At 53.3% G+C, this 53,770-nt stretch carries 62 protein-coding genes and 1 tRNA gene (1 of these 63 cut by a window edge); 34 read left to right on the plus strand and 29 right to left on the minus strand.

Annotated features, from left to right (window positions below; genetic code table 11):
• Positions 1–87 precede the first annotated feature (87 nt).
• Positions 88–657, minus strand: coding sequence for a signal peptidase I (lepB, locus tag ACK4HN_RS06785; RefSeq protein WP_409877400.1), 570 nt, complete (start codon positions 655–657; stop codon positions 88–90).
• A gap of 86 nt (positions 658–743) precedes the next feature.
• On the opposite strand from lepB, the gene ACK4HN_RS06790 reads away from it, so the two are divergent.
• Positions 744–1,136: a DUF1823 family protein gene (locus ACK4HN_RS06790; RefSeq protein WP_409850938.1), complete on the plus strand. Its 393-nt coding sequence runs from the start codon at positions 744–746 to the stop codon at positions 1,134–1,136.
• Here the strand turns inward: ACK4HN_RS06790 and bioA are convergent.
• The 11 genes from bioA to ACK4HN_RS06845 form a co-directional block, all read right to left on the minus strand.
• Positions 1,112–2,422 (minus strand): adenosylmethionine--8-amino-7-oxononanoate transaminase, encoded by a 1,311-nt coding sequence (bioA, locus tag ACK4HN_RS06795; RefSeq protein WP_409868373.1) that lies wholly within the window; start codon positions 2,420–2,422, stop codon positions 1,112–1,114. The two genes, ACK4HN_RS06790 and bioA, sit on opposite strands and share 25 nt — an antisense overlap.
• Complete coding sequence (locus tag ACK4HN_RS06800; RefSeq protein WP_409868374.1) at positions 2,415–2,678, minus strand: YlxR family protein; 264 nt, start codon at positions 2,676–2,678, stop codon at positions 2,415–2,417. The genes bioA and ACK4HN_RS06800 overlap by 8 nt, the downstream gene beginning before the upstream one ends.
• Positions 2,679–2,683: 5 nt before the next feature.
• Positions 2,684–3,871, minus strand: coding sequence for a transcription termination factor NusA (nusA, locus tag ACK4HN_RS06805; RefSeq protein WP_409868375.1), 1,188 nt, complete (start codon positions 3,869–3,871; stop codon positions 2,684–2,686).
• 42 nt (positions 3,872–3,913) lie between these two features.
• Entirely contained in the window at positions 3,914–4,375 is a 462-nt protein-coding gene (gene rimP / locus ACK4HN_RS06810; protein ID WP_409850928.1) for a ribosome maturation factor RimP, read from the minus strand.
• A 215-nt stretch (positions 4,376–4,590) separates the two neighbouring features.
• Positions 4,591–4,890 carry a hypothetical protein gene (locus ACK4HN_RS06815; protein ID WP_409868376.1) on the minus strand — a complete coding sequence of 100 codons (300 nt, stop codon included), beginning with the start codon at positions 4,888–4,890 and terminating at the stop codon, positions 4,591–4,593.
• A 129-nt stretch (positions 4,891–5,019) separates the two neighbouring features.
• Positions 5,020–6,273, minus strand: coding sequence for an organoarsenical effux MFS transporter ArsJ (arsJ, locus tag ACK4HN_RS06820; protein ID WP_409868377.1), 1,254 nt, complete (start codon positions 6,271–6,273; stop codon positions 5,020–5,022).
• Positions 6,274–6,283: 10 nt separating this feature from the next.
• On the minus strand, positions 6,284–7,294 hold the full coding sequence (locus tag ACK4HN_RS06825) for an ArsJ-associated glyceraldehyde-3-phosphate dehydrogenase (protein ID WP_409868378.1): 1,011 nt from the start codon (positions 7,292–7,294) through the stop codon (positions 6,284–6,286).
• A gap of 87 nt (positions 7,295–7,381) precedes the next feature.
• Entirely contained in the window at positions 7,382–7,990 is a 609-nt protein-coding gene (locus ACK4HN_RS06830) for a beta-carotene isomerase domain-containing protein (protein WP_409850988.1), read from the minus strand.
• Positions 7,980–8,696: a hypothetical protein gene (locus ACK4HN_RS06835; RefSeq protein ID WP_409868379.1), complete on the minus strand. Its 717-nt coding sequence runs from the start codon at positions 8,694–8,696 to the stop codon at positions 7,980–7,982. The genes ACK4HN_RS06830 and ACK4HN_RS06835 overlap by 11 nt, the downstream gene beginning before the upstream one ends.
• Before the next feature lie 81 nt (positions 8,697–8,777).
• Positions 8,778–10,094 carry a DNA methyltransferase gene (locus tag ACK4HN_RS06840; RefSeq protein ID WP_409868380.1) on the minus strand — a complete coding sequence of 439 codons (1,317 nt, stop codon included), beginning with the start codon at positions 10,092–10,094 and terminating at the stop codon, positions 8,778–8,780.
• Between the two features lie 140 nt (positions 10,095–10,234).
• Entirely contained in the window at positions 10,235–10,792 is a 558-nt protein-coding gene (locus ACK4HN_RS06845; RefSeq protein ID WP_409868381.1) for an SPOR domain-containing protein, read from the minus strand.
• Between the two features lie 84 nt (positions 10,793–10,876).
• Here ACK4HN_RS06845 and ACK4HN_RS06850 point away from each other — a divergent pair, with 84 nt between their 5' ends.
• From ACK4HN_RS06850 to ACK4HN_RS06890, 9 genes are all read left to right on the plus strand, one after another.
• Complete coding sequence (locus tag ACK4HN_RS06850; protein ID WP_409868382.1) at positions 10,877–11,932, plus strand: thiamine phosphate synthase; 1,056 nt, start codon at positions 10,877–10,879, stop codon at positions 11,930–11,932.
• Entirely contained in the window at positions 11,929–13,119 is a 1,191-nt protein-coding gene (locus ACK4HN_RS06855) for a class I SAM-dependent methyltransferase (protein WP_409868383.1), read from the plus strand. Before ACK4HN_RS06850 ends, ACK4HN_RS06855 begins: the two co-directional genes overlap by 4 nt.
• Positions 13,116–14,057, plus strand: coding sequence for a YgfZ/GcvT domain-containing protein (locus tag ACK4HN_RS06860; RefSeq protein WP_409868384.1), 942 nt, complete (start codon positions 13,116–13,118; stop codon positions 14,055–14,057). The genes ACK4HN_RS06855 and ACK4HN_RS06860 overlap by 4 nt, the downstream gene beginning before the upstream one ends.
• A gap of 73 nt (positions 14,058–14,130) precedes the next feature.
• The gene (locus tag ACK4HN_RS06865) at positions 14,131–14,541 is read left to right on the plus strand and encodes a hypothetical protein (protein ID WP_409868385.1); all 411 of its coding nucleotides are present in this window, start codon (positions 14,131–14,133) and stop codon (positions 14,539–14,541) included.
• Positions 14,525–15,874, plus strand: a complete 1,350-nt coding sequence (yvcK, locus tag ACK4HN_RS06870) for a uridine diphosphate-N-acetylglucosamine-binding protein YvcK (RefSeq protein WP_409868386.1) — start codon at positions 14,525–14,527, stop codon at positions 15,872–15,874. The genes ACK4HN_RS06865 and yvcK overlap by 17 nt, the downstream gene beginning before the upstream one ends.
• 63 nt (positions 15,875–15,937) lie before the next feature.
• Entirely contained in the window at positions 15,938–16,528 is a 591-nt protein-coding gene (locus tag ACK4HN_RS06875) for a DUF3177 family protein (protein ID WP_409868387.1), read from the plus strand.
• Positions 16,529–16,531: 3 nt separating this feature from the next.
• A complete protein-coding gene (locus ACK4HN_RS06880; RefSeq protein WP_409868388.1) occupies positions 16,532–17,188 on the plus strand; it encodes a class I SAM-dependent methyltransferase in 657 nt (218 codons plus the stop codon).
• Positions 17,188–17,748: a 2'-5' RNA ligase family protein gene (locus tag ACK4HN_RS06885; RefSeq protein ID WP_409868389.1), complete on the plus strand. Its 561-nt coding sequence runs from the start codon at positions 17,188–17,190 to the stop codon at positions 17,746–17,748. Before ACK4HN_RS06880 ends, ACK4HN_RS06885 begins: the two co-directional genes overlap by 1 nt.
• Positions 17,749–18,158: 410 nt before the next feature.
• Entirely contained in the window at positions 18,159–18,518 is a 360-nt protein-coding gene (locus ACK4HN_RS06890) for a PadR family transcriptional regulator (protein ID WP_409868390.1), read from the plus strand.
• Between the two features lies 1 nt (position 18,519).
• Here the strand turns inward: ACK4HN_RS06890 and ACK4HN_RS06895 are convergent, their stop codons facing one another.
• Positions 18,520–19,227 carry a uracil-DNA glycosylase family protein gene (locus tag ACK4HN_RS06895; protein ID WP_409868391.1) on the minus strand — a complete coding sequence of 236 codons (708 nt, stop codon included), beginning with the start codon at positions 19,225–19,227 and terminating at the stop codon, positions 18,520–18,522.
• Positions 19,228–19,669: 442 nt separating this feature from the next.
• Here ACK4HN_RS06895 and ACK4HN_RS06900 point away from each other — a divergent pair, with 442 nt between their 5' ends.
• The 11 genes from ACK4HN_RS06900 (at position 19,670) to psbZ (ending at position 27,128) form a co-directional block, all read left to right on the plus strand.
• Entirely contained in the window at positions 19,670–20,188 is a 519-nt protein-coding gene (locus ACK4HN_RS06900; RefSeq protein WP_011057792.1) for a phycocyanin subunit beta, read from the plus strand.
• Between the two features lie 69 nt (positions 20,189–20,257).
• On the plus strand, positions 20,258–20,746 hold the full coding sequence (gene cpcA, locus ACK4HN_RS06905) for a phycocyanin subunit alpha (protein ID WP_011057793.1): 489 nt from the start codon (positions 20,258–20,260) through the stop codon (positions 20,744–20,746).
• A 113-nt stretch (positions 20,747–20,859) separates the two neighbouring features.
• Positions 20,860–21,723 (plus strand): phycobilisome rod-core linker polypeptide, encoded by an 864-nt coding sequence (locus tag ACK4HN_RS06910; protein ID WP_409868392.1) that lies wholly within the window; start codon positions 20,860–20,862, stop codon positions 21,721–21,723.
• Between the two features lie 43 nt (positions 21,724–21,766).
• The gene (locus ACK4HN_RS06915; RefSeq protein WP_149818199.1) at positions 21,767–22,003 is read left to right on the plus strand and encodes a phycobilisome linker polypeptide; all 237 of its coding nucleotides are present in this window, start codon (positions 21,767–21,769) and stop codon (positions 22,001–22,003) included.
• A gap of 7 nt (positions 22,004–22,010) precedes the next feature.
• A complete protein-coding gene (locus tag ACK4HN_RS06920; protein ID WP_409868393.1) occupies positions 22,011–22,841 on the plus strand; it encodes a HEAT repeat domain-containing protein in 831 nt (276 codons plus the stop codon).
• The gene (locus ACK4HN_RS06925; RefSeq protein ID WP_409868394.1) at positions 22,838–23,479 is read left to right on the plus strand and encodes a HEAT repeat domain-containing protein; all 642 of its coding nucleotides are present in this window, start codon (positions 22,838–22,840) and stop codon (positions 23,477–23,479) included. The genes ACK4HN_RS06920 and ACK4HN_RS06925 overlap by 4 nt, the downstream gene beginning before the upstream one ends.
• A 16-nt stretch (positions 23,480–23,495) precedes the next feature.
• On the plus strand, positions 23,496–24,329 hold the full coding sequence (locus ACK4HN_RS06930; protein WP_409851264.1) for a phycobilisome rod-core linker polypeptide: 834 nt from the start codon (positions 23,496–23,498) through the stop codon (positions 24,327–24,329).
• Between the two features lie 3 nt (positions 24,330–24,332).
• A complete protein-coding gene (locus ACK4HN_RS06935; RefSeq protein WP_409868395.1) occupies positions 24,333–25,073 on the plus strand; it encodes a phycobilisome rod-core linker polypeptide in 741 nt (246 codons plus the stop codon).
• A 33-nt stretch (positions 25,074–25,106) separates the two neighbouring features.
• The gene (locus tag ACK4HN_RS06940) at positions 25,107–25,862 is read left to right on the plus strand and encodes a phycobilisome rod-core linker polypeptide (protein ID WP_409868396.1); all 756 of its coding nucleotides are present in this window, start codon (positions 25,107–25,109) and stop codon (positions 25,860–25,862) included.
• A 134-nt stretch (positions 25,863–25,996) separates the two neighbouring features.
• Positions 25,997–26,851 (plus strand): M23 family metallopeptidase, encoded by an 855-nt coding sequence (locus tag ACK4HN_RS06945; protein WP_409868397.1) that lies wholly within the window; start codon positions 25,997–25,999, stop codon positions 26,849–26,851.
• A gap of 88 nt (positions 26,852–26,939) precedes the next feature.
• Entirely contained in the window at positions 26,940–27,128 is a 189-nt protein-coding gene (gene psbZ, locus ACK4HN_RS06950; protein ID WP_409868398.1) for a photosystem II reaction center protein PsbZ, read from the plus strand.
• Here psbZ and ACK4HN_RS06955 read toward each other — a convergent pair.
• The 5 genes from ACK4HN_RS06955 to ACK4HN_RS06975 all read right to left on the minus strand — a co-directional run bounded on the left by ACK4HN_RS06955 (position 27,125) and on the right by ACK4HN_RS06975 (position 30,960).
• On the minus strand, positions 27,125–27,901 hold the full coding sequence (locus tag ACK4HN_RS06955) for a TrmH family RNA methyltransferase (protein ID WP_409868461.1): 777 nt from the start codon (positions 27,899–27,901) through the stop codon (positions 27,125–27,127). The two genes, psbZ and ACK4HN_RS06955, sit on opposite strands and share 4 nt — an antisense overlap.
• A complete protein-coding gene (locus ACK4HN_RS06960; RefSeq protein ID WP_409868399.1) occupies positions 27,901–28,593 on the minus strand; it encodes a type 1 glutamine amidotransferase in 693 nt (230 codons plus the stop codon). The genes ACK4HN_RS06955 and ACK4HN_RS06960 overlap by 1 nt, the downstream gene beginning before the upstream one ends.
• Before the next feature lie 8 nt (positions 28,594–28,601).
• Positions 28,602–29,069, minus strand: a complete 468-nt coding sequence (locus ACK4HN_RS06965) for a CAAD domain-containing protein (RefSeq protein WP_409851278.1) — start codon at positions 29,067–29,069, stop codon at positions 28,602–28,604.
• A gap of 206 nt (positions 29,070–29,275) precedes the next feature.
• A complete protein-coding gene (locus ACK4HN_RS06970; protein ID WP_409868400.1) occupies positions 29,276–30,712 on the minus strand; it encodes a circularly permuted type 2 ATP-grasp protein in 1,437 nt (478 codons plus the stop codon).
• A 26-nt stretch (positions 30,713–30,738) separates the two neighbouring features.
• On the minus strand, positions 30,739–30,960 hold the full coding sequence (locus tag ACK4HN_RS06975; RefSeq protein ID WP_409851283.1) for a hypothetical protein: 222 nt from the start codon (positions 30,958–30,960) through the stop codon (positions 30,739–30,741).
• Positions 30,961–31,358: 398 nt separating this feature from the next.
• Here ACK4HN_RS06975 and ACK4HN_RS06980 point away from each other — a divergent pair, with 398 nt between their 5' ends.
• The 3 genes from ACK4HN_RS06980 (at position 31,359) to ACK4HN_RS06990 (ending at position 35,353) form a co-directional block, all read left to right on the plus strand.
• Positions 31,359–33,242: a hypothetical protein gene (locus ACK4HN_RS06980; protein WP_409877401.1), complete on the plus strand. Its 1,884-nt coding sequence runs from the start codon at positions 31,359–31,361 to the stop codon at positions 33,240–33,242.
• Positions 33,243–33,367: 125 nt separating this feature from the next.
• Positions 33,368–34,777 (plus strand): signal recognition particle protein, encoded by a 1,410-nt coding sequence (gene ffh / locus ACK4HN_RS06985; RefSeq protein WP_409868403.1) that lies wholly within the window; start codon positions 33,368–33,370, stop codon positions 34,775–34,777.
• Positions 34,778–34,909: 132 nt separating this feature from the next.
• The gene (locus ACK4HN_RS06990) at positions 34,910–35,353 is read left to right on the plus strand and encodes a SufE family protein (protein WP_409868404.1); all 444 of its coding nucleotides are present in this window, start codon (positions 34,910–34,912) and stop codon (positions 35,351–35,353) included.
• An 82-nt stretch (positions 35,354–35,435) separates the two neighbouring features.
• Here the strand turns inward: ACK4HN_RS06990 and ACK4HN_RS06995 are convergent, their stop codons facing one another.
• The 3 genes from ACK4HN_RS06995 to ACK4HN_RS07005 all read right to left on the minus strand — a co-directional run bounded on the left by ACK4HN_RS06995 (position 35,436) and on the right by ACK4HN_RS07005 (position 38,175).
• Positions 35,436–37,025, minus strand: a complete 1,590-nt coding sequence (locus ACK4HN_RS06995) for a glycoside hydrolase family 57 protein (protein ID WP_409868405.1) — start codon at positions 37,023–37,025, stop codon at positions 35,436–35,438.
• A gap of 145 nt (positions 37,026–37,170) precedes the next feature.
• Positions 37,171–38,118: a cobalamin-binding protein gene (locus tag ACK4HN_RS07000; RefSeq protein ID WP_409868462.1), complete on the minus strand. Its 948-nt coding sequence runs from the start codon at positions 38,116–38,118 to the stop codon at positions 37,171–37,173.
• Positions 38,103–38,175 (minus strand) — tRNA-Phe (locus ACK4HN_RS07005). Before ACK4HN_RS07005 ends, ACK4HN_RS07000 begins: the two co-directional genes overlap by 16 nt.
• 311 nt (positions 38,176–38,486) lie before the next feature.
• Here ACK4HN_RS07005 and gloB point away from each other — a divergent pair.
• Together gloB and ACK4HN_RS07015 are read left to right on the plus strand one after the other, a co-directional pair.
• The gene (gene gloB / locus ACK4HN_RS07010; RefSeq protein WP_409868463.1) at positions 38,487–39,245 is read left to right on the plus strand and encodes a hydroxyacylglutathione hydrolase; all 759 of its coding nucleotides are present in this window, start codon (positions 38,487–38,489) and stop codon (positions 39,243–39,245) included.
• 62 nt (positions 39,246–39,307) lie between these two features.
• Positions 39,308–40,633, plus strand: a complete 1,326-nt coding sequence (locus ACK4HN_RS07015) for a hypothetical protein (protein WP_409868406.1) — start codon at positions 39,308–39,310, stop codon at positions 40,631–40,633.
• A 38-nt stretch (positions 40,634–40,671) separates the two neighbouring features.
• Here the strand turns inward: ACK4HN_RS07015 and ACK4HN_RS07020 are convergent, their stop codons facing one another.
• From ACK4HN_RS07020 to ACK4HN_RS07030, 3 genes are read right to left on the minus strand one after another with little or no spacing between them, the layout of a single operon-like run.
• Positions 40,672–41,553 (minus strand): 3'(2'),5'-bisphosphate nucleotidase CysQ, encoded by an 882-nt coding sequence (locus ACK4HN_RS07020; RefSeq protein WP_409852650.1) that lies wholly within the window; start codon positions 41,551–41,553, stop codon positions 40,672–40,674.
• Positions 41,525–41,929, minus strand: coding sequence for a hypothetical protein (locus ACK4HN_RS07025; protein WP_409868407.1), 405 nt, complete (start codon positions 41,927–41,929; stop codon positions 41,525–41,527). Before ACK4HN_RS07025 ends, ACK4HN_RS07020 begins: the two co-directional genes overlap by 29 nt.
• Positions 41,871–42,161 (minus strand): hypothetical protein, encoded by a 291-nt coding sequence (locus ACK4HN_RS07030; protein WP_409868408.1) that lies wholly within the window; start codon positions 42,159–42,161, stop codon positions 41,871–41,873. Before ACK4HN_RS07030 ends, ACK4HN_RS07025 begins: the two co-directional genes overlap by 59 nt.
• A 78-nt stretch (positions 42,162–42,239) precedes the next feature.
• Between ACK4HN_RS07030 and rodA the strand changes: the two genes are divergently transcribed.
• The 4 genes from rodA to ACK4HN_RS07050 all read left to right on the plus strand — a co-directional run bounded on the left by rodA (position 42,240) and on the right by ACK4HN_RS07050 (position 44,928).
• Complete coding sequence (rodA, locus tag ACK4HN_RS07035) at positions 42,240–43,514, plus strand: rod shape-determining protein RodA (RefSeq protein WP_409868409.1); 1,275 nt, start codon at positions 42,240–42,242, stop codon at positions 43,512–43,514.
• A 54-nt stretch (positions 43,515–43,568) separates the two neighbouring features.
• Positions 43,569–43,736 (plus strand): DUF3285 domain-containing protein, encoded by a 168-nt coding sequence (locus ACK4HN_RS07040; RefSeq protein ID WP_409868410.1) that lies wholly within the window; start codon positions 43,569–43,571, stop codon positions 43,734–43,736.
• A gap of 24 nt (positions 43,737–43,760) precedes the next feature.
• Entirely contained in the window at positions 43,761–44,240 is a 480-nt protein-coding gene (gene ybeY, locus ACK4HN_RS07045; protein ID WP_409868411.1) for an rRNA maturation RNase YbeY, read from the plus strand.
• Between the two features lie 235 nt (positions 44,241–44,475).
• The gene (locus ACK4HN_RS07050) at positions 44,476–44,928 is read left to right on the plus strand and encodes a diacylglycerol kinase (protein WP_409868412.1); all 453 of its coding nucleotides are present in this window, start codon (positions 44,476–44,478) and stop codon (positions 44,926–44,928) included.
• A gap of 22 nt (positions 44,929–44,950) precedes the next feature.
• Here the strand turns inward: ACK4HN_RS07050 and ychF are convergent, their stop codons facing one another.
• The 5 genes from ychF to ACK4HN_RS07075 all read right to left on the minus strand — a co-directional run bounded on the left by ychF (position 44,951) and on the right by ACK4HN_RS07075 (position 50,969).
• Entirely contained in the window at positions 44,951–46,042 is a 1,092-nt protein-coding gene (gene ychF / locus ACK4HN_RS07055) for a redox-regulated ATPase YchF (protein ID WP_409868413.1), read from the minus strand.
• Between the two features lie 244 nt (positions 46,043–46,286).
• Positions 46,287–47,702 (minus strand): type I glutamate--ammonia ligase, encoded by a 1,416-nt coding sequence (glnA, locus tag ACK4HN_RS07060; protein WP_409868414.1) that lies wholly within the window; start codon positions 47,700–47,702, stop codon positions 46,287–46,289.
• A gap of 61 nt (positions 47,703–47,763) precedes the next feature.
• A complete protein-coding gene (locus tag ACK4HN_RS07065; protein ID WP_409868415.1) occupies positions 47,764–48,309 on the minus strand; it encodes a DUF2085 domain-containing protein in 546 nt (181 codons plus the stop codon).
• A 166-nt stretch (positions 48,310–48,475) separates the two neighbouring features.
• On the minus strand, positions 48,476–49,834 hold the full coding sequence (locus ACK4HN_RS07070; RefSeq protein ID WP_409868416.1) for a glycosyltransferase family 4 protein: 1,359 nt from the start codon (positions 49,832–49,834) through the stop codon (positions 48,476–48,478).
• Positions 49,835–49,892: 58 nt separating this feature from the next.
• Positions 49,893–50,969, minus strand: a complete 1,077-nt coding sequence (locus ACK4HN_RS07075; RefSeq protein ID WP_409868417.1) for a glycosyltransferase family 4 protein — start codon at positions 50,967–50,969, stop codon at positions 49,893–49,895.
• 343 nt (positions 50,970–51,312) lie between these two features.
• Between ACK4HN_RS07075 and ACK4HN_RS07080 the strand changes: the two genes are divergently transcribed.
• The 4 genes in view from ACK4HN_RS07080 to ACK4HN_RS07095 are tightly spaced (at most 42 nt apart) and all read left to right on the plus strand, a layout consistent with a single transcriptional unit that may run on beyond the window.
• A complete protein-coding gene (locus ACK4HN_RS07080) occupies positions 51,313–52,182 on the plus strand; it encodes a branched-chain amino acid ABC transporter permease (RefSeq protein WP_409850039.1) in 870 nt (289 codons plus the stop codon).
• Positions 52,166–52,711: a D-glycero-beta-D-manno-heptose 1-phosphate adenylyltransferase gene (rfaE2, locus tag ACK4HN_RS07085; RefSeq protein ID WP_409868418.1), complete on the plus strand. Its 546-nt coding sequence runs from the start codon at positions 52,166–52,168 to the stop codon at positions 52,709–52,711. The genes ACK4HN_RS07080 and rfaE2 overlap by 17 nt, the downstream gene beginning before the upstream one ends.
• Positions 52,687–53,394 carry a GUN4 N-terminal ARM-like repeat domain-containing protein gene (locus tag ACK4HN_RS07090; protein WP_409868419.1) on the plus strand — a complete coding sequence of 236 codons (708 nt, stop codon included), beginning with the start codon at positions 52,687–52,689 and terminating at the stop codon, positions 53,392–53,394. Before rfaE2 ends, ACK4HN_RS07090 begins: the two co-directional genes overlap by 25 nt.
• A 42-nt stretch (positions 53,395–53,436) precedes the next feature.
• Positions 53,437–53,770, plus strand: the 5' portion of a protein-coding gene (locus ACK4HN_RS07095; RefSeq protein ID WP_409868420.1) for a hypothetical protein. 62 nt of this gene lie beyond the right edge of the window; only the first 334 of its 396 coding nucleotides appear in the window; it begins with the start codon at positions 53,437–53,439; its stop codon lies beyond the right edge, outside the window.

A 53,770-nucleotide genomic window follows, 5' to 3' on the forward strand; every position in this document is an offset into this window, starting at 1 on the left:
CAGCCCTGTGGGACAAGTGGTGCCATTGCCTCCTGAATGGGGACTCGTGGATGACGCTAGGCCAACACTAATGCGACTGATCACCTATTAGGCAGCCGGGGAGGAAATTTTACCCGCATGGTTGAGGGGCCAATAGCAGGCGATCGCCCGACCAATGACATTCTCAAGGGGCAAAAATCCCCAGATGTGGGAGTCGTTGCTGTGGTTGCGGTTATCCCCCATAACAAAGATCATATTATCGGGGACTGTGACTGGGGATAGTGTATAGACGGGTGGCTCAGCAATGTACGGCTCTTCGAGGGGGCGGTCGTTGACCCAAACTCGACCATCATGAACGGCAACTGTATCTCCGGCTGTGGCAACCACCCGTTTAATCAGGGCTTGATCAGCTCGATAACCGAGGGTCTGCAAAAGGGGTGGGGTGCGGAAAACAACAATATCCCCCGGCTGGGGCGATCGCTGGCGATAGGTGATTTTTTCCACCACAATGCGATCGCCCGGCCAAAGCGTTGGCTCCATGGACTCTGAGGGAATAAACCGCGACTCCGCCACAAAAACGCGGATCAGTAGTGTGATCAGCACCGCCATCCCGATCAACAGGGCATTATTGCGTAGCGATCGCCAGCGGGAAGGGGAATTGGTTGCCGAAGCAGACATATAAGGGCAGATTTAGAGAAACCACCACTTTTATGGTACTGGTTTCAGTAGACCGACAATTACTAGAGTGTGAATGAAAAGTGTGAATGAATAGTGCTGATTCGCCACTGCCCCCTCTCACAGAAGCCACGTTGTGGCAAATTCTCAATGAGGAATTGGATGATGCTACAGTCAATCAGCTCCTGTGGCACTGCTTAGGCTATCGCTATGATGCCCACAGCCAAACTTGGCAGAGCGATCGCGTGCCCCCCGAATGGCAGCAAGACTATCCCCAGCCCCCTGACTTCATTGGCAGTCGCCCCGCCATTGTCAAGCTCACTCGCTCCATTCCCCCTGCCCACAAGCAATTGCTCAAAGAACAGTTGGGCTTTGCCGGCTATGAGATCAAGGAACTGAACCCCCGCCGTACCCGCCGTGCCACTGCGGTCAATTGGCTCCTCAGCTACATGGCCACTCAAACAGAGGCCACTGCGAAATAACCTTTGGCCACCTCGATCGCCACTTGGCGGATGGCTTGATAGACCGTGGCTAATTCCGCATCAGTAATGCAGTAGGGGGGCAAAATATACAACGTATTCCCCAGAGGCCGCAGGAGAACCCCCAACTCAATAAAGCGGCGGCGCAGTTGCGGCACAAGGGCACTAAAGTAGGAAGCTTCTGTCTCTAATTCCATGGCTGCGATCGTGCCACAGGTACGAAAGTGCTTGAGATTACCGACATCCGCCAAATACTGCCGTTGGCACTGCCAATGGCGTGCCTCTAGACTTTGGTAGGATTCAGGGTGGGCAAGGAGCAATTGCAACGAAGCCACACTGACGGCACAGGCCAAGGGATTTCCCGTGTAGGAATGACTGTGGTAGAAGGCGCGCGTGGGGTCATCATCATAAAAGGCTTGGTAAATTTCTTCCGTGGCCAAGGTGACGGCAATGGGCAAGCAGCCTCCCGATAAGCCCTTGGACAGACACAGGAGATCCGGTTGCGTGCCGGCTTTCTCACAGGCAAAGAGGGCACCGGTACGCCCAAACCCCGTCATCACCTCGTCATAGACGACTAACACACCATGAGCCTTGGCAATCTCAGAGATGGCCTGCAAAAACCTAGGGCGACACATGCGCATTCCCGCTGCGCCTTGGACCAGGGGTTCAATAAACAGCGCAGCATAGGCATCGGGGTCTGCCTTCAGGGTGTCCTCCAGTTGCGCGATCGCCTGTGCCTCCTTGGTCTCGACCTCTGGATCTTCCGGATAGGTTGCTGGGTAGGGCAGGATCGTCAAGGGAGGGAGCAGTGGCTGAAAGGGTTGCCACCAGGGGGAACTTTGGCCGACGGTCATTGCCCCAAGGGTATCGCCATGGTACCCCCCGGCAAAGCCAATGAAGCGCGATCGCTGGGGTTGGTCTCGCCGCTGCCAATACTGGTAGGCCATCTTCAGCGCCACTTCCACGGCGGTTGAGCCATTGTCGGAAAAAAAGACCCGTTGTAACCCCGCTGGGGTGTGGGCACACAGCAGTTGGGCAAGCTGCTCCGCTGGCTCATGGGTAAAGCCGGCAAAAATGACGTGCTCAAGGGTTTGCGCCTGCTCATAGAGCGCCTTAGCCAGCACAGGATGGCTATGGCCATGGAGCGTCACCCACCAACTGGAAATGGCATCAATAATCTGACGACCATCGCTCAGTTCAAGGCGAGCACCTTGGGCACGCACCACCTTCAGGGGCGGATCCGCCGTTTTCATTTGTGTAAAAGGCTGCCAAATGGGGGAGTCAGTCATGATTCTGATGGGCATCTAGGCGAGCAGCAAGGGTGGTAAAGATATCCTCGGGAATCGGACAGCGGAGCGATCGCGCCAAGCGTTTTTTTTGTTTGGCCACCTTGAGACACGCTGCCGCGGGACACAGGTAAGCCGATCGCCCCATCCCCCGATCCAACTGCACCCTTTGATCGGGCCAGCAGCGCACCACGCGCCAAAACTCTGAGCGATCGGCCAAGCGACCACAGGCCACGCAGCGGCGTTGGGGATTAGCCATCTTGACTAACTCGCAATCTGTTCTTCGAGGGCAGCCATGGCTAAGCGATCCTCCTCTTCGTAATTGTATTGGGAGATATCGCGCACCTCGATTTTCCAGCCCGTAAGGCGAGTGGCTAAGCGCACATTTTGGCCTTCTTTACCAATGGCTTGGGAGACTTTATCCGGTGCCACGAGGACATGGGCAATGCGGGCTTCAGGGTTAATGAGCCGCACCTCCTCCACCGGCGCCGGACTCAGGGAATTGGCGATATAGGTGGCGGGGTCCGGTGACCAGCGGATCACATCAATTTTTTCGCCCCGCAGCTCATTCACCACCGCTTGAATGCGGGAGCCTCGTGCCCCAATACAGGCACCCACAGGATCCACATCCCGCTCTAGGGTATCCACCGCAATTTTGGTGCGCGGGCCAACTTTGGGAGTTGGTGGATTGGCTTCGCGGGCAATGGCCACAATCCGCACCACCTCATCCTCAATTTCGGGCACCTCATTGGCAAAGAGATAGACCACCAAGCCGGCATCGGCGCGGGAAACCTCCAATTGGGGTCCCCGTTGCGACCCCTCTTTGACGCGCTTGAGATACACTTTGAAGGTGGAATTGGCGCGGTAGTTGTCATTGGGAATTTGTTCCCGTTGTGGCAGTTCGGCCTCCACTTCTGGCTGGCTGGCATCACTGCGCACGGCCATAATCACCGATCGCCGCTCAAAGCGGAGCACCCGCCCCACAAGTACGGTACCCTCGAGATCTTTGAATTCCTCTTGAACTAGCCGACGCTGCTGATCCCGCAACTTTTGCGCCAGCACTTGCTTAGTTTGCATGGCGGCCATGCGGCCAAATTCCTGATGGTCAGGGGTCACATCCAACAGCACCGTATCGCCGACACGGGCATCCTGCACCACCTGAATCACATCGGCAAGGGCAATCTCGCGATCTGGGTTCTGCACCGTTTCTGTAATTGTTTTGGTGGCCAACACGCGGAAGCCCTCCTGCTCAGTGTCGAGTTCCACTTCAAAGTTGGCAAAGTGATCTTCCTCAAAGTGACTATGATCCGGGCGCAGACTGCGGCGATAGCGTTCGTATCCCTTGAGCAGGGCTTCTTTGAGGGCTTGGTGCACTGCGTGCTTGGGTAAGTTTCGCTCTTGGCTAATTTCATTGATCATGGCCCGTAGGCCGGGTAAGCGATAGAGAGTCATCGTCCGTTACAACCTCATTTATCTGGATAAAATCAATCTGAGCTAGGGTTCACCGCTGGGGGTGTACAGTTGCACACTGGCAATGAGGGAGCGGGGAATCGCCAGCGATCGCCCCCGTTGATTGAGATAGACATTCTCCGCGTCACGGCGAATTAGGTTGCCCTCCCAAAGGGTTTTGCCCCGATGAGGTGCAGTGGTCGTCACCCGCACGGGAAAGCCGCGAAAGGCATCAAAGTCGCGATCGCTACTCAGGTAATCCGACAGGCCGGGACTCGACACCTCAAGAACGTAGGCAAACTCCAGCTCTGGCAGCCCATCCAAAGCCATCTCCAGTGCCCGACTCAGCCGCTCACAATCCTCTAGGCTGGTGTCCTTCTCAGGATGGCGCACCTCCACCCGCAAAATGGGTGGCGATTGATGGGTCAGCCACTGCACACTAACTAGATCAAGGTGTTCTTGGTCGGCCACCTGCTGCGCCAGAGTTTGCACGACCGGCAAAAGCATTTGTATCTGCATAGGAAATAAAAAAGGCGGGACATTGCCCACCACACCCAAACAACCTGAAAAAAGGACACTCCCGCCTTCCTACAGGAAGGATAATTCTGAATCCTTCCCCGTGGAAGGTTCATGGGTGCTGTCACTACACCACTCTTGATGAAGACTAGTATAACAGCTAACCGTGGGCGATCGCCACCCCGACCAACACACTCGAGACATGCCTAGCGATCGCTAAAATCGCCATTCGTCAGTTCATCGCCGTCGTAGTCTTCTTCCTCCAGCTCCAAGTCCTCCAAGACAGGATTCAGGAGCACTGCCATTTCAGCTTCATGGTGGGTGAGCCACTGGCCTGGGGTACGGAACCAGCGGGGCGGATTAATGTAGCGAGCATAGTACCAAGGGGGAGCGGTAGGCTGGCTAATCTCCGCCTGTACACGAATTTTCTCACCCGGATAGTAGGCATCTTCGGGTTCCACTTCTAACCAGACTTTTTGGCCGATGATTTCTTGGGGGAGCATCATAATGGCACTTCCTTGGGGAACCTCTCCTACAGCTCTCTGGGCAAGCAAGAAAATGCTTGACCCTCCTTGCCCTTAAAGGGCTGTACTTTCATTTTATTGCCTTCTCCCTTAGGTGCGGAAATGTTGCATTTATTCACCATCCCCCACAGCAAGGGAGGGGTAGGGGTGCTGTCGTTTTGGATCCTCTAGTTTTAGGGAAATCATTCCCGCGCAGAGAACAAAGACCACCGAGGCCCATAGGCAGCCAACAATGCCCCAAATTTGATAGATGAGGCCAGAGAGTACGGTTCCCGCTAGTCGCCCGCCGGAGTTGGCCATGTAGTAAAAGCCAACATTCAAGGCCACCTTTTCATCATCGGTGTAGGCCAGCACCAAGTAGGAGTGGACTGCCGAATTCATGGCGAAAATCAAACCAAACAGAAGCAAGCCACCAATAATCACCGCATTGGGATTCCAGTTGCTCATCAAGCCCAAGGCAATGACGGCTGGGACAATCGTCAGCGTAAACGTCCAAAACTGGATAGTGGCGGCTTGGGGAGGCCGACCGCGATTGAGGTATTTCAACAGCACCGGTGCCGCAGACTGCACACCGCCATAGCCAATGACCCACAGGGCGAGAAAGCCCCCTACTTCATAAAATGACCAGTTGAGGACACTTTGCAGATAGACGGGCAACCCCACCACAAACCAGACATCCCGCGCCCCAAAGAGGAAAAAGCGGGCAGCGGAAAGGATATTGATCTCCTTGCTCTTGGAAAAGAGTTGACGAAACTTGATTTTCTTTTTGATCTGCCCCATTCCCCGTGGCAGCAAGAAACCGGTAAGCATGATCAGGAGGAGGGCGATCGCCATGATCCATAGGGACGCCGTAAAGCCCGTCAACGTCAACAGCACACTACCAACAAAGAATCCCACTCCCTTGAGGGCATTTTTCGAGCCAGTGAGAATTGCTACCCACTTAAAGAGCCGTGACTCTGCTTCTTGGGGCACCACCAAGCGAATGGCACTCTTGGAACTCATTTTGGTGAGGTCTTTGGCCACCCCCGACATGGCCTGTGCGGCCATCACATAGGGCACCGCAAACCACAAAGGCCAGTCCTGCGTCAGGGGTGTGAGCATGATCAGCGAGACCACCTGTAAACCAATGCCCGCATAGAGGGTGACATTCAGTCCTAAACGGGAACCAATCCAGCCACCGAGAAAGTTGGTGACAATGCCAAAAATTTCATAAAAGAGGAACAGGAAGGCAATTTGCAGCGGTGTGTAACCAATCTGGTTAAAGTAGAGCAGCACTAGCATCCGCAGTGCGCCATCGGTAATCGTGAACCCCCAGTAGGCGAGGGTAACAATCATATAGTTGCGGACACTGGTGGACACAGCCATAGCAGACTCCTTAGGGCAAAGTCGTGGCGACGCGGCGAGCTAATTCGGCCATGCGGTTGCTGTAGCCCCATTCGTTGTCGTACCACGCGAGAATTTTTACCTGTGTTTCATCCACAACCATGGTGGAGAGGGCATCCACAATGCTGGAACGGGGATCGTTGCAGTAGTCAATGGAAACAAGGGGGCGCTCCTCATAACCAAGAATGCCCTTGAGTTCTCCAGCAGCAGCAGCCTTCAGGGCTGCATTGACTTCGGCCACAGTGGTGGGGTGACTAACTTCAAAAACACAGTCGGTGAGCGATGCATTCAACAGAGGTACCCGCACCGCCAAGCCGTTCAGTTTCCCCTGGAGTTCTGGATAAATCAGCCCGATGGCAGTGGCTGAACCAGTTGTCGTTGGTATAAGAGACATGAGGCTAGAGCGGGCACGGCGCAAATCTTTATGGGGCGCATCCACCACGGTTTGCGTATTCGTAACATTGTGAATGGTGGTAACCAAACCATGGCGAATGCCAAAGGTTTCGTGAATTACCTTAACGACGGGGGCAAGGCAGTTGGTTGTACAGGAGGCGGCGGTGAGCAAGTGGTGTGCTTGGGGATTGTAGAGATGGTCATTGACGCCCATGACAATGTTAAACGCCTTTTCTTTGACGGGGGCAGCAACAATGACTTTTTTCACCCCGGCTGCAAAGTAGGCCGCTAGTTGCTCAGCCGTACGGAATTTACCGGAGCATTCCAGAACAATCTCAACTCCCCGTTCTTGCCAAGGCACCTCTGCCGGGTTTTTTGCTTCCGAAAAGCTAACGATCTGATCATTGATGGAGATCGCCCCCTCCTTAGCTTGGATAGACTGTGGCCAACGACCATGAACCGAGTCAAACTCTAGCAAATGGGCGGCAGCGGTCGTGCCTCCTTTAATCTCGTTGATGTGGCGAAAATCTAGTTCAGGCCAACCCCATGCGGCACGCAAAACCAAGCGACCAATGCGGCCAAAGCCGTTGATACCAATGCCAACGCCCATTGTTGCTGCTCCAGCAGGACATCCCTACAGTATTTCAAATAATCTTGAATTGTCAATTGGCACCAATCCTTCTCCAAGAGAATGGGCTTAAACGTGGGGGCAAGGGGTTTGATTCGGATCATCCCAACACGGGGGCAGCGTCGGTTCAGGCATCGGCTGGGCAGGGGTACCAAAGACCATCTCACAACTGTAGTCGCTAAAGTTGGGCGTCATGGTTAGAGGAATGCCGAATCGCTGCCGAAAAAATTGCTCTGTGGGCTTTTTGCACAGGTTCATACACAGTGCCACACATTGGGATTCAGCAAGATAGCGGCATTTTTGGATGCGCACCCCACTCTGCTGCCACTGGCGGGGCTGATCCGGGGGAATGACCTCGACCCAGTAGCGATCGCTGGCCCCCACTAACCAGCCCGTGAGGCGGGTGGCAAACCATGCATTCCACTCACAGACCCAACGGGTCGGGCGAAAGAGGGTGCGTACCAAGGTGCTGATGACCGGCGGGACTAACTGATCAAAGACCTTGGCCACAATGGCCTGCTGCTGCGCGGGCGATCGCCCCTGCTTTACTTGCCGTGTGATTTCAATAAAGCCGACGTAGTCGAATCGCTGTGGCGCAACCCCAATGACACTGGCGATCGCGCGAATGAGGCGAGCCAAGCACCATCGCTCTAGCCAGTTCAAAGACTCAGGCGGCATAGTCAAGATGATCGAGCACCTCAAGGGCAGCACGGCGAACTATCGGATCTGTTTCCTGTCCCAGTAGCAGATATAGGGCTTCCTGCACTTGACGGCGATCAGTCCCCTTAGAGACGCGAGCGAGTTGGCGAATGGCCACCAGCCGATGCAGGGGTTGAGGGTGGGTGAGGTCAGCAAACCATTGGGACACCTGTTGGGTTTGATGTTGCTGTTGCAGTTGGCCAATGACTGTGCCAAGGAGGGCAATGACGCCCACCAGCAGGATGCCAAGGATGACCAAGGCCACCACTAACCACGGATCTGCTGTGTGTTGAGCAATATGCAGCAGGGTATAGGTACCCAAACAGGCCAGTAGTCCCCCGCCCACCGTAAAGGCAAAGGGATGGTGTAACCACTCCTGAAACTGTTGGCGAAGCTCTTGCCATAGCGTCAACAGTCGGCGTTGCCAGCGACTCAGGAGAAAAATCGTTCCCACCCCACTCAGGGTTGCCACCATCAAAGGCCCATCGGTTTGCCACAGGAGGAGGCCTGCCCCCAGTCCGCCGATAACCAGCAAAAGACGCTCAGACAGCAGATTAAAAACAAAAGATTTCCAGTGCAGCCGTTGCGATCGCGTAGCGTGCCCTTTGGGCAATCGCCTTTGGCCTAGCAGAGTTGAGCGCCGTTGAGGTCGCGGCACTGACCATTTCGCCCAAGAGATAACCATAGGGTGGGTATACTGCCAATCGATGCTTTATTCTACAGTAATTCTACGGTACAGCCCCTCAGCTTGTCTGAATTGGCTGCACTAGCCTTTCCAGCGGAGGATCACCACTTCTTCTCGCAGTTGCGCCTTAGTGGCACTGGCAAACCGTGTGCGGAAGAGATCTGTGCGCACAACCTCATAACCAAGGGCTTGGGCAATGTCAGCCAATAACTGACCCGTGCGAATCATCACCCGCAAATAAGAGGCCTGATCACCGACGACGTAGGCCAGTTGGGCATTGGGACGCAGGAGCGATCGCAGGGCAGCCAAGTGACGCGCCATGCCCCCAAAATAGAGCTTTGTAACCCTAGCGTAGCGCTTCTCAAAACCAGAGGTCTTGCCCAGTTCGATACGGCGACGTTCAATCTCCTCGGCAATGGCTTGAATTTTGGGGTGATCCCGAACCCAGCGATCGTCATCATCGGCTTTATAGACATTGCGGCTGTTAGAACGGATCAGCCCCCTCTTAAAGGCTTGTAAATCTGCCTTGGTTTTGATAAAGCCCAATACCACTGATTCAAGGCGAGTTGTTCTGGTGTAGTCCTTTTCGTTGGGGTAAGGGGGTGACGTAATCACCGCATCAACAGACTGCGGTGGTAATACTCTATCAGGACATCGCGCATCTGCCAGATAGACGTGCGCAGGGGTATGATTTTGACCGTTGACTTGCCGCAGATCCTCCACCATTTCACCAATCTTGGCAAGCCAAGCACTAATCACTGGCGCATCAACTTTAGGTTTACCGACACCCACTTCAGGGCCAAAGCGCAGATTACTCACGGCAAAAACCAGAATGTGGGCGATCGCCAGCAATTGATGCCGATAGACCTTTTCTACTTTGTATTTCTGCAAGCACTCAAGGAGTACCAATACCTTGTGTAAAGGAATCGGACTGATTGACCCCGCAAGGATAAGTTGATGTTGTTCTGGAGCGAGTTGGCGTAATAGTAGGTCAGCAATATTCCCCTCAAAGGGAACCGCGTCCTCCATCCCTTGCTGCCGCAGAATGTCAAGGGCAAGTTCTGCCACCTCACAGGAGTGACTGGAGAGTAAATCAGGATCAACCTGCCAATCCGTCTTTACCGATGTTGCGAAGTGGGCAAATGGATGGGCTTCTATCCCCACTGAGGGGATGCCCCGCAGCTTTGATTCAACCAGCGTTGTACCTGTGCCACAAAAGGGGTCGAGGATGACACTCTCTGTATTCAAGCCGAAGTCTTCTATGTAGTCTCTCACCAGATGGGGCGGGTAGGAGAGCACAAACCGATACCAGCTATGAAAGGCGCGGTCTTGCTCATCTATCTTGTTGATATTGCCGTTGTCTTGAGGGACTGTTGTATCCTGAGAATTTTTAAGCAACGCAACTCCTGTGGCGATTTGCTCCTAATCCTCTAAGTGTATAAAAAATTGACTGCGTTGGCAGGGGGTTCACTACCCTGCCTCAAAAAGCGTGCACTCTTTAGGCCTCTTCGCGGCGTTCTTGATCCAAGTGAAGTCGTTTAAGGGAGCCGTTGAATCTCAGCGCGAAAGCCATTGACCTCCATAAAGGCGCGCATTTCGCTGGCATTGGCCTCGTTTTGGAAGCTCCCCACTTGCAGGGCGCGGCGCTGGCCAAGGGTAATGGGTATCGCATCGGGGACAAGCGATCGCAGACGTTCTTGGTTGGCCACATCATCCTCCCGCAGATCCAAAACAATCACCCGAAACCGCGTTCTGGGGGCTACGGGAGCGAGCGGGGTCAAATCGGTGTCAACAATATCTGGTGGGGGGGGCAATTGATTCATCGCTCGGTCATTGCCAACAAAGCCCATTGGAATCGGGCCACTGGGCACCGGCAATCGTTCGAGCGAATTGTCCAATCGTTGGGGTGGTGGGTTAGCAATGGGAGCCGTGCTCACCTCTGGTGGCGGCACAGGAATTGGGATGACGGTATTGACCTCTGGCGGTGGCACGGGGATGGGAATCGGTTCTGCGGCCAAGACAGGCGTCCCCCAACCCATTAGGATCAAACATAGGGGATTCAACCACGGCTGGGAGTGAATGCTGAAACGGCTCATCAAAAACTTCATTGCTCTATCAACAACGCCGATGAACGGTGAACAGAATTGTCTTGATTCTTTTCTGTGGGGATTCGACGTGCTATGCAAAATTTAGCTCCCGGATCTGAGGGGCAGCGCATTCGGCGGATTCTCGATGCCAACCTTGACCGTGCCCGCGAAGGGCTGCGGGTGATTGAGGAATGGTGCCGCTTTGGCTGCGAAGATGCTGACCTGAGTGCAGAATGTAAAGATTTGCGCCAAACCCTTGGCCGCTACCATACTCCAGAGTTACGGGCGGCACGACAAACGGATCAGGATCCGGGGACTGCCTTAAGTCATCCCCAGGAGCGCGATCGCCAAACCCTCAGCGAGGTGCTCACCGCTAACTTTGCCCGTGTCCAAGAAGCGCTACGGGTGATTGAGGAGTATGCGAAATTAACGGATACTGAGCTGAGTGACACCGCCAAAGCCCTACGCTACCGCGTTTACATTCTGGAGCAAGCCCTGATCCTCAACCCACGCCATGCTCGAGCGCGGCAACTGCAGGAGGCAAAACTTTATCTGGTTACCTCTCCTAGCGATCGCCTGCTGGAAATTGTGGAAGCTGCTTTGAAGGGGGGATTGTCCCTTGTGCAATACCGTGACAAGACCAGTGATGATCACACCCGCCTAACCACAGCTCGCCAGTTGCAAGCGCTCTGCCAACGCTACGGTGCCCTGTTTTTGGTCAACGATCGCGTGGATATTGCTGTGGGAGCCAATGCTGATGGTGTCCACCTTGGACAAACGGATATTCCCATCGAACTGGCTCGGCAAATTTTAGGGGGCGATCGCCTTGTGGGACGCTCGACCACAAACCCGCAAGAATTGGAGCGTGCCATTGCTGAAGGTGCTGATTATGTCGGTGTGGGGCCGATTTTTGCCACTCCGACTAAACCCGGTAAAGCGGCGGTAGGCTTTGACTATCTCCAATACGCCCGCAAACACGCCCCGATGCCGCAGTTTGCCATTGGTGGCATTGACCTGAGCAACATTGATGCGGTTGTCAAGGCAGGGGCGACGCAGGTGGCCGTTGTCCGCGCCATTATGGAGGCGGCTGATCCAGAAACAACCACCCGTGAATTATTACGACGCTTATCCCAAGGGGAACCATCATGACCTCAGCGGCTGAGATTACCGCTGCTGTGCGGCAGCTATACAATACCTATCCTTTTCCGCCGGAACCCCTCCTTGATGAACCACCACCGGGGTACAACTGGCGTTGGTCTTGGCCAGCGGCCTATAGCTTTTGCACAGGACGCTATCCCTCCCAGTTGGACGTTGCCATCCTCGATGCTGGCTGTGGCACCGGTGTGGGGACGGAATATCTCGCCCACTTGAATCCCCAAGCAAAGATTACTGCTTTGGATCTCAGTGAGGGTGCTTTGGAGATTGCCCGCGAACGCTGCCGGCGATCCGGTGCCACCAATGTTCAATTTCATCACCTGAGTTTGGAGGATGTAGCACAACTGGGGCAAACGTTCCAGATGATTAACTGTGTCGGCGTTCTACACCACCTGCCCGATCCGCAGCGGGGGATTCAAGCCCTTGCCGATGTTCTTGCCCCCGGCGGCATTTTTCATATTTTTGTCTATGGCGAACGCGGTCGCTGGGAAATTAAGCTGATGCAGCAGGCCATTGCCTTGCTTTTAGGGGGCGATCGCCACAACTATCGCGAGGGAGTGGCCATTGGCCGCCAACTTTTTGCCGCATTGCCCGAGAATAATCGCCTGAAAAAGCGAGAGCAGGAGCGCTGGAGCCTCGAAAATCAGCGGGATGAATGCTTTGCTGATATGTATGTGCATCCCCAAGAAATTGACTACACGATCGCCAGCCTCTTTGACCTCATTGCTGCCTCTGGCCTAGAATTCGTTGGCTTTTCCAATCCCCAAGTTTGGCAGTTGGAGCGACTATTGGGCAGCCAGCCAGAACTGTTGCAACGGGCACAACAATTAGATCCGATCCAGCAATACCAGCTCATTGAATGCCTTGACCCTGAGGCAATGACCCACTTTGAGTTCTTTTTAGCCAAGCCGCCGCTGCCCCGTTACGATTGGTCTGAGGATGCGGCTCTGCTGGCGGCCATTCCGTGGCGACACCCCTGCTTAGACGGTTGGCCGGGTGCCTGTGTCTTTAACTGTCACTATGACGTGATTCAGCTCAATCAGGCTGAGCAGCAATTCCTGACGCACGCGACGGGTCAAAAAACCGTGGTTGAGTTGCTAGCTGAGCAACCAGACTTTAATCTTGCGGGGGTGCGATCGCTCCTTGAACGGCATTTACTTCTCTTGGCAGTGCAAGAATGACAGATCTCCTCGAAATAGTCTCGACAAGCGGTGCAGTTTATGATTGCAGTCATTGGGGACGCCTCCGCCTCACGGGGGGCGATCGCCTGAAGTTTTTGCACAATCAAAGCTCGAATAACTGCCTTGTCCTGCAACCCGGCCAAGGGGCTGACACCGTTTTCCTGACCTCGACCGCCCGCACCCTTGATCTGGCTACCCTCCTTGTTCATCAAGAGTGGGTGGATCTCTTGGTATCTCCGCAGCGCCGCGAGTTTCTCCTGAAATGGTTTGATAAGTACATTTTCTTTGGCGACGATGTTCAGGTGAGCGATCGCACCGCTGAGAGCTACTGCTATCGAGTTTTTGGGGGCGTTGCCGAAAAGATCGCTGCCCAGTTTGGTCTAGAAAAATTGGCCAACCCCTACGATCATGTCACTGTTGCTCACGAAGGTGCTCCCCTAACCCTTGTGGCCACCAGTGGTCTTGCCATTGCCGGTTTGACCCTGTGGAGCGATCGCCCCCTCAGCGATTTACTCAACCCCTATCCCCCACTGAGTGATGCCGATTGGGAGCACCTACGCATCCGCCAAGGCCGCCCCGCTGCCGATGCCGAACTCACTGAAGCGTACAACCCCCTCGAAGCACGGCTAGGGCATACCATTTCTTTTAATAAGGGCTGTTATATCGGCCAAGAGACGATCGCTCGCCTGAATACCTACCAAGGGGTCAAACAATATCTTTGGGGTCTGGAATTAAGTGCGGCAGTCACCCCTCCTACCCCCCTACTCTTGGAGGGTGAAAAAGTGGGGCTGCTCACGAGTTGTACCTCCCTCAATGGGGGAGCCTTTGGCCTCGGCTACGTGCGCACCAAATTGGGCGGTGTGGGGTTAACGCTGCACACGCCAGAAAGGGTCACTGCCCAAGTCGTGGAGGTGCCATTCTTAAAAAGCGTTGCCTAAAAATGCTCTCGCCAGAGAATGCTATAATCCAATCGGTCCGTGCAGACATTTACTGACCGAAGGAAGGAAGCCTATGGCCACGGCACAGGTGCTAGCATTTATGCAAAAGACCGCGGAGGATGCCAAACTGCGGCACGAATTGGAAACCCTGCTGGGGGTAGGTGATGGCAACATTAGTGGGGCTGCCGAACTGGATGCCGAGGAACTGGCTGCGCTGCGGGGAGAAATGGCGCCGAAAGTGGTGGATTTTGCCAGTCAGCATGGTTTTGAGTTTTCCACCGATGAACTGGTACAAGTCGTAGATTCCTTTGCCCAACATCAGGCGGGGGAAATCAGTGATGACGAATTTTCAGGCATTTTAGGCGTTCCTGTCAACAGGGAGCACGCTGAACACAAAAGACAGATAGCTAACCCCCTGCAGCGCCTTGCTCGCTATCTCAGCAAAACCTATTTGGGCATTGATCCGGATGAGGAGAGCGACTAAGGCTCAACAACTCTCAGCTAAGCTGCGTCCAGCCCGTCGCAAAATCCGTTTGTGGTCGCAATGGCTTCTCCCTGGGCTTTTGGTTAAGCGCTGGCTTTTAGTGAGTGCATTGGGGGTACTGCTTGCCAGCCTTGGCTTTGCTATCAGCATTAATCTGACTCCCGTTTTCTATTTTTTGCAATTTCTGGAGCAGTTTCTCCAGAGTGTGGCGCGCTTTGTGCCCAGTTACATCAGTGGCCCCTTGTTGCTCCTTGTGGGCTTAGCACTCGTTGCTTGGGGCTATGCCCGCACGCTAGGCTCCATTACGGAAGTCCTGCTGCCAGAGGATGATAAGGCTCTGGTGGAGCGCCTTTTGACCTATCGCCGCCTGGGGCGTGGACCAAAAATCGTGGCCATTGGTGGCGGTACGGGGCTGTCAACCCTCTTGCGAGGCCTGAAACTCTACAGTGCCAATATTACTGCCATTGTGACGATGGCCGATGATGGCGGCTCCTCCGGACGGCTGCGGCGGGAAATTGGCGTGCTGCCCCCAGGGGATATTCGCAACTGCTTGGCAGCCCTCGCAGACGAAGAGAAATTGGTGACGGAACTCTTTCAGTACCGCTTTGAAGCGGGCGATGGCCTAGCGGGGCATAGTTTTGGCAATTTGTTTCTGACGGCCATGACGAATATCACAGGGGATCTGGAGCAGGCGATCGCCACCAGTTCAGCGGTCTTGGCCATTCGCGGCCAAGTGCTACCCGCCACGCTGACGGATATGACCCTGTGGGCACGCCTTGAGGATGGTCGTCTCATTCATGGTGAATCAAACATCACAGCGGCGCGGGGTAAAATTGTCGAAATTGGCTGCTCGCCCCCTGCCCCCAAAGCCCTGCCCCGCGCCATTCAAGCCCTTCGCGAGGCCGACTACATCATTCTTGGTCCTGGCAGTCTTTACACGAGTATCATTCCCAATCTCTTGGTGCCTGAGATTGCCCAAGCCCTTGCGGAGCGACAGTGCCCCTGTGTTTACGTCTGCAACATTATGACGCAGCCAGGGGAAACTGATGGCTATACTGTAAGTGATCATGTGCGTGCCCTTGATGGGGTGACGGGCGATCGCCTGTTTGATGCGGTGCTGGTGCAAAAATATCCCCCCAGTGCTGCTCACCTAGAACGCTACGCCCAGCAGGGCAGTACGCCTGTGGCCATTGATCGCGACGAACTGGCGCGCCAAAACTGTCGGCTAATCCTCGCAGATGTGATGGACGAATCTACCCCAACCGTGCGCCATGACTCCCGAAAGTTAGCAGCCATTCTCATGCGTTGGTATGAGCGGGTGCGATCGCTCTAGCCTTGTGCCCTAGGAGGACGATCCCTAATAATAGAACCATTGCCCTTGGGTGAGTGGCCTGTCATGTCTTTGGAACTGTTGCGATCGCTGGTGTGGATGGACTACCGCCTTGCGGTGCTCTTTACTGTCGTTATTCCCTTAATCCTGCTGCTGTGGTCAACGGTTAAAAATGTGCCAGCCATTACGCAACTGCTGATTATCTACTGGCGGGTGTCCAGCCTCTTGGCAATTACGGTGTACCTGATGATGCCGCAGTGGCCAGTGGCCTATGTCACAGGATTGATGGCCTTGGTGCTCATTCCCCTTAGCCTCTGGTTTTGGGTCGATCTCAATGAAGAAATTAGCGATCGCCAAGACCTCCTAGGTCAAGTCTTTAGTAGTTGGCGTTGGGCGGTGACGCTCTACTGTATCCTTGCCGCCATTGGTCAGGCTTTTTATTTGCCCTGTGCGTTTGTGGCGGGTGCTGTTCAGACTCCCAGTTGCCAAGTCTGGCTCGAACCGCCCCTGATGTTCAAAGATATTTTCCATGCCCAAGCCCGCGCCGGTACCCTTGGCTTCTTTGCCGCCGTTGCCCTTGTGATTTATATGCTCTATCTGAGCTACTTTGTCTTTGTGCGCTTACCCAAGCAGGGGCGATCGGCCACGGGTCTATAGCCTATGCCGCTGCAACGCATTCTTGAACCGGAGGTTATGGAGACGCCAGAAACGGCTGCCGCCTATGACGCGATGGATTTTACTGCCGTTAATACCGCCTTCTGTGAAGATTTGGCCGCAGTCTTACCCACTGTTGAGCAACCCCTACAGGTGTTGGATGTGGGGACGGGCAACGGACGAATTCTGCAAATGTTGCATCAACGCTATCCCCATTGGCAACTGACAGGGATTGACCTGAGTCCAGCGATGCTGGCGATCGCCCGGCACCACAGTCCGCAATTAAACTTTATTCAAGGGGATGCCAAAGCCTTACCCTTTGCCGCAGCGAGTTTTGATGTGGTGATCAGCAATAGCCTTGTCCATCACTTAGCCGATCCTCAACCTGCCCTAGGGGAAATGCTGCGGGTGCTCCGTCCCCAAGGCATCCTGTTTATCCGCGATCTTTGCCGTCCGGCCACGAAGGCAGCGCTGCAAGTCTTGGTTGACCAATATGCTGGCCAAGACACACCTGAACAGCGGCAACTTTTTGCTGACTCCCTCCATGCGGCACTGACCTTGATGGAAATGAGGGATCTTTTAAGAACATTGCCGCAGCCGCCGCAGCAGTGGCAAGTCACCCTCACCTCCGATCGCCATTGGACCGTAGTGGCACAGGGCTAATGAACCGGCGACATTACTTTATTGCTTTGTTGCCCAATCCTGACATTCAGGCTGAAGTGACCCGCCTCAAGCAGTATTGTTGCGATCGCTACCAGAGCCAAGCGGCACTGCGCTCTCCCCCCCACGTTACCCTCTATCCCCCGTTTTGGTGGCCAGATGAGTCAGTAGAAGAACTGGAGGGCGCCCTAGAAACTTTTTCCTGCCAAGCCGCTCCAGTGGAATTAATCCTCGATGGCTTTGCCGCCTTTGCGCCGCGAGTCATTTATATCCACGTAGCATCCACTCCAGCCCTCAAGACACTACAAGCACAGCTCGTCAAAGCGGTAGCGAAGCCCCTGAACCTTCCCCCCACGCAACGCCATCCTTTCACTCCCCACATGACAATTGCCTTTCGCGATTTAACCAAGGAAAACTTTCACCACGCTTGGGCAGAATTTCGTGACCAATCCTTTGCGGCTCGCTGTTGGGTATCCCACCTAACACTGCTAGTACATAATGGCCAACGCTGGCAGATCTATCGTGAATTTTTGTTAAGAAGCCCCGCCGATCCTACCCCTTGAAACCAGTTTGTAACAAGCCCATGACTTGATTTTTGCCAACTACAGAATTATGATGCAAGGAACACTTTTCTCTCAAACTTCCTAAAATCAGAAGTACAGCCCTTTTCACAAGGATGGCACACACTGAAAATCGTGAAAGCCACTAGGGGAGAGGATTGTTTATCCTTACATCTATCCCACATTCTAGAAAAGGGTTGTAGGACAATAATTGTAGTCTTAGTCGTGATAAGTACTTAGTGACTTTCATGCACTGTAGGAGGCCAGAGGAAAGGGCTGACATTATAGGGGAAGTGTCTGTGTTTCCTATCTTTTGGAACAACTGGAACCATGGAGTTGAATCCATAGACTCCCATGATCTAGATGATCTAGAGAGTTCTGCGGAGCAGTAGCCACTTGCTGAGGATAAGGTTATGAAACTGGAAGACATCTACGCCTTTTTCCGCCAGCCCCCGCCCGTTTACCTGAGCAAGGAAGTTGCCGTTTGCTACGTGCTCTATACCCTTGTGGAAAAGGGGGACTCCTATGGCACGGCGCTGATTCAAGCCATTGAAAATGAATATCCCCTTTATCGCCTTTCCGATACAGTTCTCTACAGTGCCCTCAAGTTCCTCGAGGATGAGGGAATTATTGATGGTTATTGGAAAAAGGTGGAAGGTCGCGGTCGGCCGCGGCGGATGTACCACATTGTAGGCGAAAAGGAGCAACAGGCGCGGGAACTTTCAGAGCTTTGGCTACGCTATTTGCAGCAACATCCCCACCGTCAGGAATAATCTAAGAATCGAGTTGGCGCAGGCGATCGCGCACCGCTTGAATATCCTGCCATGTTAACCACTTGGGACTACCCGGCGCCCGCGAGTTATTGCGCAACAGATACGCCGGATGGAAAATGGGCATACACCAGCGTCCCTGCCATTCAATCCACTGGCCACGAATTTTGGTAATGCCGCGATTATCTTGCAGCAATCCAGAGACAGCCGTTGTCCCCGCCAGCAAAATAATGCGGGGATTGACCAAGCGAATCTGCTCTAAGAGGTAGGGCAAACAGGCCGCTGCTTCCACGGGTGTCGGGACACGGTTGCCGGGGGGGCGGCATTTAACAATGTTGCAGATATAGGCATCCCGCTCACTGTCAAGATTGACCGAAGCAAGGATTTTGTCGAGGAGTTGCCCCGCCTTACCCACAAAGGGACGACCCGTTTCGTCCTCCGCTTGGCCGGGGCCTTCACCAATAATCATCAGTTTGGCCGCAGGATTGCCACGGCTGACCACCACATGGGTACGGGTAGCTGCTAAGCCACAGCGCTGACACTGCTGACAATGCGCCGCAAGCGCCTCCAAGTCACGGTAGGTACCAGCGGGAATAGGCACCTCAGCCCGCAGTGGAATTTGATCGTAGGTAGCAGGATCAAGGGGCGTCGCTGGTGCAGGTTCGGCCGCGGTGGGGGTGTCAAATAAGCTAAATTGCAACGGCTCACTCATGGGGATGTAACTTCCTGAGAACAACGTTAAGGAAACTTAACGAAACTTAGGAAAAACTTAGGATAAATAGCACCAATTTTATGGCGATCGCCAGAACCTTAATTTATCTCACAAAAGTATTTTACAAATTAATAACTACGGCGAAACAGGTTTCCCACCGCATTGTATAAGAAATACCTGAAGGGTTTAACAACACGGCTGTTGTTTCCCAGACTCCTTTGCGGGACAACCCCTCAGTGATCGTTAGACCTTTCCGGCACGCCTAAGAGCGTTGCACGTTTCTTAAAAAACACACCAAGGATCAGCTTGGTCGCTCTCAGGTTGCTTGGCACAGCCTTTAGGGAGTTGCTGATCAACCCCCTAAAAATCCTGCATTCTCTCTGTGGGCAGGAATGTCAAGAAGGTCTCACTTCTTTAACAACCTTTTAAGGAGAATTGATCCATGCTAGATGCATTTGCCAAAGTTGTCGCTCAGGCCGATGCCCGCGGTGAATTCCTCACCAACGCCCAGTTCGATGCCCTGTCCAACTTGGTGAAAGAAGGCAACAAGCGTCTGGATGCCGTCAACCGCATCACCAGCAATGCCTCTACAATCGTTGCTAACGCTGCTCGTGCCCTTTTTGCAGAGCAACCCCAACTGATCCAACCCGGTGGGAATGCTTACACCAACCGTCGTATGGCTGCTTGCCTGCGCGACATGGAAATCATCTTGCGCTATGTGACCTATGCCATTCTGGCCGGTGACTCCAGCGTGCTCGATGATCGCTGCCTGAACGGTCTGCGGGAAACCTACCAAGCCCTCGGTACCCCCGGTTCCTCCGTGGCTGTGGCCATCCAAAAAATGAAAGATGCCGCGATCGCGATCGCCAATGATCCCAATGGCATCACCCCTGGCGATTGCAGCGCTCTGATGTCCGAAATCGCTGGCTACTTTGATCGTGCTGCTGCCGCTGTTGCCTAAGGCACCTTTGACTTCACTGTAACTTTGACCGTTCTGAACACGCACATTTTTTAGGGAGATATTTTATCCATGAAAACGCCGATTACTGAAGCCATTGCCGCCGCCGATACCCAAGGTCGTTTCCTCAGCAACACCGAACTGCAAGCGGTTGACGGTCGCTTCAAGCGCGCTGTGGCCAGCATGGAAGCTGCTCGCGCCCTGACCAACAATGCTCAGAGCCTGATTGACGGCGCAGCCCAAGCGGTGTACCAAAAATTCCCCTACACCACCACCATGCAAGGCTCTCAGTATGCCTCGACCCCCGAAGGCAAAGCCAAGTGCGCCCGTGACATCGGCTACTACCTGCGGATGGTGACCTACTGCCTCGTTGCCGGTGGCACTGGTCCCATGGATGAGTACCTCATTGCTGGCTTGTCGGAAATCAACAGCACGTTTGATCTGTCCCCAAGCTGGTATATCGAGGCTCTGAAATACATCAAAGCCAATCATGGCTTGACTGGCCAAGCTGCGGTGGAAGCCAACGCCTACATCGACTACGCCATTAACGCCCTCAGCTAATAGGCGTTTCCTTTCGTTGCCCGGTGAGGTAAGCAGATGTTGTCGGCGTTGGGCTGACCCTTTGTTTACAACACCGGGCTTGTTTGTACCCTCGATATTTAGGAGTTTGTACTGTGGCTATTACTGCTGCTGCTTCGCGCTTGGGTACCTCCGCCTTCAGCGATGCTCCTCGGGTGGAGCTGCGTGCCAACTGGAGCGAGGAAGATCTGGAGACTGTCATCCGTGCCGTTTACCGTCAGGTCTTGGGCAATGACTACGTCATGGCATCGGAACGTTTGGTGAGTGCGGAGTCACTGTTGCGCAATGGCAAAATTACCGTGCGGGAGTTTGTGCGCGCAGTGGCCAAGTCGGAACTATACAAAGAGAAGTTTCTCTACGGCAATTTTCAAACCCGTGTCATTGAACTGAACTATAAGCATTTGCTGGGGCGGGCACCCTACGATGAGTCAGAAGTGATCTTCCACTTGGATCTCTACGAAAATGAGGGCTTTGATGCCGATATTGACTCCTACATTGATTCGCCTGAATACACCAACAGCTTTGGGGATTGGGTGGTGCCCTACTATCGCGGCTTTAATAGCCAGCCGGGGCAAAAAACCGTCGGCTTTAACCGTATGTTCCGTCTGTATCGCGGCTATGCCAATAGCGATCGCGCCCAAGCGGAAGGCAGCATGTCCCGTTTAGCGCGGGATTTGGCCACCAACCGTCCCAACACAGTGGTGCCCCCTTCCAGTAGTGATACGGCCTTTGCCTACTACACCCCCAGCGCTGATGTCCCCCCACGGGCTTGCTTGGGCGGCTCCTTTGGTGAAAGTGGCCGTGTCTATCGCATTGAAGTGGCAGGCATTCGCCAACCGGGCTATCCGGGGGTGCGCCGCAGCAGTACCGCTTTCTTGGTGCCCTACGAGCAACTGTCGAGCAAAATGCAGCAGCTTCAGCGCAGCGGTGCTCGCATTGTTAGTGTCAATCCTGCCTAGGAATGTTTGTTTAGCGTCCTTTTGAGATTGGGAGTCAGGTGTCATGTTTGGTCAAACTGCGTCTGGAAGTGCTGCCCTTAGCCCCTCCGGCGCTCGCGTTTTCCGCTATGAGGTTGTGGGTCTGCGTCAAAACGAAGAAACTGACAAAATGGGGTTTCCGATTCGGCGCAGCGGGAGCACCTTTATTACGGTGCCCTACAACCGCATGAATGAGGAAATGCAGCGCATTACCCGCATGGGGGGCAAAATCGTTTCCATTACCCCAGTGGTCGCCTCCTAAGTGGTTGATGTCAGGAGAGGGAATGACGGCGGTCTCTGAACCAGTACAACTGACGGTTCCCCAAATGCTGGCGCAGCTTCAGGGGACGGATACCAGTCTCCGCTATTATGCAGCGTGGTGGTTGGGGAAGTTTGGCCTAGAAACAGCAACCGCAGCGGAGCGGCAAGCCATTATTAGCGCCTTAATTGCAGCTTTGGCTGATGAGGCCGATCGCACAGAATTGGGGGGCTATCCTCTGCGGCGCAATGCAGCGCGTGCTTTGGGCAAGTTGGGCGATCGCCAAGCCGTACCGGCGTTAATTGAGTGCTTGCACTGTGAGGATTTTTATGTCCGTGAAGCGGCGGCTATTGCCCTCGGTCAGTTGGGGGATTCCCGAGCGATCGCCCCCTTGGCAGTCCTTCTAGAAGGGGGTGTGGCGATGGCACAGCTCGTCCCCGGTCGCCCCCATCTAGTGCAGCCTGTAGAGGCCGTCATGGAAAGCTTGGGTCACCTCGGTGCCACCGAGGCGATTCCCCTCATTGAGCCATTTTTGACCCATGAAATGCCGCGAGTCCAATTTGCTGCCGCACGGGCACTGTTTCAGCTGACAGGGGCAGCAGAATATGGCGATCGCCTGCTGGCAGCGCTCGAAAGTGAGGATGTGCAACTGCGGCGGGCAGCACTGCTCGATCTAGGAGCAATGGGGTACTTGCCGGCAACAAAGGCCATTTTGCAGGCGGGTGTTGAGGCCAGCTTCAAGCTCATTGCCCTCCATGGCATCCTCAGCAAGCAACTACATCAGGCTGCTGCAGCCGAACAGACCCTCTCCCTCTTTCAAGGATTGGATCAACTGCTGTGAGTGATCTCCTTACCTACATCCATGCCGTTGAGACCGCCACCTCTGCCCCAGCATTGTGTGAGGCGGTGATTCAGCTGGCCCGGCAAAAAGACACTGCTGCCATTCCCACACTGATTGCTGTTTTGGGGTATAACAACCCCGCCGCTGCCCAAGCTGCGGTAGAAGGTCTCATCGCCCTTGGGGATGCCGTGGTCGAGCCACTGCTGGCACAGTTGGATGGCTACAACTACGGTGCCCGTGCCTATGGGGTGCGTGTCTTGGGGAGCGTTGGTCATCCTGCCGCCCTGCGGGTCTTGTTGGCTGCCGCGCAGTCGGATTTTGCCCCCAGTGTGCGCCGTGCTGCCACAAAGGCCTTAGGAACACTCCGCTGGCAGCTCATCCCTGAGGAAACGGCAAGAGAGGCTCAATTAAGGGAAGCCCTCACGGTTCTTCAGCGCAACAGTGAAGCAGCGGATTGGGCGGTTCGCTATGCCGTGGGCGTTGCCCTTGACCATCTATATCAGCAGGCAGCGGCTTGGCCTGTTCGGGAAGGGGTGCGCTCCCTCCTGAATCATTTGAGCGATCGCGACCCCGACATTGTTGTGCGTTCCCGTTGTCAACTTGCCCTCCAGAGAGACTCTCTGTGCATACACACCTAATAAGGATTGGAAAGTTATGTCGTTACCCTTGCTGGCTGTAAAGCCCAGAACCCTTGATCAGCGGGTGGTCAGTTATGAAGTCCCCGCTGAGGATGATCCGGTCATCTACCGCCTCACTGATGCCACCGATGCCGCAGACGTGGATGCCCTGATTTGGGCGGCCTATCGCCAGATTTTCAGCGAGCACCTGATTTTGGCCTCCTACCGCCAGCGCTTCCTAGAATCCCAACTGCGCAATCGCGCCATTTCCGTTCGGGATTTTATCCGCGGCTTGGGAAAGTCGGAGGTCTATCGGGAGCAAGTGGCAGCCGTCAATTCCAATTACCGCCTCGTGGATATCTCCTTTAAGCGCTTCCTTGGCCGCCCCACCTATGGCCGGCAGGAGCAGATTGCGTGGTCAATTATTTTAGCCACCCGTGGCCTAGAGGGATTTATTGATGCCCTCGTGGACAGTGACGAGTACCAGCAAAACTTCGGAAGCGATATCGTCCCTTACCAACGGCGGCGGCGCATGGCGCGTCCTTTTAACCTCGTTAATCCCCGCTACAGCGACTACTGGCGCAACAAGGAAATGTCCCTCAGTGGCCGTTCTTACTATCAGGTGCGCTACTATACTGCAGGACCCTTGGACAAGCAAATTATTCGGGGCGCCATTCCGGCCAATTTCCTCTCTATGGCACGCTCCATTGTGGTGCCGACACTTGAGACTCAACGCCATGTGGCACGGGCCACCTCAAGTTTAGTGAAAGTTCCGAATACAGCCCAAGAGCGGGATCTGCCCTCCACCCCCGTCAAACCTGTGCCCGTTGCCCTGCCCTATCGTTATTTACCCTCTCAACCAAAGGTGTAAGCCATGACAATTCCCTTGCTCACCTATGCTCTAAGTTCCCAAAATCAACGGGTACGGGGCTATGAGGTCCCCAATGAGGAAACCCCGTGGCGCTATTCCCTTGAGGATGCAGCGGATCAATCGGATATTCAGGAACTGATTTGGGCGGCCTATCGCCAAGTGTTTAGTGAGCACGTTGTCCTCAAGAGTACCCGCCAGCCCCATTTGGAGTCGCAATTAGCCAACCGTACCATTTCGGTGCGGGATTTTATTCGCGGCTTGGCCAAATCGGAGACATTTCGCCGTTTGGTGGTGGAGACCAACTCCAACTATCGCTTGGTGGAAATTGCCCTGAAGCGTCTCCTTGGGCGGGCACCCTACAATAAACAAGAAGAACTGGCGTGGTCTATTCGCATTGCCACCGATGGTTGGCAGAAATTTGTGGATACCCTTCTGGACAGTGATGAATATACGCAAAACTTTGGCGATAACACTGTGCCCTACCAGCGGCGGCGCTATAAGGATCGCCCCTTTAACCTAGTGACGCCGCGCTATGGTGACTACTGGCGCGATAAGTTAGAAAGCAGCCGCTACAAGTGGGGCGACATTCGCAATTTCTTGGAGATGGCACGCTCCGTTAAGGTGACACCCGTGCAATTTAAGCCGGTGTCCACCGCCAATGTGCAAATCCCCGATACCACGCGGCGCGATCGCCCGACGGTACCGGCGTCAATCAACCCAACGGCGAGCTTTCCGCTGCGCTAGTTATTGTTTTACTCTTTGACTTGGGAGAGATCCATGGACTTACCTCTACTCGCCTACAAGCCTACAACTCAAAACCACCGTGTCGCTAGCTTTGGCATTGCCGATCAAAATGAAGACAGCCCCTATATCTATCGTCTTGAGGATGCGGCCTCGTATCCAGAAATCCGCGAGGTGATCTGGGCCTGCTATCGGCAAGTGTTTAGTGAGCACGCCACCTTGGCCTTTAACCGTCAGATCACTTTAGAGTCCCAACTGGTCAATCGGGTGATTACCGTGCGGGACTTTATTCGTGGTCTGGCCAAATCGGAGCGCTTCTACAATACAGTGGTGGCAGTGAACGACAACTACCGCTTGGTGGATGTCTGCCTGCGGCGGTTCTTGGGACGCAGTGCCTACAACGAAGAGGAAAAAATTGCTTGGTCAATTAAAATCGGCACCCTTGGCTTCCATGGTTTTGTGGATGCCCTCCTCGACAGTGAGGAATATACCAATGCTTTTGGGGACTTTACGGTGCCCTATCAGCGTAAGCGGATGGAGGGACGTCCCTTTAACCTCGTGACGCCGCGTTATGGCTTTGAATACCGTGACAAAGTGGGCACTACCAAAACCGATTGGCGCTTTACGCTGGAGAAATTCTACGATCGCAAGTTCCAAGAGCGGCGGCTACCGGAGGGCGACCCCCGCAAATACCGCGATTTGGCAGCCGCGATCGCGCCCAAGACGCGCTATGCCCAGCAGTTGCGTGCTGCTGATATTGACTACCTCGCCAAAGTGCCCCGTCGCCGTTAAGTTGCTCTCAAGAATGCACTCATCGTGTGCAGCCGTCGGTGAATTGACTGGCGGCTTTTTTCATTTAATGAATTTGTGGGAACGTCAACACGTCTTTAACGCTCTAATGTTGGATTTAGTTTTTTCCTGAAGCTATGAGCGATCGCCTTCTCCCTTGGCTAGTGCCTGCCCTCATCACTGTCACTGTACTGCCTGCCAGTAGTCAAGTCACTCTTCCCCTCACGGTCACCGTCAGTCCCGATCGCGCTGTTTTGGGAGATACCCTAGCCGTTGTGGTCAATGCTTCAGAACAGCCGACTGTTGAGGTAGCGGGCAAAGCTCTGCCGGTCTTCTCCATTGGCCCACAGCAATGGCGGGCTTTTGTGGCCACAACACCGCTTCAGCCAGCGGGGCGTCGCTCCTTGGTGGTTCGGGCAGGGAATGAAACCCACAATATGCTTCTGTGGGTGGGCGATCGCTCCTTTCCTGTGCAACGCATTTGGCTGCCGCCGGGCAAAGACTCCCCAGGAACCGATTTTGAATTTGATCAGGTGGAGGCCTTTAAGGCTTTGGTGACGCCTGAAAAACTCTGGCGAGGTGCCTTTCGTCGCCCCAACAGTGGCCCTGTGACCACACCCTACGGCGTGCGGCGCTATTACAACGGCGTTTTTGCCAAGGACTACTTCCACCGCGGTTTGGACTATGCAGGGCCTAAGGGATCGGCAGTGGTGGCGGCGCAGCGAGGGCGAGTGGCCTTAGTGGGGCGAGAATCCCAAGGGTTTCTCATCCATGGCAACACGGTTGGCATTGATCATGGGCAAGGAGTACTGACAATTTACCTGCACCTTGATCAAATTCGCGTCCAAGAGGGACAGATGGTGGAGGCAGGGCAAGTCATTGGCACCGTGGGCAATACGGGTGCCTCCACAGGGCCGCATCTCCACTGGGGACTCTATGTCAATGGCGAGTGCGTCGATCCGCGATCGTGGCTAGATCAGGGCTGGCAGTAGTTTAGGGTCAAGAAATGGGAGATAATGCTACTTCAGAGGTAGTTGCTTCGCTACCAGTGCCGCTGATAAAATTTGGGAGTTAGCAACAATGACGATTCTCTTTCAACTGGCTCTTGCTGCTCTTGTCATTCTGTCCTTTGTGATGGTGGTGGGTGTGCCCGTGGCCTACGCCTCGCCCCAAGATTGGGATCGCTCAAAGCAGTTAATTTTCCTTGGCTCTGGGCTATGGATTGTCCTAGTGCTGGTGGTGGGCGTTCTTAACTTCTTTGTGGTTTAGTCCAGCCAGCGTTGGCGATAGACTTCGTACAAGAGCACTGCGGTGGCGATCGCCACATTGAGGGATTCGACATTTGGCTCCTGAGGAATCCGCAGGGCAGTAAACCTTGAATCATGATAGGCCGGGGGTAGCCCTTGGCCTTCATTGCCCATAACGAGCAAAGTGGGTTGACGGAAATCTGCCTGCCAGTAGGGAAGCGGTGCTGTGGGGGAGGTCACCACAACCTGCCATCCTTGGGCTTGATAGGTCTTGAGGGTTGCTAGCGCATCTGTCACCGTTTGCATGGGTAGGCGAAACCACTGGCCAGCACTGGCACGCAGCACCTTGGGGTGGGTGATGTCCACACAATCGCGGGTCAGTAATAGTCCCTCAACCCCCACCGCGGCAGCAGTGCGGATGATCGTTCCCAGATTACCGGGATCCTGAAGCGTGATTAAACACAGCCCTAACCGCTTCAGCGGCAAGGTAGGCGGAGACTTATGGTCAGCGACGGCCACGACGCCATCGGGGGTGGTTGTGGTACAGAGGGCAGCAAGGATTTCTTCAGTGACTTCAACGGTGCGATCGCTGCTGTGGAGAACCTGTTGCCAAAATACTGAGGATTGCTTCGCTTGCCAAGACCCCGTGTAGCAAACCACTGAAAAACGGTAGCCCGCTGCTAGGGCTTCCTGTAGCAGGTGAGTGCCCTCCAAAAGCAAGTGCCCTTGGCGATATTTGCGCTGGTGTAGCTTGCGGATCGAACGCACTAGGGAATTTTGCCGACTGGTAATGATCACTGCCCAACCCAGCGATCCAGTAAACGTTCTAGATAGGGGGTCAAGAGTGCTGTTCGCGCCGCTTGGGCTTGAATTTCCGTTGCCGATTGAATGTAGGGAGCAGGGGCTAGCTCATGCTGGCAGTGCTGAATCAACTCCCCAAGGCTTGCGGGGGTCAGTTCTAGGTGAAACTGAAGACCGACAATGCGATCGCCCCATAGGAATCCCTGCTGTGGACAAGCAGCACTTTTGGCAAGGGGAATCGCGTCTGGCGGGAGGCTAAACATCTCCCCATGCCAATGGAGTACCGTTAGTGGGGAGGGCCAATCCTGAAACCAAGGATGCGCTTGGGCGGCTGCGGTCAGTTCAATGGGAAACCAGCCGATTTCCTTGGTGGGGGCTGGCGTCACCTCTGCACCTAACATTTGTGCTAAGAGTTGCGCCCCAAGGCAAATCCCGAAAATGGGTAGGCCGCTGGCAATTGCCTCACGCAAAAAAGCTTTTTCAGCCCCTAACCACGGATAAAGTGCCTCATCGTGTACCCCCATGGGGCCGCCCATCACGATCAGCGCATCCACCTCTGGCAACGCTGGGAGCGGTTCGCCTGCATAGAGATGACTGCCTTGCCAATCAAAACCACGGGCGATCGCCCACTCTGCAATGTGTGCGGGTGTCTCAAAGGGCACGTGCTGGAGATAGTGCAGCCGCATGAATTCCCTTAAGAAGAACTGCCACTTTCACTCCCAAGGATGCGAGCTTTATACTCGTTGATCTTTTGACCCAATTCGCGGCGGCCTGACTCAAAGAGGACATAGCGATAGAGAAACCAGCACGTGTAGCCAAAGCCCACCAGTTCACAGGTTGGTTCCAAGAGGGGAATAGTGTTCACCACCTCTAAAATAGCGACCGCCAGTGCGACAAAGGGAATGGTGGCAAGAATAATAAGCAGGGTGCGCAGGGGCTGCTTGTATTCGCCCAGAAAGGCACTGACCTGATCGGGGAAGACGGTGAGGAGCCAGTAGAGTTTTTCCCGTGCCTGTTGCCACTGTTCATCCGTGAGACCGCCTACCTTGGGGGCTGTGGTCTGCTCCCGTTCCGCTAGGGGTGCTGGCGCCGGCGTTGGTTCAAAAATAGGCTTTTCCGTATGGGTGGTTTCTGTGGTTGGGGATGTTTCAAATTCATTCATGCGCTTAAGTTCCTTCAATACCTCAGCAAGTTTCGGCTCAGTTCACCAATTAGCGTTGACCCATAGCTAATAATTAACATAGGTGGTGCCTTACCGCTAGCATCATGACTATCTTTTTCATCCCCTAGGAGCGCCATCCCAAAGACTGCAAAACTGCTCTGCAATGCTCCTAGAAGCAGTGGACAAAGGAATCACGACAGCGTGGCCTATTCACTGAGGACCCACGTGTCTTTACTCCCTCCCCCTTGGGAAGAATTCACCACCAATGAGCCGCGTTTCATGGCTACCCGTGTCAAGCCACCGGGATGTACATAGATGTCCTTGCCGTACAGAATATAGGGGCGCAAATCCACATGGCAGCCGACAATTTCATCGTCAATCAGGGTGGGCACGCGCGACAGGGAAAGGGTGGGCTGGGCAATGTAGTTGCGGGGATTGGCTTTGATGCGCTCTGCAAATTCTGCTCGCTGTTCAGCAGTTGCTTGGCAACCAATGAGCATGCCATAGCCGCCGGACTCATTGGCAGACTTCACCACGAGGGAGTCGAGGTTCTTAAGCACATGATCCAATTGTTGCGGCTCCCAACACAGGTACGTGGGTACATTGGGCAGGAGGGGATCCTCGCCGAGGTAATAGCGAATCATTTGCGGCACATAGGCATAAATCACTTTGTCATCGGCTACGCCTGTGCCGAGGGCATTGGCGATCGCGACCCGCCCTTGGCGATAGACTTCCATGAGACCTCTAACCCCTAGCAGCGAATCCGCACGAAATACCGCTGGATCGATAAAATCATCATCAATGCGGCGATAGACCACATCCACCCGCTTTAGACCCTTGGTTGTGCGCATTTGTAGGTACCCATCGGCTACGACAAGATCCCGTCCTTCGACAAGGGTCACCCCCATTTGTTGAGCAAGGAAGGAATGCTCAAAGTAGGCGGCGTTGTACATCCCCGGTGTGAGCACGACAACCGTGGCATCCGGTAGGCCGGCGGGCGCAAGGTTCAACAGGGTTTCCAATAGATGGCTGGGGTACTCGTCCACCGGTTGAATGTGCAATTCCTTGAAAACAAGGGGAAAGGTACTTTTCATCACGCGGCGGTTTTCTAGCACATAGGAAATCCCTGAGGGACAGCGCAGGTTATCCTCCAAAACATAGAAGGTGCCATCACGATCGCGCACCAAATCCGTACCTGTAATATGGCACCAAATTCCGCCGGGGGGGTTCAGATCATGGCAGGGACGCAGATACCCCTTGGCCGACTCAATCAGTTCCCGTGGGATGACGCCATCTCGAATGATTTTTTGCTCACCATAGACATCGGCCAAGAAAGTATTCAAGGCGGCAATCCGTTGCTTGAGACCGCGTTCAAGGGCTTGCCACTCCGAGGCTGGAATAACACGCGGCAGAATGTCAAAGGGCATGATTCGCTCTGTGCCTTCTGCTGCCCCATAGACGGTGAAAGTGGCGCCTAGGTTAAACATCACCTGTTGAGCGGTTTTTTGGCGCTGTTGTAGTTCTCCTGGGGGGAGCGATCGCACCCGCTGTACCAGGGGTTCGATGAAAGGCCGGGGCTGACCCTTGGCTACAAACCACTCGTCATAGAAGTTTTCCGGATCGTAGTGATCAAGTTCTCGCATTGATGCTTCCTCTGGGGGGATTTCCCTCAATAGTCTTGGGGAGTCGGCAAATCTGACACTGCCACCAAGTGAAACCCCATTTGACAGCGAAAGTGTTGACATCCCGCTTCGGCGGTACTCCCCAAGGGTGCCCCACACCGCAGTTGCCCCCCTTGCCAGCGGGGTTGACCTTGGCGATCGGCAAACAAACAGGATTGACACACAGACTGGGACGGTAAAATCTGATTTTGGGTGAGGATCACAAGCATCGGACGCCTCCCGCCGATCAGAGTGTTTTATACTCGGCTTAAGCAAAGGTAAAACTTTTTATAGTAACCAAGCTGGCTTGCAGCCTAGTACTTTTTATCTTATCGTGACAGCCTAGTGCATCCCTTTAGCTGCCGCTGTTAATCCTGCTACAGATTTTAGACGGAACAGGGTGTCCCAACCTCGCTTCGATTGGCGATCGCTCCTCCCTCAAAAAGACGGGGCAGTCCTGTGGGGTGCAGGGAGACTCGAAAACATTTTCAGGTAGAATCATTGAAGAATCATTTTTTAGCGTGCTCTATCTTGCATTTTGTATCTTATGTAACTGACAAAGCTACTTCAAGACAATTGATTCTGGACTTCCAATATAGCTATGTACCTTTTTTCTTGTGCAGGGATTATGGCAGCAGGCGCGATCGCCGGCGTCTTAATTTTTCCTCAATATCCCCTCAATTACCTTGCCCTCTGGTTAGCCTTGACCCTCATCCAAATCACATTGGTGACCCTAATTCTAGGGATCGCTAATATTCTCACTCCTCTCTCTTTGTTATTGGGCAGCTTTGCATCTATCATCATCCTCCTCAGTTTGACCATACTTTATCGAGAGCGTTTCCAACGATCCATTCGTTCCGTTGGTAGTTCTTACACCGCACTCAATTCTAAGGGAAGAATGGTTACTCTTACTCTGCTGAGCACCCTTGTCATTAGTTGCGTCGGGTTTCTTTCGCATCTCTATGCCCAAGTAACATTAGTGCATCCCCTGAGTTGGGACGTGGTTACTTACCACCTACCTAATGCAGTTGGTTATCTCCAAAGCAAGGGTCTTTGGAAACTGACAACTCCCTTCAGTCACTATCCGGGTGGCAATGAACTGCTAAATTTGTGGAGCCTAGTGCCTCTGCGTCAAGACAATAGCTTAGGCCTCACAACACTAAGTCTGAATCTAGGAGTTTTGTTGAATGCTTTGCTATTGTTACGCGATACCCACACTTGGCGGTATAGCTTTTCCTTAGCTCTTAGTTTCTTTTTATTTCTTGGAGTTTATTTTTCTTTTGGTGAGATGCAACTCCTTCTATTTGATATAGGTCGGAATGACATTACCTTGGGGTATTGGGTGCTGCTGGGGTTCTGGACGTGGCTGCGATTTACACAAACAGAAACAAGTTTTTATAGAAAATTTTGGCTTTTCTGGTCAGGTGTGAGTTTTGGTTGTGCACTTGGTGTAAAACCCAACGGTGTTTATCCAATTTTAGGACTATTTTTATTAATCTTAATTCAAGAGATTGCTACCTACATAAAGAACCATAATAGATTTGCTTTATTGAAACACCTAATAGATACTGGCTTAATTTGGCTACTTCCCATCGCTCTTATCTCCGGTTTTTGGTATTTACGAAATTATCAGCTACTAGGTACTGTTTTTGAAAGACAAAACCTAGAGATTGGCACTCAAATGGCACTGGTGTGGCACCTAACCAATCCCAATCTCTACACTGCGCCTAGGGGTGCAATTTTTTTGCTATCTTTATTGACTACTGCTATTTTAATTGCTTGCTTACTCAAAGGAAAAATTAAAAGTAAATCTATGCGCTATCTGTTCTACTTAAACATCATCAGCTTCTGTGCTTGGCTACTGACACCCTACAGTGCTGGCTATTATGCTGGGGAGGTTAGCTACTTCCATCCTCAGCTACGGCATGCGGTTTCTTACATTGTGACGCTGAGCATTTTGATTGTCTATGGTATTCGATATCTCTTTTTAGATGCTCTACACCACTTCAGACCGCAAGTAATTGAGGGAATTGATTACATCCTTAACAGCCTCCATCATTCTCATAATCTTTCTTTTCAGCAGAGCTTTAGAATTGCCATTGTAAGCCTTGGGCTGAGCTTTTCCCTTTTGGTAGCACAAACCTTAAATTATCAACCTCCAAAAGGCTTGCCTGGCTACAGTAGAATACTCTTTTACCCCCACTCTGTAACTTATGAAAGCGGTGTTTATGAATGGATTCAAGAGAATGTTCGGAACAAGCGCATCCTGAATATTAATCTGAGAAGTTATGGATTATTCAATTTTCCCTTTAGCAACGAAGTTATCGAGGGCAGTCTTCCCACTTCAGAACTTTCTAATCCTCGTTCTTCAGAGGGCTATGACTATATTGCTCTTGCGCTGGATCCTTTCACCGCTACCCTATCTGAGGATTTAAAGGCCTTTCTCCAAAACCCCAAGGGCTATAGAGTTGTGTACGCTGACCCCTTTGCACTTGTTTTGGCAAAAGAATGAATCCCAAAATAGCCAGATTCAAATTGCTGTCCTTAGATAAAACTTCCTCAAAACAAACCTAGGTTTGCTAGGATAGATAAGCTATTGATAGTAGCGTTTATAGTAGCGTGCAAAGAGTTTGAGTGATGTTTGACGCCCTTGCTGAACGCCTTGAATCTGCTTGGAAAACCCTACGGGGTCAAGACAAAATTACGGAAAATAATATCCAAGAAGCGCTGAGGGAAGTGCGCCGCGCCCTATTGGAGGCCGATGTCAACCTCCAAGTTGCCAAGGATTTTATTGAAAATGTGCGTCAGCGGGCGATCGGTGCAGAGGTCATTGCCGGCGTTCGGCCAGATCAGCAATTTATCAAAATTGTTTACGATGCCCTTGTGGAAGTCATGGGGGAATCCCACAGCCCCCTTGCCCACGTGGAGCCACCCCCGACAATTATTCTCATGGCGGGTTTACAGGGAACTGGGAAGACCACCGCCACAGCCAAGCTGGCCCTCTATCTGCGCAAAGAAGGCCTCAGCAGCCTTTTGGTGGCCACTGATGTCTATCGTCCTGCGGCTATTGATCAGTTGATTACCCTAGGCAGACAAGTTGACGTGCCCGTGTTTGAGATGGGGACAGAGGTTAGCCCCGTCGAAATTGCTCGCCAAGGGGTGGCCAAGGCCAAGGAACTTGGCGTGGATACGGTGATTATTGACACGGCGGGGCGCCTCCAAATTGACGCTGAGATGATGGCGGAATTGGCAGCGATTAAGGAGGCAGTGCAACCACACGAAACCCTCTTGGTGGTAGATGCGATGACCGGGCAAGAGGCCGCTAACCTCACGCGTGCCTTCCATGAGCAGGTGGGGATTACAGGCGCCATTCTCACCAAGCTCGATGGCGATACACGCGGCGGTGCAGCTCTTTCTGTGCGCCAAGTCTCCGGACAGCCGATTAAGTTTATTGGGGTCGGTGAAAAGGTCGAGGCGCTCCAGCCTTTTTATCCCGATCGCTTGGCCTCTCGTATCTTAGGGATGGGCGATGTCCTCACCCTTGTGGAAAAAGCCCAAGAGGCAGTGGACTTGGCCGATGCCGAAACAATGTCCCGCAAAATTCTCGAAGCCCAGTTTGACTTTGATGACTTTCTCAAGCAACTGCGCCTACTCAAAAATATGGGATCCTTGGCGGGAATTATGAAGCTCATCCCCGGCCTGAATAAAATTTCAACGGAGCAACTCCAGCAGGGGGAAGTGCAATTGAAGCGGGCGGAAGCGATGATTAACTCCATGACCCGCGAAGAGCGCCGTAACCCCGAACTTCTGGCGAGTTCCCCTAGTCGCCGTGAACGGGTTGCCAAAGGTTCTGGTTATTCGGTAGCCGATGTCACAAAGCTAGTCAGTGACTTCCAGCGCATGCGATCGCTAATGCAGCAGATGGGTCAAGGGGGCTTTCCAAGCATGGGCATGCCGGGCGTGAACCCAATGGGTCGCGGGGGACGTCCTCAGACGCCTAAAAAAACCAAGAAACAAAAGAAACGCAAGGGCTTTGGCGTACTCTAAGGGGAAAGGTTTTCTTGCTGAGCAAATCTTCCCAATGGATTGGCTAAGAACTTTTGCAGGCAGCAGATGGATTTTTGTATTAACTTAAATGAAAAAACCTAAACCTAAGGTGTCTTGTTACCCTTTACAACCATGATTTTAACTTCCTGTCTTCCCCCAGCCCTTGAGCAAATCGTGCAGCGTTTTGAGCAAATTCAAGATGCCCGCCGCCGTTATGAATATCTGCTCTCCTTTGCTAAAAAAGTACCGCCTCTCTCCCCTCAGGAGTGTACCTCCGAGAACCGTGTCCCCGGCTGTGTTTCCCAAGTCCACCTAGTGGCTCACCTCACCCCAGAGGGAAAGGTTGTCTTTCGCGGTAGCTCTGATGCCCAAATTCCCAAAGGCCTGTTAGGGCTGCTGACTAGTGGTCTAAATGAACTCACACCGGCAGAAATTTTGCAGGTGTCTCCCGACTTCATTAAGCGGACTGGTCTGGATGTGAGCTTAACCCCTTCACGGAGCAATGGGTTCTACAATATGTTTCGCTTTCTGCAAACCCAAGTGGCTTCGCTTCAGCCCTCAGTGCTTGAGCCTTAGGAGACTATGGGTTCCTTTCCCCTTGCCCAAGCGCAGAGCAGGCCCTTTCCCAGCGCCTATTGACCCTTATTTACACCCTTACTTACAAAGGGCGATACACACGATAGTTGATGTGGGGAAAGATATTGTCAATGGCTTCCACTTTTTCCAACCAGCCGGCATCAATTTTTTGAGCCTTGATGTCCTCGTAGAGCTTGTGGAAGCGCAGGAGATGGCTGCGGGTGCGACGAACCGCATAGGGCACCATTGTGCCTGTGCGCATGATAAAAGCCCAGTCGGAAGATTGCGCAAGGAGTAATTCCCGAGCCGCTTGGTTCAGGGCACGCCAGCTTAGCTCATCCCAAGGTTCTCCTTTGGCCAGCTCTATCATTCGCTCCGTCGCCTTGTGAAGGTGAGGATAGATCCACGCATTGGTGTCATTGAGCCAGTATTCATGGAAGCCCTTATAGCCCCAACTGGACTGGGAGGGACGGCACACCTGCTGCGTGGGATGGGCACGGAGATAGTCTGCCAAGTGGGTCATGGCAAAGGTGTCTTGGTCAAACCAAACTTTGCGGAAGAGAAAGTCAAGGAACCAAGGCCCTTCATACCACCAGTGGCCATAGAGTTCAGCATCGTAGGGAGAAACGACAATCGGCGGACGCTGCATTAGGTGGTACAGATAACGAATTTGGTTTTCGCGGTTAAACATGAAGTTGGCCGCGTGTTCGGCGGCTTTTTCCCGTGCCCAATAGGGGTCATAGAGTTGCTTCTCCCCTAAACCAAGACCGCGACCGGTAATTTTGTGGTACTTAATTCCCGTATTTTTACGTTGGCCATTGGGCATGATGTAGGGCTTAATGTATTCGTACTCTGCTTCCCAACCCAAGTCCTTGTAGAACTCGCGATAGACGGGATCCCCCGGATAACCTACTTCCGATGACCATACCTGCTGCGAGGATTCGTGATCGCGACCAAAGGCAGCAACCCCTGTTTCGGTGAAAATGGGCGCATAGGTGCCAAAGCGAGGGCGGGGACGGGCATAGAGAATACCGTGGCCATCGATAATGAAATAGCGCAAACCAGCATCGGCAAGCATTCGCTCTAGGCCTTCGTAGTAGGCGCATTCCGGTAGCCAAATGCCCTTGGGTGGACGACCAAAGGTTTGCTCGTAGTGTTCACAGGCTACTTGAAGTTGTGCCCACACCGCTTGGGGATACATTTTCATGAGGGGCAGGTAGCCGTGGGTGGCACCACAGGTAATAATTTCAAGGTTATTGGTGTCTTGAAACTGCTTAAAGGCCTTGACGAGGTCGCGATCGTAGTTTTCCCATGTTTGTCGCACGCGGTTGAACTCTTGGGCATAATGCTCGGCAAGGTAGCGGATGTGGCCATTGTGGGTATTGTGCTCTACCTCTAGTTCCGCCAGTTCCTCTAGTTTCGCCAAGTGCTGATCATAGCGTTCCTGCAATAGGGGGTCCCGCAACATTGAAATGAGTGGCGGCGTCATACTCATGGTGATTTTGAAGTCCACGCCGTCACGTTTTAGCCCCTCAAACATCCAGATCAGGGGCACATAGGTTTCGGTAATCGCCTCAAAGAGCCACTCTTCCTCTAAAACGTAGTCACTTTCGGGATGGCGAACGAAGGGGAGGTGAGCATGCAAAACCAGCGCTAAATAACCAATTGCCATAGGAAGTTTGCCTATTTATGTATTCGGGACAACGGCGGGGGATCTTGAGATCAGTTGAGTTTCCCTCATCTTAGGCGAAATAGCTAAATCTGCAACGGTAAATTTTTATCTTTTCTTCAGATTTATTATTTTGTTATTTGATGGGCTATCCTGCTACCGCTAGGGCATATCGCTGCCAACCAATGCCCTGAAACTTCAGTTCTTGAGGTGGGTGGAGAATTTCCACAAGAATTTCAAGGGAATCCACTAAACGGGGTCCGGGGCGATTAAAGTAAGCATTGCCGTCAACAATGTAAAGTTGATCCGTCTGGAAGGCACGCAATTGTTGCCACTGGGGAGAGGTGTGCAGTGCTTGCTGCAGTTCTTGGTGGGTGCGCTTGAGGTCAAAGCCACAGGGCATGACAATGATCACCTCTGGATCGATCGCCAGCAGTGTTGACCAGTCAATGTAGGGGGAATGTTTTCCCGCTGTCCCCAATACATTTTCACCCCCCGCTAGGGTAATCAATTCTGGTACCCAGTTGCCGCTGGTCATGAGGGGGTCAATCCATTCAATTGTCACCACCTGCCGCCGCGGGCGATCGCTCACCCATGCTTGACAGGCATGAATTCTCCTGTGCAGGGAATTCAGTAAGGGGTCAGGGGAAACCCCAAGGGCAAGGGCCACCCGCCGCATATCCTGCCAAACATCCCCAAGGGAATGGGGTTGGAGGGAAATCAACTGGGGGGGCGGGTCAAAGAGTTCGGCGATCGCCCGCTGCACATCCGCTAGGGTAACCGCACAGACATCGCATTGGTCTTGGGTAATGATATGGGTGGGCTGTAGGGATTGGAGAGTGGTCAGTTCCAACTCATAAATCCCCAAAGCTGATTGCAATAGGTCTTGCACCGCCCGTTCAATGGCCAAACTGGGCTGCTGTGCATCTAAGCGCGCTCGTGTACAAGCGGGCAGCGCCTTCACTTCGGGTGGATAGTCACATTCGTGGCTTCGCCCCACTAGAAACGGCAGGAGGCCTAGAGCGGCAACAATTTCCGTGGCACTTGGTAGTAGTGAAACAAGACGGGGTGAGCCTACAATGCCAGGAGCCAGAATCGAACTGGCGACACGAGGATTTTCAGTCCTCTGCTCTACCAACTGAGCTATCCCGGCTTGAAAGGGTTTCATAATCCTAGCAAGTGTCTAGGTGCTATGACAAGTCTCTCAGCAAATCAATCAGGGCAAACGCATACTATTAAGAAGGAAAATATGTTTTGAGGTTCAAGGGCAATCAACAGCATCTGTATTCGGTGTTTCTGAGTGAGATACATTTTGCGCTCTCCGCAACTTCGTTATTGTAAAGAATAGGGAAGACTTCCATTGGCAGCTATCCCTCCCTGCCTTAAGGTGCAGGATTTCTCGGAGGTTTTTGATGAAGTAGAGGCAGAGAAAAATTGGTGACGCTGGGTACAGGGACAACGGCCATGATGATTTATCGCCTCAATGCCCTTACGGACAACTACATTTTTTTACTCCATGATCCGCAAGCGCAGACAGCGGTAGTGGTCGATCCGGCAGAGCCAGAACCTGTTCTGGCCAAATTAGCGGAATTGGGAGCAACACTGACGGCGATTTTCAATACCCACCACCACTGGGATCATGTGGGAGCCAATCGTGCCCTGAAATCGCACTTTCCCAATATCGAAGTCTATGGCAGCCGCGAAGATCAAGGCCGCATTCCAGAGCAAACAGTCTTTCTCAGTGCGGGCGATCGCGTTCCCTTTGGTGAACATTCTTTTGAGGTGCTGTTTGTCCCCGGTCATACCCGCGGTCACATTGCCTACTATGCGCCGGCAACGGGCGATCTCTTTTGCGGTGATACACTCTTTGGCGGTGGTTGTGGTCGTCTTTTTGAGGGGACACCAGCGCAGATGCTCGACTCTTTGAATCAACTGCGGCAACTGCCGGAGCAAACGCGGGTCTGGTGCGCCCACGAATATACTCAAAAGAACCTCAGCTTTGCGTTGACCGTAGATGCCGATAATCCTGCCCTGCAAGCGCGCTATGCCCAAGTCTGTCGCGATCGCGCCCAAGGAAAAAGCACAGTTCCCAGTACGATTGGCTTGGAAAAGGCCACAAATCCCTTTTTGCGCTGTGAAGTCAGTACCCTTCAAGCAGCGGTGGGGGCGACCACGCCCCTCCAGACCTTTACCCGGTTGCGGGGTAAACGGGATCAGTACTAGCAATCTCGCTGATGCCAAGAGAACGATAATCTAGTTCTAGACCCCTTACCCAGAAAGTTGCCATGGCAGTTTCCTATCAGAGTCGCTTCTTTAACTTTTGGCGACGGCAATGGCAGTATTGGCAGCAGCACTGGCAACGCCAACAATGGCAGCTTGAAAGTACGCTTAAGGGTAGGCTTCAGATCATTGGTGCGATTCTAGCCCAGTTTTGGCAGCGGGGACTTCCCCAACTCATGGGCAGCGTCTCCCAAATGCGTCAACGCTTACTACTGAAACCTACAACAGCACCCCCTGCCGATGAAGCGTTGTTAAGTGTCATGTCTGCCCTCTCCCTGACGAAAGGGGAGGATGAATCTTGGGGGGTGGCGATCGCCCCCATTCCGCGTCCACTCCCCTGGTGGCAGCGCTGGATCGCGCCTTTATACCGCTGGTTTCAACCCCAGTCCAAAAGGTTAATGCCATCGGAGGCGCCTTTGGCCCAGCGGCAACCCTTTTACCTTGCCTGCGATCGCACCGCAAAATCCCTATTGCTTGTGGATGAGGCTGCCCATCCTTTGAAAATCTTCACCGCCGCAGAACAGCAGCAAATTGAGCGACATATTGCCTACGCCTTGGCAGTGTACTATCAGCACGTTCGGCAGTGGTATCGGCGGCGGCATCATTGGCTCTGGGGCTGGCAGGAGCGATCGCTAAAGGCAGGCTCTAAACCATCGTCCTGTTTGGTGGCAAGTTTTCTAGGGCAACTTCAGTTAACAGGTACTAGTGAAGGGGATTTAGTTCTACCTACGGTGTCTCCCCTAGCCACTGTCCTCCGCTGGTTGCAATCGCGCCTCCCCTTTGGGCGTAAGAACACCCTCTCCCAAGGGCAGATACAGGGGATTGCGACTCTCCTAGAAACGCAGCAGATGGTGCTCATTGGCCCTGATAACACGATCCTGTACACCCTCAGCCCCGCCCAACAGGCGCAAGTTCTGGCTTGGATTGAACGCCATCTCAATCCCTGCAAGCTGCCCTTCCCAGAATGGCTGAGTCAACTCTCCTATTGGTTAGGGGGATTCCAACCCCCAGGGGTGGCAGCCGTGAATTCGCCGCTATTGGCAGCTACGGCTTCTCTGCCAGTCTTTTCCCCCGCGGAGACCCTGCTTAGCCTAGGCAGTCGCGCTGATTCCCTAGCCCATTCACCACCCTCAGAAACTGTGGCCACCAGTGTCGATCGGAATCCAGAGCAGCTAATTCTCGATGTGGATGCGGCCCTAATTGGCTATGAACTCCACTGGTTTGAGCGGCTGCTGCTGTGGTGCGATCGCCTGTTTCTCTGGCTTGAAGAACAGCTCATTCGCTTCGGTCGTTGGCTCTTGCAGCAGTGGCAGCACTGGTGGCACCCCTAGGGACCTCGCCAATAGACTGAAGCTAGGGCTCCTGCTTTTTAGGCAGAGTCAAGGGACAGTTGAACCCTTGTAATTGCTTCAACAAGGGGCGATCGCAAAGCAGCAATATACTCTGGCCAGCCAATGAGGATTGGTTGCTGATGGGTAAGGGTCTGTCCCTGTAAACCTGTGGCATCAAAGCGTAAGGGATTTCCCTGCAAATCGGTGCACACCAAACCTGCTGCTGTTGCTAAAGCCAAGGGGGCTGTGGTGTCCCAGAGCTTCACCCGCTGATTTAAGTAGAGGTAGAGTCCCGCCCGTCCCAAAATCACTTCAATCACCTTGAGGCCAAAACTGCCTAGAAAGCGAAATTCCACTTGGGGCAACAGCCGATGAATTGCATCACCGTAAGTGCGGTAGTCGCGATAGCCAATCATAATCGGGCAATGGTCTTCACTGGGAGAGGGCGGGCAAACGGGTAAGAGGGGAACAGGGGGACCACCACTGCTCATCTGAAAGAGTCCCCAATCTTTACCGCCATAGTAGAGGTGATCCAAATTGGGGGCATAGATCCAACCCGCCACGGGGCTGTAGTGCTCCAGCAGTCCCACCATGAGGGCATAGCCTTGGCGATGGTGAATGAGATCGTCAGTACCATCGAGGGGATCAATCAGCCAGTAGCGATTTTTCGGTTCCTGAAAGACTGCTTGGGAGTCGGCATTTTCCTCGCTGATGATCCCATCTTCAGGAAACCAAGCGCGAAACTTTTGACTCAGTAGCCGATCCAAGAAGCGATCAATACTGGTGGCAAAATCTTGGCGTCCCTTTTCAATGACTTCAAAGGGTTGCTGTGCCAGTTGCCGTGCCCGCTGCCCTGCTTGGCGCAGGAGCTGATTGATCTGCCAAATTTGGCTAGAGGTCAGGGGGGGAGAAGTCGTCATGTGAGATTAAGCCGTCCACTTCTTCTAGTTTGGCGTTAAAGATCAGTAGCCCCTGTAGCGATCGCTGCTGTAACTCTTCGAGAATTGCTGCTTCAACCCGCCGCGCTACCTGTTTTAGCAGTTTTGGTTGGGTGAATGGATCAGCACTTGCCCATGCGGTGCGTTCGGCCTCAGTCATTTGCTCCCTGACATCAATGGCATTTTCCCACCGGGCGCGATCGCGATCGTTGCCGAGGGGCACAGTTCCCAATTCCGCTAGCCACTGTTGTTTTACGGCTTCTAGCCACGGGCGATCGGGACGTTCAATGGCGATCGCCTTATAGCCACGACACCGCTGGGGACAGCGCACAAGGTGTTGCAGCAAACTCAGTCGCATATCCCGCGAATAGCCAATCATCTTGGAAAAGCCGATCTAGGGAACGAGCTTTGCCGATCGCTAGCAGTTGTAGGGCATCAATTTCTAAGCGCTTCATCATCTCAGCGCTTTCAGCTTGGTTGTAGAGCACCACCATCCCCATCGGTAATAGGGAAATGAGCAGTATCACCAGCAGTAGCCGCCCCGAAATTGACCACAAAAACCTTGACCAACGCTCTCGCCACCGAAGCATGGATCCACTCAGGATAGAATGGGAATCTTGATCAAACCACCACTGTTCCAGCCTAATGCAAACAAAGGATATTTGACGATGTTTTGGACAACTCGGCTGTGGCAACGCCGCTGGTCTGCTTGGCTCCACCCTTGGCGGGGGATGGATTGGCTCCTTTTAATGGCAGTGTGGCTGATTACGCTGTTGGGGGCAGTGGCGATTCACAGTGCCGAGCTGCACATTGGCGAAAAGGATGGCTTCCAACATCTGGCGATCGCGGGGATTGGCACGATTTTACTGTTCGTGCTAGCGCGGGTACCGACCTCGGTCTTTCTTTCAGTCCATTGGTGGGTCTATGGCATCAGTTGTGGCCTGCTACTGGCTGTGAGCTTATTTGGTGTTGAAGCTAACGGTGCCCAGAGTTGGCTGCCCATTGCGGGGTTTAATCTACAACCTTCAGAATTTGCCAAAATCTCGATCATCCTCACCCAAGCTGCGCTACTCCAGCGGGTGCCTGCCAATGGCCTCAGGGGTATTCTACGGGTGTTTGCGGCAACAGTCTTGCCCCTAGGGTTGATTTTATCGGAACCCGATTTAGGCACCTCTTTGGTCTTTGGTGCCATCACCTTGGGAATGCTCTACTGGGCGAATGCACGTTTGGGCTGGATTGTGCTCATGCTCTCCCCTTTGGTGGCAGCGATTCTCTTTGCCCTACCGCTGCCCTATGAACTCAATTTGGTGCTGTGGTTCCTGTGGACATTAGGGATGGGGGTTGTGGCTTGGCAAAGCCTTCCCTTGGGTTGGATTGGGGCGATCGGTGGCATTGTTCTGAATCTTTCGGGGGCGGGTTTGGGGCAGTTGCTGTGGAGTGTTCTTAAGGACTACCAAAAAGATCGCCTCTTAATGTTTTTAGACCCCGATAAGGATCCCTTAGGAGCCGGCTATCACCTGATCCAATCCCGCATTGCCATTGGTGCCGGTGGACTGTGGGGACGAGGGCTGTTTCACGGGACGCAGACCCAATTGGGATTTATCCCTGAGCAGCACACGGACTTTATTTTTTCGGCCATCGGTGAGGAATTAGGCTTTTTGGGTGGCTTGCTGGTTTTAGGGCTGTTTTGGTTGATTGGCCTACGGCTGCTGCAAATTGCCAATAGTGCCCGCGATGATTTTGGCTCGCTGCTGGCGATCGGTCTTTTTGCCATGTTGATGTTCCAAGCGGTGGTCAATATCGGCATGACCATGAACCTATTTCCTGTGACAGGCATTCCCTTGCCCTTCCTTAGCTATGGGCGTTCTGCTCTCTTGGCAACCTATATTGGCTTGGGGCTAGTACAATCAGTGGTCAATCATCGCCCGCGATCGCGCTACTGAAGTCAAGCACCCTTTGTTAAAATTTGTGAAGATGGTCAACCATAGTGAAATCCCATGAGCGAGTCCCCACAACCCCCATCCTCCCCTGCCGAGCAACCCAGTTATGTCAAACTGGCCATGCGAAACATGGTGCGCAAGGGGGGCAAGTCCCTGACCCATTTTGCCCTCACGAGTATCGGTCTGTTAGCGTTGTTGGTGGGCTTGTCCTACCTCACCCGTTAGTGAGCGCGGAAAAACTTTCAGACAATGACGGTCACCGTCTATCTCGAACTTCAGGATCCCTCCCTGAGCACTGAGGTGGCAGCCCTGCCATGGCAAGCTTGGTTTCACACATGGATGGCGATGGTTGAGCCGAACCTAGGTAAAGCCTACGAGCTAACCCTGCGCCTGACGACGGATGCTGAAATTCAAATTCTTAATCGTCAGTATCGCGATCGCGACACCCCCACCGATGTGCTGGCCTTTGCCACCCGCGATGAGACTCTCCCGCTGCCCCCAGAGGAACCTGAATACCTTGGCGACATCATTATTTCTGGGGATACAGCCCGTCGGCAAGCCACCGAAGGGGGGCACTCCCTCTCCACAGAGATTGCTTGGCTCGCCTGCCATGGCCTGCTCCACCTTTTAGGCTGGGATCATCCCGATGAGACTCAACTTTGCCAAATGCTTACGCAGCAAGCGCGCTGCTTGGAGGCAGTGGGGCTAACCCCGCCTGCATACTGTTAACTGATCTCGCAAATGACAGTTTGAGGCATGAATTGGGGAAACCTGTGCTTAAATGGAAGGCGATTTTCCAGACCCTGATGTGAGTATGTTCCCGATGCTGGCTATGACGTGGAGACTCTTAGCAGTGCCACCTTTCCATCAACAACACCGTAAATTTGATCAACCTTCCCAAAAGGTGCTGGACAACAGGCGCAGCCAATTGAGTCTTGAACATTCCGTGTGAGGGGTAATTTTTATGTCACAAAAAGTCCTAGTAACCTCTGGGAACAAAATAGCGGTGACAAGCTTATCATGCCCACGCTTCTACCAGATGGCCGTCTCCCTACTGAATAGTTTCCGCTATGCGTGGGCAGGGATAGTCTATGCCTTTCAGACACAGCGCAATTTTCGCATTCACACCGCAGTTGGCCTGAGCGCGATCGCCCTCAGTGGTTTGCTTAAACTGCCCCCCGTTGAGGTAGCAGTGATTGTCCTCACGATTGGTCTTGTCATGGGGCTAGAGCTGCTGAATACGGCTCTGGAAGCAGTGGTGGATCTCACCGTTGGCAAGGAGTATCATGATCTTGCCCGCATTGCCAAAGATTGTGCTGCTGGTGCGGTTCTCCTCAGTGCGATCGCCGCAGTGGGAGTGGCCATGGCGCTGCTTGTGCCCCCCTTGGTTTACCCCCTTGTGGGAATACTCTGGTAGATTTTCAGCGACTTGGGAAGAGCTAAACATTAAAGCGGAAGAGCATCACATCCCCTTCCTGCACAACGTAGTCTTTGCCTTCACTGCGGACTAGGCCTTTTTCCTTAGCTACTGTCATGGACTGACAGGCCACTAGGTCTTCGTAGCTCACCGTCTCAGCGCGAATAAAGCCCCGCTCAAAGTCACTGTGAATGACGCCCGCCGCTTGGGGCGCTTTGGTGCCCACTGGAATCGTCCACGCCCGTGTTTCCTTCGGCCCTGTGGTAAAAAAGGTTTGCAGACCAAGAAGCTTATAGGTTGAGCGAATCAGCGATCGCAAGCCTCCCTCACTGACCCCCAGACTGGCAAGATATTCGGCGCGATCGCCCGCAGGTAAATCCACCAGTTCCGCCTCTACTTGGGCAGAGACAATCACCACCTCCGCTCCCTCCTGCTGCGCAATCTCCTGAACCGCCGCTGTCCATTGATTGCCAGTGGCCAAATCCTGCTCAGCAACGTTAGCGGCATAGATCACAGGCTTACGGGTGAGCAATCCGAGAAAGCGAATGGCTGCTTCTTCGTCCTCCGTCAGTTGACATAGACGAGCAGGCTGTCCTGCGTTGAGGACGCCAAGGAGCTTTTCAAGAGCCGTGAGTTCAATCTGTGCCTCTTTTTGCGATCGCGCTGCCTTACGGGTGCGTTCAATGCGTTTTTCGATTTGGGCTAAATCCGCCAGTGCCAACTCTAAGTTAATGACCGCAATATCCTCGACAGGATTGACGCGACCTGCCACGTGAACGATATCCTCATCTTCAAAGCAGCGCACCACGTGCACAATGGCATCCACCTCGCGAATGTTTGCCAAGAACTGGTTGCCCAATCCTTCCCCTTTGCTAGCCCCCTTCACCAAACCCGCAATATCCACAAATTCCACCCGTGCTGGCACAATCTGTGCCGATTGGGAAATTTTTGCCAGTACCTCCAACCGTTCATCGGGGACGGCCACCACACCCACATTGGGTTCAATCGTACAAAACGGAAAATTGGCTGCCTCCGCCTTGGCATTAGCCACAAGGGCATTAAACAGCGTTGATTTGCCCACATTCGGTAGGCCGACAATTCCCGCGCGTAACATGAGACCCTACAACCTGATCAAGAAGAGCAAACATTCCCTAAAAATGATATTCGACAATGGGAATGTTAATTTTCAATAACACCCCAACTTATCAGAAATTCTAGCCCTAGGCAACTCCAAGCGCGCTCAAAAGTGTCAAAGCCGCTCTCAGAGAGGAATCTACAGAAAAAATAAAAGAGGCAACCCTTGGTGAGTGCCTCTGATTGCTATGTCCCTAAATGCAAGGCTCTAGCGATTCACTGCCCTAGGCATCAAAGTAAAGGGCGAACTCATAGGGGTGAGGACGCAGCGACATGGGAATCACTTCCGTATCCAGCTTGTACTGAATCCAGTTGAGGATAAAGTCTTCGCTAAAGACCCCCCCTGCTGTCAGGAAGCTGTGATCCTTTTGCAGATTTTCCAGAGCCGCCATGAGTGAACCGGGGGTCGAGGGAATTTTGGCCAGTTCTTCGGGGCTGAGGTCGTAGATATCCACATCCAGGGGGCTACCCGGATCAATTTGATTCTTGATGCCATCAATCCCCGCACACAGCATCGCTGCAAAGGCAAGGTAGGGGTTACTTGTGGCATCAGGGCAACGGAACTCTAGACGCTTCGCTTTTGGATTCGAGCCGGTGAGGGGAATCCGCACGGAAGCAGAGCGGTTACCTTGGGAATAGGCAAGGTTCACGGGAGCTTCAAAGCCGGGAACCAGTCGCTTGTAGGAGTTCGTTGTCGGGTTGGTAAAGGCCAATAGGGCTGGGGCGTGCTTGAGGATACCACCAATGTACCAAAGGGCGGTTTGACTCAAATTCGCGTATCCGTCTCCCCAGAAGAGGGGCTGGCCGTCTTTCCAAATCGACTGGTGGGTGTGCATCCCCGAACCGTTGTCGTTGAAGACGGGCTTGGGCATAAAGGTGGCCACTTTGCCATGCTTGCGTGCTACGTTCTTGACGCAGTACTTATAGGTCATTAGCCAGTCGGCCGCTTGAATGAGAGTGCCAAAGCGGAAACCCAACTCGCACTGACCCCCAGTTGCCACTTCGTGGTGATGTTTTTCAATGGGCACACCGCACTTGGCCATTGTCAACAGCATTTCTGTGCGCAGGTCTTGGAGCGTGTCAGTGGGAGCAACGGGGAAATACCCCTCTTTACCACGGATTTTGTAGCCGAGGTTGCCCCCTTCTTCTTCACGACCCGTGTTCCACAGGCCTTCTATACTATCGATATAGTAGTAGCCCGATTTTTGGTTTTGGTCGTAGCGAACATCGTCGAACACAAAGAACTCAGCTTCGGGACCAAAATAGGCCGTATCGCCAATGCCTGTTGCTTTTAGATACTCAACAGCACGGGTAGCAATGGCGCGAGGACAGCGATCGTAGAGTTCCCCTGTGCGTGGCTCCTTAATTGTGCAAATCATGCTCAGGGTGGGTTCTTTCATGAAGGGGTCTTCCCACGCCGTATTCGGATCCGGCACCATGACCATGTCGGATTCATTGATGGCTTTCCAACCACGAATACTGGAGCCGTCGAAGGGCACACCCTCAGTAAACGAACTTTCACTAATTTGGCTTTTGTGAACCGTCAGGTGTTGCCACGTGCCGGGCATGTCAACAAATTTCAAGTCAATGAGTTCGTACTTAGTGTTAATTAGGTGCAAAATTTCTTCGGGGGTTGCCATGTATAGATTACTCCTTCTGTATTGGGCGCTCCACAGCGACACTCTATGGTAGAAAGTTGCCCTAGTTAGTTTTTGTATCAGACGATACCAAAAGTTTGCTGCTTATTCCTTGTGGAAGAGAAAAAGAGGGTCGCTTGGGATATAGCCAGGGCATAATCAAAAGACCCAGCCCGAGGCCAGCGATCGCCCCAAAGGGAAATACCACCCAATTGGAATAGCCCCAGACGCCGTAGTGTTGCAGTGCCCACTCCAAGGGATAAAACAGCATCAACAGGATTGCCACCAAAAAGCCCCCCAGACCATACTGCGACAGCCAATACCATTCGCGGCCAGTTTTGGAACACTGAATCCACCACCGGGTCAAAAGAACCCCCAGCAGGGTGCCATAGCAGCGCATGCACACCGCCATTTTCCAAGGGGGAGCGAGCATCAAACCCATTTCTGGCTGCGGACATACATGGTTGCCCATGGTGTAGATAATGTGGGCAATTTGCGGCAAGAACAGAAAATGACTCGCGGCCAAAAAAGGTGCAAAGAGAGGACCTAGAATCAGTGCCCCGAGAATGACATCCGGCCATAGGGGAGAAAGCGATCGCCACTGCACCATCGGATTTCAGAAATGATCCAAAACGATAAATAACCCCCTAGAATCTAACAAATTGTTCACAGCAAGGGCAATCAGGGGTTGGGCAGAGCGGAGATAGACGTGAGCCGCCTACGCGGGAATGCTACTTGATCTTGTCTTCAGCCACTCTGCCACGTCATTAAGATGCTTAGGAGGCCAAGGCCGCTTTGGTTACAGTCGTCAGTGAGGCTGTGTTTTTCACCGTCTCTAAGCGAGGGGAATTCCCCATGAGGGAGGCGGCAAAGAGTTGACGGTAGAGTTGCCCCATCTGGAGGGCGATCGCCTCCCAGTTAAAGAGAGCTTGCACCCGCTCACGGCCATTTTCCCCAAGGGTACGCGCCCAGGCGGGATCAGCCAAGAGGCGTTGAATGGCCTTGGCCAAGGCGGTGGCATCTTGAGGCGGCACCAGCAACCCTGTTTCCTCGGGAATGACGGTGAACTGCAGACCCCCCACAGCGGAGGCAATCACTGGCGTGCCACAGGCCATGGCTTCAATGGCCACCAAGCCAAAGGGTTCATAGTAGCTGGGCACCACACAGACGTTGGCAGCACTGTAGTAAACCGCCAAGCGCTCATGGTCAATTTGCCCCACAAAGGTGACGCGATCGCCCAAGTTATACTCCTGCACCAATCCTTCAATGCGCCGCCGTTCGGCACCATCACTGCGCTGCGGATCACTCCCTCCCACCAGCAGTAGGCGCCCTTGGGGCACTTGAGCCATCGCTGCCACCAGCGTTTCAATCCCTTTGCGGCGATCGAAGCGGCCTACATAGAGAATGATTGGCTCGTCGGCGGGCAAATGGAGTTGGGCACGGGCATCAGCCACAGGATAGAAGAGGTTCAAGTTCGTGCCACAGGGAATCAGGCGGGTTTGTCCAGCCTTAGAGACCCAACGCCGCAGACAGGCCTCCTCTTGGGGGCTGGTGACGATAACGCAATCGGCATTTTCAAGAATGGCCTTTTCCACCATGAGGCGGGTTTCATCCCGTTGGGCTTGCTCAAAAGCCACTTGGTACTTCACAACCCCTAAGGAGTGGTAGGTGTGCAGCCATTGGAAATTTAACTCCTGACGCAACTGCCACCCCACCCAACCGGAAAGCCAGTAGTTGGTGTGGATCAGGGGATACCCATATTTGGCATGGTAGGCCTTAAAGGCTTTAACAAACTTCGGCAAGGTCTCAAAGAGCTTTTCGCGAGGGATATAGGTCAAAGGCCCTGCCTCAAGGCGAATGGTGCGACAGTGGGGGCTGTGCTCAATGATATCGGGGTCATTGGGGGAAATTTTGCGGGTAAACATATCCACCTGCCAGCCGGCTGCCGCGAGGGCTTCCCCCAATTGCCGCACATAGATGTTTTGACCGCCGGCGGATTCATGGCCGACATCGGCGGCAGGATCCCCGTGGACAGAAATCAGGGCAATAGGTTGCCGAGCAGGAATTTGTGGTTGGGATGTAGCAAAGGCTCGCGGTAGTGTGCTTTTTGCTGTACGGTTTGATAATGTTTGCATAAATACACCTTTTGAATAACGACCAAGGAACAACCGTTTTAAGAAAATGCCGGGCAGTCTAGCTCGCTACCAGTTCTAAACTACCCTTGCGATGTCCGTTACTTACCAAAGCACCTGCAAGTACTGCTGCGTAAACGGCTTCATACTCAGTTACCATGCGCTCCACGCTAAAGCGCTTCCAAACAGCATCACGACAAGTTTGGCGATCTAGTTTTGACACTTCTGTAACAGCGGCAACACATTCTTCAACACTGTGACAAAGGAAACCTGTCTTGCCGTGTTCAATAATTTCGGGGGCGGCTCCCTTAGCGATCGCCACCACGGGTGTTCCTGCGGCCATGGATTCAATCATCACCAAGCCAAAGGGTTCCTGCCATGTAATCGGGAAGAGCATGGCGATCGCTCCCCCAAGCAGAGCATTCTTGGTTGGATGATCTGCTTCGCCGATGAACTGGATAAATTCACCATCAATGTGGGGTTCAATTAATTCCTTGAAGTAATCGCGATCCACCCGATCCACCTTGCCTGCCATCTTCAGAGGAATGCCCACCCGTTTGGCAATCTCAATGGCAAGGTGCGGGCCTTTTTCAGGGGAAAGCCGTCCTAGGAAAGCCAGATAGGGCGGATCGCTGGGCTGGGGATAAAAGCGGTGGGTTTCCACGGCAATGGCGTTATAGACCGTGGCAATGTAGTTCAAATCCCGGAGTTGCCGCTGCGAATGGGAAATACTGACGTAGTTTTGGTTGCGATATTGGCTGAAAATGCGCCCATTGTCCGTGGTAAAGCGACCATGGAGCGTGTGCACAACCGGGGTTTTAACGAGGCTGGCGTAGGGCAAGGCAGGGTAGCCGACATGGGAATGGATAATGTCAAACTCGTCGGCACGACTAAAGACCTCTCCCAATTGCAGGGCTTCATAGACGGCATATTCTTGGACAGTGGGATCGAGGCGAATGGCGTGGGGATAGGTAGAAACCAACTTGGCTTGGGTAATGGAGTCGCCACTGGCAAACAGCGTGACCTCGTGCCCTCGCTTGACTAATTCTTCCGTGAGCAGACTCACCACCAGCTCCACACCCCCGTAGGCTGGCGGCGGTACCCGTTCCCACAGGGGGGCGATTTGAGCAATGCGCATACAAGCCTCCTCGAACAATACGGTTGGTCACCGCTGCCTTGATGCTAATCGCGCGATTGACTCAGCAGCATGGCTGCCTCAACGGTACGCAATCTCAGTGAAAAAGACCAAGGGGGTAAATCCCTACCTGAAACTTCGGGAATCCGTACTATTATTTGTTATTGTCGCTACATTTTGTCAGTTTAAGGTGTGATAAAACTTATTGCTTAACCTTGAATTTTCTTGAAAAAAAGTTATTTTCGTAATCAGAGAAAAAAGTATCGTGCAAACGTTCCTCTGATCGTTATTCTATGAACAGGTGTTGCCCATTTCACACCTTCTAAAATTTTAGTCGCAACGGTTCATGGATATTCAACTGATTCAACTTTTTGTTAATGGCTTGGCGGTAGGGAGTATTATTGCCCTTGCAGCCGTCGGTTTGACGCTCACATTTGGGATTTTGCGCCTGCCCAACTTTGCCCATGGCGACTTTATGACGGCAGGAGCCTACCTGACCTTGGTGGCCAATGCAACAGGACTCGATATTTGGCTCTCAATGGCGATCGGGGGCTTGGGGACGGCGGGGTTAATGCTCCTATGTGAAAAGCTCCTATGGCAGCCGATGCGCGATCGCCGGGCGACCTCAACGACGCTGATTATTATCTCCATTGGTCTTTCATTTCTGTTGCGCAATGCTGTGATTCTCCTCTGGGGCAGTGAAAACCAAACCTATCGGCTACCCGTGATGCCTGCCCTTGATTTTTGGGGCGTGAAAATTATTTACTCGAAGGTGATTGTAATGATTCTGGCGGTGGTGGCGATCGCCAGTGTACACTTGCTGCTCCAGCGCACAAAAGTCGGCAAAGCCATGCGAGCCGTAGCCGATGATCTTGACTTGGCGCGGGTTTCGGGGATTGATGTCGAGTGGGTAGTGCTGTGCACTTGGCTCCTAGCAGGGGTGCTGACGGGGGTGGCCGGCGGTCTCTATGGTTTAATTACGGCTGTGCGACCAACAATGGGTTGGTTTTTGATCTTGCCCCTCTTTGCTAGTGTGATTCTCGGTGGTATTGGCAATCCCTACGGGGCGATCGCTGGTGCCTTGATGATTGGTGTGGCACAGGAGATGAGTACACTGATGATTCCTTCTGAATACAAGCTGGCGGTTGCCCTAGCAATCATGATGGTGGTGCTTTTGGTGCGCCCCCAAGGGCTATTTCGTGGCACACTCAGTTAGCGTTTTTAGGAGCGTTCCCCTGAACCTTTACACCCTTGAAACCCTTATTGCTGCCATCAATGCTGCCCCCCAAGAGTGGCGGCCTCTGGTGTTTACCAATGGCTGTTTTGACCTGATCCATGCGGGTCATGTGCGCTATCTAGCGGCAGCCCGTGCCCTTGGCAAACGCTTGGTGGTGGGGTTGAATAGCGATCGCTCCGTGGCAGCCCTAAAGCCAAAACGGCCAATTATTCCTGAACAGCAGCGGGCAGAGGTGCTGGCTAGTTTACGATCAGTAGATGCGGTGGTGCTGTTTAGCGATCGCACGGCCACATCCCTGATTGAGGTTCTCCAACCGGAGATCTACGTCAAGGGGGGCGATTACCAACTGGAGACCCTACCGGAAGCAGCGGCTGTTCAGCGCTATGGCGGTCGCATTGAACTGATTCAAATAGAGGTTCCCAGTTCAACTACGGCGATCGTCCAACGCATTTTAGAGTTGCATGGGGAGGAGTCAGCAGGCGCATGGTCACCACAGAACCAGCCTTAGCCGATCTACGGCAGCAGTTGTACAGCGGCAACGAAAAATCCCAACTGGCCGCCATGACTACCCTGAGTACGGCAGGCCGTGAAGGCTATCAGCTCTTGCAGGAGTTTCTCAAAGACAGTGCCACCTTGTCTCCTCCACCTGCCCTATGGGTGCGGGGTCAGGCCTATCGTCTTCTGTTCCATTGCCCAGAAGCATCTGTGCAAGCCTTTTTGCAACAACACTATCCCCAAGGGGTGATACCGCTGCGCTCCGATCGCGGGGTGGACTATCAGGAACTGGCGGCACTCCTAGTGGCCGAAAAATTTGAAGCCGCCGATCGCCTGACCACCCAAAAGCTGTGTGAACTGGCTGGCCCGCTGGCACAAAAACGCCGCTGGCTCTATTTCACAGAGGTGGAGCAGTTCCCGATTGTGGATTTACAAACCATTGATCAACTGTGGCTGGCGTTTTCGCTGGGGCGCTTTGGCTATTCGGTGCAACGCCAACTGTGGCTGGGCTGCGGTCAAAACTGGGATCGGCTGTGGGAGAAAATTGGCTGGCGGCAGGGCAAGCGGTGGCCGCGCTATCCCCATGAATTTATCTGGGATTTGAGTGCCCCTCGTGGCCATCTACCCCTGACCAATCAACTGCGGGGCGTCCAAGTGCTCAATGCCCTGCTCAATCATCCGGCTTGGACAGCCTAGAATAGGGGTAGCAATTGTAGCAGGAGTGGTGAGGTAGCAGGGATGAGGAAAAATGTTCAGCGGTGGATGGTGGCGATCGCCCTTATTGTAGGGATTAGTGGCGCAACCCTTCCCCCCATAGCTGCAGCGCAAACCAGTGGCGGCCTACTGACCGCTGAGCAAATGAAAAAACTCAATCTCAGTGTGGAGCAAAAACAGGCTGTACTGCGGCTAACCTTGCGCACCAACGATCGCATCCTTAAGATTCTGGATCGCGACCAACAGCGTATCTTTCGCAAGGCCATCAAGCAGGGGAAATCCACGGGTGAAGCTATGAATATGGTTGCTCTGCGCCCCGAGCAAAAAACACAACTCTCGAAGGTGATGCAGGATACCC

It is taken from the genome of Thermosynechococcus sp., from assembly GCF_046299655.1.
GTDB lineage: Bacteria > Cyanobacteriota > Cyanobacteriia > Thermosynechococcales > Thermosynechococcaceae > Thermosynechococcus.

What these genes read in the sequence shown, in the direction of transcription:
- lepB (WP_409877400.1), bottom strand. Translation starts at nt 657, where the DNA reads ATGTCTGCTTCGGCAACCAATTCCCCTTCCCGCTGGCGATCGCTACGC.
- ACK4HN_RS06790 (WP_409850938.1), top strand. Translation starts at nt 744, where the DNA reads ATGAATAGTGCTGATTCGCCACTGCCCCCTCTCACAGAAGCCACGTTG.
- bioA (WP_409868373.1), bottom strand. Translation starts at nt 2,422, where the DNA reads ATGACTGACTCCCCCATTTGGCAGCCTTTTACACAAATGAAAACGGCG.
- ACK4HN_RS06800 (WP_409868374.1), bottom strand. Translation starts at nt 2,678, where the DNA reads ATGGCTAATCCCCAACGCCGCTGCGTGGCCTGTGGTCGCTTGGCCGAT.
- nusA (WP_409868375.1), bottom strand. Translation starts at nt 3,871, where the DNA reads ATGACTCTCTATCGCTTACCCGGCCTACGGGCCATGATCAATGAAATT.
- rimP (WP_409850928.1), bottom strand. Translation starts at nt 4,375, where the DNA reads ATGCTTTTGCCGGTCGTGCAAACTCTGGCGCAGCAGGTGGCCGACCAA.
- ACK4HN_RS06815 (WP_409868376.1), bottom strand. Translation starts at nt 4,890, where the DNA reads ATGATGCTCCCCCAAGAAATCATCGGCCAAAAAGTCTGGTTAGAAGTG.
- arsJ (WP_409868377.1), bottom strand. Translation starts at nt 6,273, where the DNA reads ATGGCTGTGTCCACCAGTGTCCGCAACTATATGATTGTTACCCTCGCC.
- ACK4HN_RS06825 (WP_409868378.1), bottom strand. Translation starts at nt 7,294, where the DNA reads ATGGGCGTTGGCATTGGTATCAACGGCTTTGGCCGCATTGGTCGCTTG.
- ACK4HN_RS06830 (WP_409850988.1), bottom strand. Translation starts at nt 7,990, where the DNA reads ATGCCGCCTGAGTCTTTGAACTGGCTAGAGCGATGGTGCTTGGCTCGC.
- ACK4HN_RS06835 (WP_409868379.1), bottom strand. Translation starts at nt 8,696, where the DNA reads ATGGTTATCTCTTGGGCGAAATGGTCAGTGCCGCGACCTCAACGGCGC.
- ACK4HN_RS06845 (WP_409868381.1), bottom strand. Translation starts at nt 10,792, where the DNA reads ATGAGCCGTTTCAGCATTCACTCCCAGCCGTGGTTGAATCCCCTATGT.
- ACK4HN_RS06850 (WP_409868382.1), top strand. Translation starts at nt 10,877, where the DNA reads ATGCAAAATTTAGCTCCCGGATCTGAGGGGCAGCGCATTCGGCGGATT.
- ACK4HN_RS06855 (WP_409868383.1), top strand. Translation starts at nt 11,929, where the DNA reads ATGACCTCAGCGGCTGAGATTACCGCTGCTGTGCGGCAGCTATACAAT.
- ACK4HN_RS06860 (WP_409868384.1), top strand. Translation starts at nt 13,116, where the DNA reads ATGACAGATCTCCTCGAAATAGTCTCGACAAGCGGTGCAGTTTATGAT.
- ACK4HN_RS06865 (WP_409868385.1), top strand. Translation starts at nt 14,131, where the DNA reads ATGGCCACGGCACAGGTGCTAGCATTTATGCAAAAGACCGCGGAGGAT.
- yvcK (WP_409868386.1), top strand. Translation starts at nt 14,525, where the DNA reads ATGAGGAGAGCGACTAAGGCTCAACAACTCTCAGCTAAGCTGCGTCCA.
- ACK4HN_RS06875 (WP_409868387.1), top strand. Translation starts at nt 15,938, where the DNA reads ATGTCTTTGGAACTGTTGCGATCGCTGGTGTGGATGGACTACCGCCTT.
- ACK4HN_RS06880 (WP_409868388.1), top strand. Translation starts at nt 16,532, where the DNA reads ATGCCGCTGCAACGCATTCTTGAACCGGAGGTTATGGAGACGCCAGAA.
- ACK4HN_RS06885 (WP_409868389.1), top strand. Translation starts at nt 17,188, where the DNA reads ATGAACCGGCGACATTACTTTATTGCTTTGTTGCCCAATCCTGACATT.
- ACK4HN_RS06890 (WP_409868390.1), top strand. Translation starts at nt 18,159, where the DNA reads ATGAAACTGGAAGACATCTACGCCTTTTTCCGCCAGCCCCCGCCCGTT.
- ACK4HN_RS06895 (WP_409868391.1), bottom strand. Translation starts at nt 19,227, where the DNA reads ATGAGTGAGCCGTTGCAATTTAGCTTATTTGACACCCCCACCGCGGCC.
- ACK4HN_RS06900 (WP_011057792.1), top strand. Translation starts at nt 19,670, where the DNA reads ATGCTAGATGCATTTGCCAAAGTTGTCGCTCAGGCCGATGCCCGCGGT.
- cpcA (WP_011057793.1), top strand. Translation starts at nt 20,258, where the DNA reads ATGAAAACGCCGATTACTGAAGCCATTGCCGCCGCCGATACCCAAGGT.
- ACK4HN_RS06915 (WP_149818199.1), top strand. Translation starts at nt 21,767, where the DNA reads ATGTTTGGTCAAACTGCGTCTGGAAGTGCTGCCCTTAGCCCCTCCGGC.
- ACK4HN_RS06920 (WP_409868393.1), top strand. Translation starts at nt 22,011, where the DNA reads ATGTCAGGAGAGGGAATGACGGCGGTCTCTGAACCAGTACAACTGACG.
- ACK4HN_RS06930 (WP_409851264.1), top strand. Translation starts at nt 23,496, where the DNA reads ATGTCGTTACCCTTGCTGGCTGTAAAGCCCAGAACCCTTGATCAGCGG.
- ACK4HN_RS06935 (WP_409868395.1), top strand. Translation starts at nt 24,333, where the DNA reads ATGACAATTCCCTTGCTCACCTATGCTCTAAGTTCCCAAAATCAACGG.
- ACK4HN_RS06940 (WP_409868396.1), top strand. Translation starts at nt 25,107, where the DNA reads ATGGACTTACCTCTACTCGCCTACAAGCCTACAACTCAAAACCACCGT.
- ACK4HN_RS06945 (WP_409868397.1), top strand. Translation starts at nt 25,997, where the DNA reads ATGAGCGATCGCCTTCTCCCTTGGCTAGTGCCTGCCCTCATCACTGTC.
- psbZ (WP_409868398.1), top strand. Translation starts at nt 26,940, where the DNA reads ATGACGATTCTCTTTCAACTGGCTCTTGCTGCTCTTGTCATTCTGTCC.
- ACK4HN_RS06960 (WP_409868399.1), bottom strand. Translation starts at nt 28,593, where the DNA reads ATGCGGCTGCACTATCTCCAGCACGTGCCCTTTGAGACACCCGCACAC.
- ACK4HN_RS06965 (WP_409851278.1), bottom strand. Translation starts at nt 29,069, where the DNA reads ATGAATGAATTTGAAACATCCCCAACCACAGAAACCACCCATACGGAA.
- ACK4HN_RS06970 (WP_409868400.1), bottom strand. Translation starts at nt 30,712, where the DNA reads ATGCGAGAACTTGATCACTACGATCCGGAAAACTTCTATGACGAGTGG.
- ACK4HN_RS06975 (WP_409851283.1), bottom strand. Translation starts at nt 30,960, where the DNA reads ATGCTTGTGATCCTCACCCAAAATCAGATTTTACCGTCCCAGTCTGTG.
- ACK4HN_RS06980 (WP_409877401.1), top strand. Translation starts at nt 31,359, where the DNA reads ATGGCAGCAGGCGCGATCGCCGGCGTCTTAATTTTTCCTCAATATCCC.
- ffh (WP_409868403.1), top strand. Translation starts at nt 33,368, where the DNA reads ATGTTTGACGCCCTTGCTGAACGCCTTGAATCTGCTTGGAAAACCCTA.
- ACK4HN_RS06990 (WP_409868404.1), top strand. Translation starts at nt 34,910, where the DNA reads ATGATTTTAACTTCCTGTCTTCCCCCAGCCCTTGAGCAAATCGTGCAG.
- ACK4HN_RS06995 (WP_409868405.1), bottom strand. Translation starts at nt 37,025, where the DNA reads ATGGCAATTGGTTATTTAGCGCTGGTTTTGCATGCTCACCTCCCCTTC.
- gloB (WP_409868463.1), top strand. Translation starts at nt 38,487, where the DNA reads ATGATGATTTATCGCCTCAATGCCCTTACGGACAACTACATTTTTTTA.
- ACK4HN_RS07015 (WP_409868406.1), top strand. Translation starts at nt 39,308, where the DNA reads ATGGCAGTTTCCTATCAGAGTCGCTTCTTTAACTTTTGGCGACGGCAA.
- ACK4HN_RS07020 (WP_409852650.1), bottom strand. Translation starts at nt 41,553, where the DNA reads ATGACGACTTCTCCCCCCCTGACCTCTAGCCAAATTTGGCAGATCAAT.
- ACK4HN_RS07025 (WP_409868407.1), bottom strand. Translation starts at nt 41,929, where the DNA reads ATGCGACTGAGTTTGCTGCAACACCTTGTGCGCTGTCCCCAGCGGTGT.
- ACK4HN_RS07030 (WP_409868408.1), bottom strand. Translation starts at nt 42,161, where the DNA reads ATGCTTCGGTGGCGAGAGCGTTGGTCAAGGTTTTTGTGGTCAATTTCG.
- rodA (WP_409868409.1), top strand. Translation starts at nt 42,240, where the DNA reads ATGTTTTGGACAACTCGGCTGTGGCAACGCCGCTGGTCTGCTTGGCTC.
- ACK4HN_RS07040 (WP_409868410.1), top strand. Translation starts at nt 43,569, where the DNA reads ATGAGCGAGTCCCCACAACCCCCATCCTCCCCTGCCGAGCAACCCAGT.
- ybeY (WP_409868411.1), top strand. Translation starts at nt 43,761, where the DNA reads ATGACGGTCACCGTCTATCTCGAACTTCAGGATCCCTCCCTGAGCACT.
- ACK4HN_RS07050 (WP_409868412.1), top strand. Translation starts at nt 44,476, where the DNA reads ATGTCACAAAAAGTCCTAGTAACCTCTGGGAACAAAATAGCGGTGACA.
- ychF (WP_409868413.1), bottom strand. Translation starts at nt 46,042, where the DNA reads ATGTTACGCGCGGGAATTGTCGGCCTACCGAATGTGGGCAAATCAACG.
- glnA (WP_409868414.1), bottom strand. Translation starts at nt 47,702, where the DNA reads ATGGCAACCCCCGAAGAAATTTTGCACCTAATTAACACTAAGTACGAA.
- ACK4HN_RS07065 (WP_409868415.1), bottom strand. Translation starts at nt 48,309, where the DNA reads ATGGTGCAGTGGCGATCGCTTTCTCCCCTATGGCCGGATGTCATTCTC.
- ACK4HN_RS07070 (WP_409868416.1), bottom strand. Translation starts at nt 49,834, where the DNA reads ATGCAAACATTATCAAACCGTACAGCAAAAAGCACACTACCGCGAGCC.
- ACK4HN_RS07075 (WP_409868417.1), bottom strand. Translation starts at nt 50,969, where the DNA reads ATGCGCATTGCTCAAATCGCCCCCCTGTGGGAACGGGTACCGCCGCCA.
- ACK4HN_RS07080 (WP_409850039.1), top strand. Translation starts at nt 51,313, where the DNA reads ATGGATATTCAACTGATTCAACTTTTTGTTAATGGCTTGGCGGTAGGG.
- ACK4HN_RS07090 (WP_409868419.1), top strand. Translation starts at nt 52,687, where the DNA reads ATGGTCACCACAGAACCAGCCTTAGCCGATCTACGGCAGCAGTTGTAC.